The following is a 57,671-nucleotide window of genomic DNA, read 5'->3' as shown; positions in this document are numbered from 1 at the left end:
CCGGGGCACGCAGCCGGTCCGCGTCCCGAACATCCGCGGGTTCGGATCGTTGTCGCACCGCACGCCGAACTCGAAGCAACGGAACGACGTGCGCGGGCCCAGCGGCGACGCGATCGTCCCGTTGGGATCGCCGAACAGCTGACTGTCGGTCGCCGAGCAATCGTCCTCGTCGCCGACGAGCACCACCGCCAGCATCGCGTCGGCGCGCAGGAACCCCGGGTTCTTGCCCGGCTGCAACGCCTGGAACATCGCCTCGAGCGGCTGCTCGAAGCCGCACCCCGTCGTGCCGAGCTGGACCATGCACCCGAGCACCGGCGCGAGCTCGCCTGTGAAGTTGCGCTGGCGCCCACCGCCCGCGTCACGGAGGTCGGCCAGGAACGGCGCGGTCAGCCCCGGGCATCCGTTGAGCTGCAGGTAGCCGTTGTCGCCTAGCGGCCTGCTCGCCGTGCTGCACCCGCCGATGTTCACGCCACCGCTGCCCATGTTGGTCGAGACCACGCCGACGTGCAGGTTGGGGAGCCCGCCCGGCAGCGTCGACAGCCGCTGGACCATCGCGGGGATCGCGGCGGCCACCGCCGCCTGCGCCGCGGCCATCGTGCCGGAGTTGTCGACGACGAACAGCAGATCGAGGTCCGGGTTGGCGGCCTCGTTGATCGTCGCGATCGCCTCCGGCGCTGCGTCCGGGGCCGCATCGGCGGCATCGTCGACGCCGGTCGCGGCGTCGATCGGACCACTTCCGGCATCGCCGCAGGCCGCCGCGGCCAGCGCGAACGCCGTGACGACTCGAAACACATGATTGATATTGGTCACTTGAACTCCTCCAACGACCGGCGCAGAGCGCGCCGCTCTTCGGACGACGCCCCTCCAGACAGATCTTCCCCTGATTGTGGTTGGAGGACGTGATCTGGCAGCGGACCTCGAGGACGGCATCGGCCGGTGCGGCGCTGGCGCGGCCGTCTCGAGTTCAACCCGCCTACGGCCGCACCTCGCAGCGGGCCTCGACCTCGCTGTCGGCGGCCGGCGGGGTCGCCTACGGCCGCACCTCGCAGCGGGCCTCGACCACGCTGTCGGCGGCCGGCGGCGTCTCGCGGTCGATCGTGAGCGCCTGGTTGTCGGGCGCGCGCGGGCACGCGGCGGCCTCGAGCCGCCAGCACGGCTGCGGGCCGCCGACGACGCAGCTCGGGATCACGACCGGGTTCGAGCGCACGCCGTCGGTCACGGTGTACTCGGTGACCTCGCACCGCGGCTGTAGCCCGGCCGCCGCGGGGTCGGTATCGACGAGGGTGGCGTCGATGCACGGGCTCCCGTGGGCGCGCAGGAGCTGCTCGCCGATCACCGCCATCGCGTCGCCCAGGGGGTCGTCGCAGACCGTCGTGATCGCGGAGCGATCGGGGAACGCCTCGAAGAACGACCGCAGGCGGAAGGCCGGGAGGGCGTTCCCGGACGACGACGAGCACGACTCCAGGAGTGCTGGGCGGGTCGCGTCGTCGGGGTCCGGGCCGACGACCGCGGTCCGCTGAGCGTCCGAGCTGCCGATGATCCCGCCGACGACCACGTCGCGCGGGTTGGTCTTGAGGCCGCGCAGGAACTCGACGTAGGACGTCACGGCCTCGACGTGCGGCGAGTCGACCCGGGGCACACAGCCAGTGCGGCTCCCGAACGCCCGCGGCGTCGGATCGTCGTCGCACTGCACGCCGAACTCGAAGCACCGGAACGACGTGCGCGGCCCCAGCGGCGACGTGACCGTCCCGTTGGGATCGCCGAACAGCCCGCCGCCGGGCAGCGCCGAGCAGTCGTCCTCGTCCGAGAGGATGACCACGCCCAGGAGCGCGTTCGGCCGCAGGAAGCCCGGGTTCTTGCCCGGCGACAGCGCGCGCTTCATCGACTCGAGCGGCTGCTCGAAGCCGCAGCCGGTGGTGCCGAGGCGGGCCAGGCAGCCGAACTGGCATTCAGGTCACCGGAGTAGTTGCGCGCGCGCGTGCCGTCGGGGTTCTTGAGGTCCTCGAGGTACGGCGCGGTCAGCCCGGCGCAGCCGTTGGTCTGAAGGTTGCCGTCGTCGCCCTCGGGCCGCGATGCCGAGCTACAGCCGCCGATGTTGACGCCGCCGGTCCCCACGTTGGTCGACACCACGCCCAGGTGCAGGTTGGCCAGCCCGCCGGTCAGGGTGTAGAGCACGTTGGTCATGGCCTGGAAGTTCGCCGCCAGGCCGATCTGCTCCTCGATCATCGACCCCGAGTTGTCGACCACGAACAGCAGGTCGAGGTCGCGATTGACCACGGCCGGGATCGTGGCGACCGTGCTCAAGCCGTCCCCTGCATCGGTCGAACCATCACCGCCGCTACCGCCACATGCTGCCATCACCAGTGCCAGCAATGCCCCTTGGATGATCTTCATACGCCCGTCCCTCCTTGCGGATGATGGTACCACCGATTTACCGGTTCCTGGCAAGACCCGCGCGAAGGCCTCGACTCACTGTCGCCGACCGCGCTCGATCGCGGTTCCGGTCCCGCCTACGGCCGCACCTCGCAGCGGGCCTCGACCTCGCTGTCGGCGGCCGCGGGGGTCGCGCGATCGATCGCGAGCGCCTGGTTGGCGACCGCGCGCGGGCACGTCGCGGCGTCGGCCTCGAGCCGCCAGCACGGCTGCGGGCCGCCGCTGACGCAGCTCGGGATCACGACCGGGTTCGAGCGCACGCCGCTGGTCACGGTGTACTCGGTGACCTCGCACCGCGGCTGCAACCCGGCCGACGCGGGGTCGGTGTCGACCAGGTCGGCGTCGATACACCGGCTGCCATGAGCGCGCAGGAGCTGCTCACCGATCACCGTCATCGCGTCGAACAGGTTGTCGTTGCAGATCGTGTTGAGCGCGACGCGCTCGGGGAACCCCTCGAAGAACGACCGCAAGCGGAAGGCCGGGTACGCGGTCCCGGACGCCGACTGGCACGACGGCAGGAGCGCCGGGCGGGTCGCGTCGCCGACGTCAGCGCCGACGACCGCGGTCCGCTGCTCGTCGGTGCTACCGACGATGCCTCCGACGACCACGTCGCGCGGGTCGGCCTTGAGGCCGCGCAGGAAGGCGATGTAGGGCGCCACGGCCTCGACGTGTGGCGAGCCAGTCCGCGGCACGCAGCCGGTGCGGGTCCCGAACATCCGGGGAGCGGGGTCGTCGTCGCACTGCACGCCGAACTCGAAGCACCGGAACGACGTGAGCGGGCCCAGCGGCGACGTGATCGTCCCGTTCGGATCGCCGAACAGCCCGCCGCCCGGCAGCGCCGAGCAGTCGTCCTCGTCGGAGATGATGATCACGCCCAGGAGCGCGTTCGGCCGCAGGAACCCGGGGTTCTTGCCCGGCGACAGCGCCCGCCGCATCGACTCGAGCGGCTGCTCGAAGCCGCAGCCGGCGGTGCCCAGCTGCGCCATGCAGCTGAACTGCGAGCTCAGGTCGCCCGTGTAGTTGCGCGCGCGCGTGCCGTCGGGGTTCGCGAGGTCCTCGAGGTACGGCGCGGTCAGCCCGGCGCAGCCGTTGGTCAAGAGGTCACCGTCGTCGCCCGCGGGTTGCGCTGGCGTGCTGCAGCCGCCGATGTTGACGCCGCCGGACCCGACGTTGGTCGACACCACGCCCAGGTGCAGGTTGGCCAGCCCGCCGGTCACGGTATTGAGCACGTTGACCAGGCCCGGAAAGTTCGCGGCCAGGGACGCCTGCTCCTCGAGCATCGACCCCGAGTTGTCGACCACGAACAGCAGGTCGAGATCGCGCTTGACCGTCGCCGGCAGCGTGGTGACGGTGCTGAGGCCATCACCGGCGTCGATGGCCGCGTCGATGGCGGCGTCTTGGCCGGCGTCGATCGGCTGGTTCGGCGGGTCATCGCCGCAGGCGGCGAGCCCGACGAGCGCGAGCGCCGCGGCCCAGGTCACGTTTCGGATGGTGCGATCGGTCTGCATGGTGACGAGCCCTCCTGACGCGCTCGAGCAGCAAGCGACGTGCCGGCCGCGAGCTCGGGGGCGCAGGCTCGTGAGTGGGGGCCTGCGCCGGTTCCGTCACGCGATCGACCGACGGCTGACATGCGCCGTCGACGTTCCACCTGTCGACCGCGCGAGACGTGACACCGCGCTGCTCGATGACGCGTCGTCGAGGCCCGGCCGAGACCACCCCACCCACCCGGGGTGAGATCGCGCGCGCCGCGCTCCCGCCGACCCGCCGCCGTGGTACGTCTCGCCCATGGCCCGCGTCGTCGACTGGTACTTTCACCGCAACGGTTGAACGAGCTGCAAGCGATCGCAAGAGTTTCTTGCGACAGGCGGCATCGAGGTGCGCGAGCTGGTCCGCGCCGACAAGCACCCCATGGCGGCGCCGGCCGCGCTGGCGCTGGTGCGCACCGCCCGCCGGCTGATCGTCGCCAAGGGCAAGCAGACGATCACGGTCGACCTGGCGAGCAAGCCGACCGACGACGCCCTGCGCGCGCTGGTCATCGGGCCCAGCGGCAACCTGCGCGCGCCGGCCATCCGGGTCGGCGACACGCTGGTGGTCGGCTTCACGCCGGCCGGGCTCGACGACGCGCTCGGCGGCTGACCGACCTCGCCGGCTGACAGACCTCGCCGGCTGACCGACCTCGCCGGCTGACCGACCTCGCCGGCTGACCGACCTCGCCGGCTGACAGACCTCGCCGGCTGACCGGCGTCGCGCGGCACAGGGGACATCACAGGGGACCGACGGCTCCGCGCCGCGGACCGTCGGCCTGGCCGACGCACGTCGACGACGAGGTGTGGATCGATCCGGCGGCGCGCGCCGCTCACTCGTCGCGGTGATGATCCTCGAGCCCGCGGAGCCGCGCGATCAGCTCGTCGTCGTGGGACCGATCGCGGACCACCGTTCCGCGCCGGGCCGCTTCCCACGGCGGGGTCTCGACCGGCGCGGCGCTGGCGACCTCCTGGCAGTGGAAGATCGCGCGCACCCGGGTCACCTGGGCCTCGCTGAGGCTGCCGACGCGCTCCCGGACCGCGGCGATGAAGGCGGCGACGTCGGTGCGGAGCTCAGGCCGTTCCTCGAGAACGCGCTTGGTCGCGGGGTACTCGGGGTACATCTGGTTCAGGTTGCGGGTCATCGGCGCGACGTGCTCGGCGTGCCCCTGGGCCCGGCACGGGTCCATGATGAACTGCTGGCCGAGGTCATCGTAGGTCCGGTCGCCGGCGTCGGCGTGCGGCAGCAGATCGAGCCAGATCCGCGCGTAGACCTCATCGCGCTCGACGCCGCCGCGGATCGCGTGGCCGCCGGCGGCGCCCAGCGGCCCCGTCAGCGCGCCGCCGGTCAACTCGGGATGCTGGCGTCCCAGCTCGGCGATGCCGATCCCACCGAGGGCCCGGCCGAACGACGGATCGGCGGTGGTGCCGGCCTGGGTGACGACGCCGATGTCGTGCTCGTAGCTGCCGCGCATCCACTCCGGGAAGCTGGAGGCGTGCTGGGCCAGGACCGGAAACGTGGTGTGCGCGGTGTAGGGATCGATCCCCGGGCCGCCGTGCAAGGTGACGTCGCCAGCGACGAAGTCCTCGCCGGCGTCATCGACGATGCAGCCGTCGACCCGGTGGTGCATCGCGGTCGGTCGCTCGTCGGGCGGCAACGCGCGCAGCCGCTCGACGACCTCGCGCGGGATGCCCGGCGACTGGAAGGTGACCACCCGGACCAGGACGTCGGGGTAGAAGCACGCCGCGATCTGCGCCAGCGCGCCGCCGAGGCTGTGGCCCGTGGCGCACGCGCCGTGGCGCCCGCCGAGCCGGCGGACCGCGGACTCGATCACGGCCTGGTTCATCGTGAACTGACCCATGCCGATGCCGACGTGGTTCGTGTCCTCGGCCAGGTCTTGCCCGGTGGCGGTGCCGCGGAACGCGATGATCGGCGTGACCGTGGCGTCGGCGCGGGCCGGCAAGATCCAGAACTGCAGGCCGGCCTGCCCGCTGAAGAACTCGAGCCGATCGGTGTCGAACCCCAGGTCGTGGAGCCCCGTGCGATCGAGGGCGTCGACCTCGGCGTGCCGCGGCGCGGTCCAGCGCTCCCCCGCGGCGCGAGCCTCGCCGGCGCCGTCGCGGTGGCGCTCGGCCGTCGGCGTCGACACCGGCAGGTCGCCGTCGAGGTACGCGATCCGGTGCGCGATCTGCTCCATGCTCAGATCGCTGACGACGTGCGCGCGCGCCGCGGTGCGGTCCTCGGCGGTGAGCTCGCGCTGCACCGCAGGCCCGCCGCCCGCGCCGCGGTGCGCCATGGGATCGAGCAGCGCCTGGGCCGACTCGCCGCGCACCACCAGGTCGGCGACCGCGTCGGCGTGCTGCTCGTAGACATCGCCGACCCGGCCGACGCCGCCGTCGAGCCGGACCCCGCCCCGCTGCTGCACCACGTGCGCCGCCTCGTGCGCCGCCTGGCGCAGATCGGGAGCCGCGGCGAACGCCACGTCATCGCCCGTGGCGAAGGCGCGGGCGCCGATGGCCGCCGCGGCCTCGGCCGCCGCACCGCCGACGTGCGCACGCACGCCGCCCACGTCGTGGTGACCGAAGCTGGCCTGGATCGCGCCCAGGTGCGGCAGCTGGCCGCCGGCGCCGGCGACCCCGCGCGCCGCGGCCTGGTGCACGCCGAACGGATCGTCGAAGCCACCGTCGGCCTGGACCGCCGCGGGCGCAGGCGCGGGCGTGGATGCGGATGCCGCCTGGCGGTGCTTCGAGGCCGGCAGCCGCGAGGTCAGCGTGGTCTTGCCGGGCGCGATCCGGGCGGGTGGCCGGTCCGGCGCGCCCTCATCCGAGCCGTCGCTCAACCACCCGAATGCTCGACCCATGCTCGCTCGACGTGTCCGCGGCCCGATCTTCCGGCGATGGTGCCAGGATCTGCCAACTGGCCGCGATCACTAGCACACCGCGGGGATCTCGGGTCCTGCCCGGGGGCCGGCGAGTCAGGCCGTCATGGCGTGCAGGCCGATCCGGTTGCCGTCGAGGTCGTCGACGACGGCGATGAAGCCGTTCTCGCCGATGGCCATGTGCGGCACCGCCACCTTGGCGCCCGCGGCGGTGGCCCGGGCCAGGGTCGCCGCCACGCCGTCCTTGCAGTCGAGGTAGATGATCGTGCCGGCGGCGCCGGGCGTGAGGTGCGGGGCGCTGGCGACGATCGCGCCCGACACCGCGTGGCCGCCCTCGGGGCACTGGGTCGGGAACACGGCGTGGGGCATGCCCCCGAACACCTCGCGCTTGAGCGCGAGCCCGAGCGTGCGCTCGTAGAACGCGACGGCGCGGTCCATGTCGCGGGTCGGGATCTCGAACCAGTTGATGGCGTTGAACGGCTTGGCTTCGGTCTTGGTGGTGTTCGACATGGCTTGCGTTTACCGCGGCCGTTTGACAGCCTTCTGTCAGGTTTCAGATGAACCGCAAGACCCGCCTGTTCGCCCTGGCCGAGGCCCTGCGCGCCCGCCGCACCGGCGTCACCGCGGAGCAGCTGGCCGATCGGTTCGGCGTGACGGTCCGGACGATCTACCGCGACCTCGCGACCTTGCAGGACGCCGGGCTGCCGCTGCGGGCCGACCGCGGGCGCGGCGGCGGCTACGCGCTCGACAAGAGCTACCAGCTGCCGCCGATCAACCTGAGCGCGCGCGAGGCGGCGCTGCTGGTCGCGCTCGGGCGCATGGCCAGCGCCCAGCGGCTGCTGCCGTTCACCGAGCACCTCGAGGCCGCGCTCGACAAGATCCGCGGCGCGCTGTCGACCTCGGCCCAGCGCGAGCTCTTGACCGTGCTCGATCGGCTGCAGTTCGTCGGGGTGCCGGCGCTGCCGGTCGCGCCCGAGGTCCGGCGGGCGATCGAGACCGCGTGGATCGAGGATCGGGCGCTGCGCATCGAGTACCCCAAGAACCCGTACACGATCGTCCCGCGGCTGGTGCGCATCCGCAACCTGGTGTTCGACCGCGCGCTGACCTTGCTCAACTGCGTCGACCTCGAGCTGGGCGAGGATCGGCAGTTCCGCCTCGACCGGATCGTCAGCGCGACCCCGCTGGCGCCGGGTGCGCTACCGTCCGCGTGACGTGACGTACCAACCGGATCTCGCCGCCTACTTCGCCCGCCTCGACTACCGCGGCCCGCGCGCGCTCACCGTCGACACGCTGCACGCGCTCAGCCGCGCGCACGTCTCGACGATCCCGTTCGAGAACCTCGACGTGCTGCTCGGCGCCGGCGTCGATCTCGATCCGGCCGCGGTCGAGGCCAAGCTGATCGGCGCCGGCCGCGGCGGCTACTGCTTCGAGCAGAACTCGCTGTTCCTGCGCGTGCTGCAGGCGCTGGGGTTCGCGGCCCGGCCGCTGTCGGCGCGGGTCCGGGTCGGCCGCGCCCGCGAGTACACGCCGGCGCGGACCCACGTGTTCGTGCGGGTCGACCTGCCCGACGGGCCGTGGCTGTGCGACGTCGGCGTCGGCGCGTGGTCGCTGACGTCGGCGATCCGGCTAGCGCTCGACGACGAGCAGGCCACGCCGCACGAGCCCCGCCGGCTGATCGCCGACGGCGCGTGGGACGGCCTGGTCCGCCGCGGCCCCGACGCGCGGCTGTTCCACCAGGTGCGGCTCGGCGACGCCTGGACCGACGTGTGCGAGTTCACGCTCGAGGAGATGCCCGAGATCGATCGGATCGTCGGCAACTGGTACACGAGCGCGCACCCGCAGTCGCACTTCAAGGATCGACTGATCGTCGCGCGCGCGACGCCGACCGGGCGGCTGACGCTGGTCGATCGCACGCTGACCCGCCGCGCCCACGACGGCAAGAGCGTGGTCGAGACGATCGCGACCGCCGACGAGCTGCTGGCGGCGCTGGCCCGGGAGTTCGGCCTGACGTTCCCGGCCGGGACCCGGTTCCGGACCCCGGGCCTGGCCGAGCTGGCGTAGCCCGGCGACGACGACGCCGATCGTCAGCGCGCGCGCGTGTCCCAGCTCGATCGTGGCCTCAGGGCCTCAGGGCGCGGCCGAAGCGCGGGGACCGCGCCCAGCGCCGCGCCGGCGGTGGCGCGCACGAACGTGCCCCCGCTGACGCCGCCACGGCCTCCGGGCCCGGGGTTACGGCGCCAGCCAGCGCACGTAGGTCGTGGTCGAGCGGACCGCGCCCAGCACCGCGCCGTCGGTGGCGCGCACGAGCGTGACCTCGCCGACGCCGCCCTGGCCTCCGGGCTCGGCCTCAGGGCGCCAGCCAGCGCACGTAGGTCGTGGTCGAGCGGACCGCGCCCCGCACCGCGCCGTCGGTCGCGCGCACGAACGTGACCTCGCCGACGCCGCCGCGCGTGCGCAGCACCGCGAGCGCCGCGCCGTCGGGGCTCCACGCCGCCGCGGAGTCGGCCGCGCCGTCGGGGGTGATCGTGCGGACCGCGCGGGTCGCGACCGTGCCGATCACGACGGTGGCGCGGCCGGCGGCGGTGCGCACGAACGCCAGCTGGGTACCGTCGGGCGACCACCGCGGCGCGTCCTCGCTGGCGTCGGTGCCGGGCTCGCTCGACAGGCGCCGGGGATCGCCGCCGGCCGCGGGGATCGTGTAGACCCGCGCGGCGCCGTCGCGATCCGACAGGAACGCCAGGCGCGCGCCGTCGGGCGCCCAGGTCGGGCTCCAGTCGTCGCCGCTGGCCGACGTGAGGCGCCGCGCGGGGCCCCCGGCCAGCGGCTGCACGTACAGCTCGGCGTTGCCGTCGCGCGACGACGCGAACGCGACCTGCGCGCCGTCGGGCGCCAGCGCCGGCTCGAAGTTGCCGGCCGCGTCGTCGGTCAGGCGCCGGACCACGCCGCGCGGGCCCACCGCGTACAGGTCGCGGTAGCTGGCGTGGTTGCTCTCGATCACGACCACGTCGGGGCCCACCGTCGGGTTGCGGATCATCTGCGCGGTCGGGCCCAGGCGCGCGACCGCGACGCCGCGCACGACCGCGAGCTGCTCGACGTGATCGGCCTCGGTGTCGCCGACGGTCGCGATGCACAAGAGCCCGCCGTCGAGGCGCTGGCCGGTCGGGAACAGGTGCGCGGCGCCACCGCCGAGCACGATCCACGCGCCGGTGGCCGGATCGAGCTGCAGCGGCCGCTGCCAGCCGTCGCGATCCTCGCCGACCACGACCAGGCCGCGGACGAACCCGAGGTCGAGCGCGGCGCGCGCGTCGACCGTCGGCGCCATCGCTGCGTCGCGCACCGCCGCCGGCGCGGCCGTCGGCTTGGGTCGATCGCGACACGCGAGGGTCGCCACCACCGCGAGGCCTGCGAGCGCGCGACCGCCGTGCATGCCGACGGCGTACCACGACTCGCCGACCGCGTTGCACCGGCCCGGCGGGCAGTGTTACAGCGAGGCGTGTACCCGACGCCGCGCGACGCCGCCTCCGTGATCTTGCTGCGCCCGTCGGCGGCCAGCTTCGAGGTGTTCCTGCTGCGGCGCCGCAAGAACGCGACGTTCATGGGCGGCGCGTTCGTGTTCCCGGGCGGCGCGGCCGACGCCGACGACGGCGGCGACCTGCGGGTCACGGCCGCGCGCGAGCTGTTCGAGGAGGCCGGCGTGCTGCTCGCGACCACCGCGGTCGCCGCCGACGTGGTCGCCGCGCTGCGCACCCGGCTCCTGGCCGGCGCGCCGCTGGCCGCGCTCCTGGCCGACGCCGGGCTCGCGCTCGCGCCCGAGCGCATGACCTACTACGCCCACTGGATCACCCCGTCGGCCGAGCCGCGGCGGTTCTCCGCCCGCTTCTACGTCGCGGTCCTGCCCGAGGGCCAGGCGCCCAGCTTCGACAGCCAGGAGACCGTCGACGAGGCCTGGGTCACGCCGGCCGCGGCCCTCGCGCGCGCCCAGGAGCTGGCGCTGCCGCCGCCGCAGGTGCGCATCCTGGCCGACCTCGGCGCCGCCGCCACCGTCGACGACGCCCTCGCGCTGACCCGCGCCGCCGGCGCGCACCCGCACCCGATCATGCCGCGCATGGCCCCGATCGCCGGCGCCGGGTTCGCGCTGCTCCTGCCGTGGGACCCGGACTACCTGACCACCGGCACCGGTGACAGCGCGCCGATCCCGGGCGACCATCCGCTCGCGGTCGGCCCCAGCCGCTTCGTGCTCGAGGACCGCACGTGGAAGAACATCGCCGCGCCCAGCTCGACGACCGCGGCCTGACCGGCCGGCCGGTCATCCTCCAGGATCGCACGTGGAACAACTTCGCCGCGCCCAGCTCGACGACCGCGGCCTGATCGGCCGGCGGTCACTCCCCTCCAGGATCGCACGTGGAACAACTTCGCCGCGCCCAGCTCGACGACCGCGGCCTGACCGGTCGGCCAGTCATCCTCCAGGATCGCACGTGGAACAACTTCGCCGCGCCCTGCTCGACGACCGCGGCCTGATCGATCGGGGCCGCTTCCCACTCGAGGATCGCACGTGGAACAACTTCGCCGCTCCCAGCTCGACGACCGCGGCCTGATCGTCGGCGGCGCCGCGCTGCCGTGGTGGGGCGCGACCGTCCACTACTGGCGCACGCCGCGGGCGGCGTGGCCGCGCGCGCTGGCGGCGCTGCGCGGGCTCGGGTTGACGCTGGTCGAGGTGCCGGTGCCCTGGGCGGTGCACGAGCGCGCCGACCGCAGCTTCGACTTCACTGGCGACCGAGATCTCGCGGCGTTCATCGACGCGGCCGGCGCCGCCGACCTGGCGGTCGTGCTGCAGCTCGGCCCGCTGGCGGTGCTGACCGAGACCCACGCGGCGCTGCCCGATCGGGTCGTCCGCGACGAGGCCCTGTGGGCCCGCGGCGCCCACGGCGGGCCGGCCTGGCTGCCGCTGGTGCCGCGCGCGTTCCCGCTGCCGTCGCTGGCGTCGACGGCGTTCGACGACGAGCTGGCCCGGTTCCACCGCGCCGTGGCCGAGGTCGTGACCGCGCGGCGCGCGCCCGACGGCCCGGTGGTGGCGCTCGCGCTCGACGCCGGCCTGGCGCGGCGGGTCCGCGGCGGCGCCTACGACGTCGACTATCACCCCGACGCGCTCACCGCCTGGCGCGCCCACCGCGACGTCGAGCCGCCGCGGCGGTGGCACGCCGACGACGCGGCCACCTGCGCCGCGTGGGTGCGCTGGAACGACGGCGCCGCCGCCCGAGCGATCGCGCGCTGGTCGGCGACCCTCGACGACGCCGGGCTCGACGGCCTGGCCCGGGTCGGCGGCGCCGCGCCCGGCGATCCGCGCGACGACGACGACCCGCTGCCGTGGCCGCGCGTGGTCGATCTGGCCAGCGGGACCACGCCCGCGGTCGCGCTCGCCGCGCGCGTGCAAGCGTCGGCGGCGCCGCACCTGGTGCGGCTGCCGGCCGGGCACTCGCCGCTGTTCGCGCCCACCACCGTCGACGACCGCGCGGCGCTGGCGCTGGCGGCGCTGGCGGCCGGCGCCCGCGGGGCCACCTGGACGATGGGCGTCGCGTGCGATCGCTGGATCGGCGGCCTGGTCACCACCGACGGCGCGGTCACCGCCGAGGGCCGGCGGGTCGGCGGGCTGCTCGCCGCGCTCGCGCGCACCGATCTGACCGGGCTGCGGCGCGGCCTCGACGTCGCGCTGGTGCTGCCGCGCGCCGACGCGCGGTTCGCGCGGGCCTCGGCGCTGCTCGATCCGGTCCCGCCCGCGGCGCTCGAGCTGCTGGCGCTGGGCCCGGCCGGCGCCGCCGAGCTGGCCGCCGACGCCGACGCCGCCCCGGCCCGCCGCTGGGCCGACGCGCTGGTGGCGGCGCTGGGGCTGGCGCAGGTCGCGTTCGCCGTGGTCGACGAGCGCGCCGATCTGGCCGCGATCCCCGCGCGGGCGTTCGTGACCCCGACCCTGCGGCGGATCGATCGCGGGCTGTGGCGCCAGCTCCAGCGGGTCGCGGCCGAGCGGCGCGTGGTCGTGCTCGGCCCGACGCCGCCGACGCTGGACGAGCTCGGCGAGCCGCTCGGCGACGACGCGGCGCTGCCGCGCCGGGCCGGCCTGGTGCGGGCAGGCTCACTCGACGATCTCGCCGGGCTCGCCGAGGATCTGGCGGCGCTGGCGCCGCGCGACGAGTGGATCGCGACCCGCCCGGCCGGCGTCACCACCGCGACCTTCGCCACCCACGACGGCCGCGTGCGCGCGCTGTTCGTGTGCAGCCGCGGCCCGCGCGCGGTGCGGGCGGTGATCGCGGTGCCACCCGACGCCCAGCTCGCCGACGCGCTCACCAGCGCCGCGCTCGACGTCCACCGCGGCGCGGTCACCGTCGAGGTGCCCGCGCACGGCACCCGCTGGCTCAGCGTCAGCTAGCCGGTCAGCGCGCCGATCGCGGCACCGTCACCGTCGAGGTGCCCGCCCACGGCACCTGCTGGCTCAGCGTCAGCGAGCGCGCGCCACGGCACCCGCTGGCTCAACATCAGCGCGCTGGCGCCACGGCACCCGCTGGCTCAACGTCAGCGCGCTGGCGCCACCCGGGTCGCGCCGCGGCGTCAGCGCGCCGCTGGCTTGACCGGCAGCTTGCACGCGTGGCCCATCACCACCGGCCCGTCGACGGTGCCGGTCGCGGTCGGCGCCCAGCCGGCCGCGACCCGCGCGTCCAGCAGCTCGTCAGCGCTCGGGCGGTGGTCCCACACGGAGACCGCGTCGACGCGGCCCAGTCACGTGCAGTCGAGCACGAGCGCCGGGCCGCCATCACCGTCGCCGTCGGACGCGAACACCACGTCGTGGGTGAACTCGTCCTGCACGACCACGTCGACGACCGACCACGGCGGCGCCAGCCGCAGGCCCACGACGATCGCGTCGGCGAGGGTCGGGCACGCGCGCACCCCGGCCAGCGCCGCGGCGGTGTCGATCGTCACGACGGCCGCCGATCAGAAGAAGTAATAGTGGACGCCGGCCGAGCCCACCGGTTGCGCGGTGACCGCCACGCCCTCGGCGTCGGCCAGGCCCAGGGTCAGGCCGCCGGTGAAGCTGAGCGCCACGTTCGACGCCACGAAGGCCCGGATCTGCAGTCCCGGCTCCAGGAACATGACCGTGGCGTTGTTGTCGACGCCCGGCGTCTGGTCACCGAAGAACCCGAGCCCGACGCTGCCACCGACGCCAAAGTCGGCCATCGCCGACGAGTGCACGTGGTAGTAGAAGCGCGCGCCGATCGCGACGTTGGTGTCGTCCTCGCCGCCCGCGTCGGAGAAACCGAGGAAGCCCCCGACGTGGAACTCGCCCATGTCGTAGTTGGCCGAGAGGCCGCCGAGGTTGCCGTTGATCTGCGCCTCACCGCCCACGCCGATCGAGCCCTTGGAGCCGCCGGCCGAGGCCGCACCCACCCCGAGGACGAGGACCGCGAGACCCGAAGCCACTGCGAGTTTGTTCGTCATGCGCGCAGCGTGGCGCGGGTCGGTCCGACTTTCAAGTAATCGGCCGACCGGTTAGCCTGCGCGCATGCTCGCGCGTACCCTGGCGCTCACCGACGTCGATCCGCGCCACTGGCGCGCCTGGATCGATCTGCTGGTGCCGCCGCCGCTGCGCGATCGACCGCGCTACGCGCTGGCCGTGCTCGACGGCGATCGGGTCGTGCGGCTGGTCGTCGCCGGCGCCGACGCCACCGGCACCGCCGATCCCGCCGCGCTGACCATGCCGCCCACCGCCGCCAACCTGCGCGCCGCCGCGCGCGCGCTCGGGGTCGGGGCCGTCGTCGCGCTCGACGTCGCGGTCGTGCGCGAGCTGGCGGCCGAGGTCGAGCGGACGCTGACCGTCGACGACGATCTGGCCGCCGCCGGGCTGGCGGTGCTGCGCGCGCTCAAGCACCGCAGCGGCAAGGGCGTCTGGACCGAGCCGCCGCTGCTCGATCTGCTGCCGGCGCCGCAGTACGAGCCGCTGCAGCGCACGTTCGATCTGCTGATCCCCGACGACAGCGCGCTGGCCGCCTACGTCATCGCCGACGATCGCCGGGCGGTGCTGGCGTCGGTCATCGCGGTCAAGCGCAAGGGCGACATCGCGCTGGTCACGACCCACGCCGCGATCGCCGACCTCGTGCCCGAGGCCGCGCTCGCCCGCGACTGGGCCGGCGCCCACAAGCGCGTGACCCGCGCGATCGGCGAGCGCCTGGCGCGGCCGGCGCTGGCGGTGTTCCTCGAGCGCGCCACGATCGACAAGCTGATCGTCGGCCCGCCCGACACCCTCGGGCGCGAGGTCAACGCCAAGCGCATCATCCTCGACCCGGCGCCGGCCTGGCTGCTCGGCCTGCTCGGCAGCGCCACCGTCGCGGCCATGGCCCAGCGCGGCGCCAGCGCCCTCGCCGCGCTCTTGCCCCAGGCCACCCGCGACCGCGCCAGCGAGCTGGCCGGGCGCGCGCGCACCGCGATGCGCGAGTCCGGCGCGCACCCGTTCGCGCTGCTCGGCTTCGATCCGATCGCGCTCCTGCTCGCGGTGCGCGAGTACTACCGCCCGCGCGCGTAGCCCGCGCTACGCCGCCAGCTCGGCGCCCGCGCCCTCGCTGCGGTGGCGATCGCCGCAGCGGCCGCAGGTCGACACGCCGCCACCGTCGATGTCCTCGGCGAGCACCCATCACAGCGCAGGTCCTCGTCCCAGCGCGCGGCCGAGCCCGCGCCGCAGCGCTTCGCGCGAGCACGCGCGACCAGGGGCCGGCCTGCGCGGCGAGGCGACGCGAGCCGTGGGCTACGCCGCCCGCTCGCGTAGCCCGCGCTACGCCGCCAGCTCGACGCCCGCGCCCTTGCTGCGGTAGCGATCGCCGCAGCGGCCGCAGGTCGAGACGCCGCCGCCGTCGAAGCCGGGCAGACGCTCGCCGCAGCGGCAGGCCCAGCCGATCCAGCGCGCCGGCACGCCGACCACCAGCGCGTGCGGCGCCACGTCGGCCGCCACCGCCGCGCCGGCGCCGATGAACGCGTAGGCGCCGATCGTCACGCCGCACACGACCGTCGCGTTGGCGCCGACCGTCGCGCCGCGCCCGACCAGGGTCGGCGCGAACTCTTCCTTGCGCGAGACGTGCGCGCGCGGGTGCTTGACGTTGGTGAACACGCACGACGGGCCCAGCAGGACCTCGTCCTCCAGCGTGACCCCGTCGAACACCGACACGTGGTTCTGGATGCGGCAGCGATCGCCGATCGTCACGTTGCCGACGTAGCAGGCGTGCCCGACGACGCAGTCGGCGCCGATCCGCGCGCCCGGCATGACGTGGGCGAAGTGCCAGATCCTGGTGCCGGGGCCGACCTCGGCGCCGCGCTCGACCACGGCGGTCGGATGGATCAGCGGCGCCTCGGTGATGACGACCTCGTCGGACATGCGCGCCAGCTTGCCCCGAGGCCGGCGCAGCCGTCCACCCACGAGCGGCGGTTCCATGATCGGTCCGACCGTGTATGCTCTCCGCATGCGTCTCGTCGGCCTCTGGTGTGTGCTCCTGCTCGCGATGGTCGCCTCGGCGGCCGCCGGGCCGCTCGACAAGCCCGCGTTCACGGCGACGGCCGCGGAGCTCCTGGCCGAGGCCAAGGGCGCCACCGCCGGTGATCACGACGCCATCGTCTTGCGCGAAGACAGCACGCTGACCTTCGACGCGCGCGGCCGCGTCGAGGCGCGGCATCGCCTCGTCTTCGCGATCCTCGCGCCGAGCGCCATCGACAACTGGGGCACCCTGGGCCTCGACTGGAGCCCGTTCTACCAGGACCGGCCGCAGGTGCGCGGCCGCGTGGTGTCGCCCGACGGCAGCGTCGCCGAGTTCGATCAGTCGCTGATCCACGACGCGCCGACGGTCAGCGAGTCGCCGACGGTGTTCTCCGACCGCCGCGACCTGAGCGCGCCGCTGCCGCGGCTGGTGGTCGGGGCCGTGGTCGAGGAGGAGTTCGTGTTCACCGACCGCGAGCCGCTCCTGGCCGCGGGCACGCTCCACTGGCTGCCGGTGCGGCGGGGGGTCCCGATCCGCCGCAAGGTGCTGACGGTGTCGGCGCCGACCGCGCTCAAGGCGCGGGTCGCGACCCGCGGCCCGGCGCTGGCCGTCAAGCCGCGCACCCGCGTCGCCGGCGATCGCACGATCGTGACCTACGACCTGGCCAACCTGGCGACCTCGGTCGACAGCGCACCCGGGGTGCCATCGAACTATCTGGCCAACCCGTTCGCGGTCGTCGCGACCGGCGCGAGCTGGGCGGCGATCGCCGCCGACTACCGGGCGCAGGTCGAGCAGCGCCTGGCCGCGGGCGTGCCGCTGCCGGCCGACCTCAAGGCCGCGACCCCGCGCGCCACCGTCGACCGGATCGTGGCCTGGGTGCACGCGCAGGTCCGCTACACCGGCATCGAGCTGTCGGACTCCGCGATCATCCCCGTCACGCCGGCCGAGACGCTGGCGCGCGGGTTCGGCGACTGCAAGGACAAGGCGACGCTGCTCGTCGCGCTCTTGCGCGCGGCCGGCGTCACCGCCGACGTCGCGCTCTTGTCGACCGGCCCCGGCTGGGACATCGACCCGGCGCTGCCGGGCATGGGCGGCTTCGACCACGCGATCGTGCGCGCGGTCGTCGACGGCAAGGACCTGTGGATCGACGCCACCGAAGATCTGCTGCCCGCCGGCCAGCTGCCGGTGCGCGACCAGGGCCGCCGCGCGTTGATCATCGCCAAGGCGACGCGCGCGCTGACGCTCACGCCGGTCGCCGCGCCGGCCGACAACCTGATCCGCGAGGTGCGGACGTTCCACCTCGCCGAGCAGCGGTCGGGCACCGTCACCGAGCTGTCGGAGCAGCGCGGCATCTGGAGCGACGACCTGCGGGCCTGGATCCGCAACTCGGCGAAGGGCGACGTCCACGACAGCCTCGCCCACTACGTCGAGAAGGAGTACCGGGCCAAGCTCGTCACCTACGTGCACAGCGACCCCCACGACCTGGCCACGCCGTTCACGCTCACGCTCGATGCCGACCAGGTCGGCCGCGTCGCGGACAACTCCGACGGCCTGACCGCGTGGCTGTTCCCGACCGACACCCTCGAGCGCCTGCCGCCGGAGATCGTCGACGCCGACGACGCGCCCGCGCGCGCGGCCAAGGACCGCACGGTCGACTACGTCTGGGCGCGCCCGCACGTCTACGAGATCGTCAACCGGATCGAGCTGCCGCCCGGCTACTCGGCGCCCGACCTGCCGGCGCACGAGGCGCGCGCGCTCGGCGCGATGACGCTGACGATCAGGCGCGCGCGCGACGCCGGCGCGATGACCATCACCTATCGGCTCGACTCCGGGCCGCGCCGGATCACCGCCGCACAGCTGCGTGCGACCCGCGCGGCGGTCGCCCAGCTCGAAGGCGAGGGCAGCCACAAGGTGGTGATCGCGCTCGACGCCGCGACGCTCGCGAGCCAGGGCAAGGTGGCCGAGGCCGTCGCCGAGCACCGACGGCTGATCGCGCTGCACCCGAAGGAGGGGCTGCACCACGCGCAGCTGGCGTTCACGCTGGTCACCACCGGGATGGGCGACGCGGCCCGACGCGAGGCGCGCCTGGCCACGACCATCGACCCGACCGACGCGCGCGGGTGGGTCGCGCTCGGATTCGCGCTGCAGTGCGATCGGCTCGGGCGCGTGGACCGGCCCGGCAACGATCGCGCCGGGGCGATCGCGGCGTACCGCAAGGCGCTGGCGCTGGAACCGACTCACGTCGGCGCCAAGCGCACCCTCGCCAAGGTCCTGGCGTCGGACGCCGGGGGCCACATCAGCACCGACGTCGCCGACCTGCGCGCCGCGGCCGGGCTTCGGCTCGAGCTGCGCGCCGCCGACGTCGACGTCGACGTCGACGACCTGATCGCGACGCTGGCGCAGGCCGGCGACCTCGCGCGGCTCGACGAGCTGGCCCGGTCGCTGCCGAGCTCGGACCAGCGCCGCGGCGCCGAGATCCTCCTCGCCACGCTGCGCCAGGGCGTCGCCGCCGGCGTCCGGATCGCGGATGGCGCCGCCGCCGGGCGCGATCGCGCCGAGCTCCTCCGCCGCGCCAGCTCCCGCCTGGTCTTGCTGCGCCGCTACGCTGACGGGCGCGCGCTGCGCGAGGCCGCGAACGGCGCCCTGCCGGCGGCCGAGCGCGCCTACTTCGATCGCCTGCGCGCGGTCGATCTCGATCGCCTGCCGCCGGGCGACCCGACCACGCCGGTCAAGCTGGCGATCGAGCGGATGGTCGCGGGACCGCGGCCCCGGCCCCCCTGGAGCCCCGAGGTCGATGACGAGCTGGCCAGCGGCGCGGCCGGGGTAGGCAGCGTGATCTCCAGTGCGGTGACCGGCACGACCCGCGCCGTGTTGATCGACGTGACCCTGGCCGCGGGCGAGTTCACCACCGACGGCAGCGACCGCCTGGGCTGGCGGGTCCGCATCGACATGGCCGGCCAGCCGCTGACCTTCTACGTCGCCCGCGACCGCCACCGCGCGATCTTGATCGGCGGAGAGACCCTGCCGCGCAGCACGGGCCGCGCGCTGATCGACGCGGTCAAGCGCAAGGACCTCAGCGGGGCGCGGCGCTGGGCCGTGCGGATGGCCGATGATCTCGTGCCCACCAGCGCGCGGGGCGCACCGCTCGGCGAGTTCTTGCGACGTCACAAGACCGGGTTCGGCGACGCACCAGCGCCGGTGCTGGAGCTGCTGGGTGCGCTGGCGCTGGGCGACCGGGCGCCGGCCAGCACCGCGGCGGTGGTGCGGACCTGCGCCGGCCTGACCGGGGACGACGATCTCGACGCCTGCCGGCTGCTGACGATCTCGATGGCCGCGCGCGCCGGCGACCTGCCGACCGCGATCGCGGCGCAGCGCGCGCGCGTCGACGCCAAGCCGACCGACGCCGCACTGGTCGCGCAGCTCGTCGAGCTGCTGGCCGACGCGCGGCGCGGCGCGGCCGCGGTGGCGGCGGTGGCGCCGCTGCTCGCGGTCAAACCAGACGATCCGAACTTGCTGGCCGCGCGCGCGTACGCGGGCCTCGCGGTCAACTGGGGCGACGCGCGGCCCTGGTTCGAGCGCTTGACCGCGCCCGTCGACGCCGGTGGTAGTGACCTCAACAACGCGGCGTGGGTGCACACGTTCTTCGATCCGACGCCGCAGGCCGCGCGCGCGCTGATGGAGCGCCTGTTCGCGCGCGGCGGTGACAAGCCGCGGCACTGGGTCAACACCTACGCCGTCGTGCTCGCCGACGCGGGCGAGCCATCCGCCGCCTGGCGCCAGCTCGACGGGGTGCTCGACGATGACATCACCCCGTCGGACTGGTACGTCGTCGGTCGGATCGCCGAGGCTTACGGGCTCCGGGATGACGCCATCGGCGTGTACCGCAGCATCGCCCGGCCGACCCAGCGCTCGGCGTTTCCGTCGGCCTGGGACTTCGCGCAGAAGCGCCTCAAGGCGCTGGGCGTGACGACGGCCACCCCGTGACCACCGAGCCGCTGGCGCCGCTGCGGATCGTCACCTCGGTGCTGATGATCGCCGCTGGCATGTTCGCCGCGCTGATCGCCCACGCGACCTACGGCCGCGGCGACGGGCTCACCGCGACCAGGTGGATCGCCCTGGTCGTCTACGCCGCCGCCGCGCTCGGGCTGCTGGGGACGGCGGTGCCGGTGGCCGGCGGCCGCGCCTGGGCGACGCGGGTCGGCGCCGCGGCCGCGACCGCGCCGGTCGTGGTCTGGGGCTACCTGGTCGTGACCTCGACCTCGGCGCCCGCCGGCGTGATCGTGCTGATGGCCGGCTACCTCGGCGTCGCCGGCCTGGCGCTCGCCTGCCGCGGCCGCTGAACCCCGGCGCCGGCGTGGCACCGCGCCCGCTGCTCGGGTAGCGTGCCCCCGTGCCCAAGCGTCCGCCGCGCGTGACCGCCGAGCTGCCGGTGCCCGCCGACCTGCGCGGCAAGCGACCGACGCGGGCGCTGGCCCACGCCGCCGGCGAGCTGTGGCGCGCCGACGCGCTCGAGCTCCTGGCGCGGATCCCCGACGGCACCGCCGATCTGGTCGTGACCGATCCGCCCTACGCGATCGGCAAGGCCGCGTGGGACGTGTTCCCGTCGGAGGCCGCGTACGTCGACTGGTGCGACGTGTGGCTGGCCGAGGTCCGGCGCGCGCTGTCGCCCCGGGGCTCGGCCTACGTCTGCGGCTTCTCCGAGATCCTGGCCGAGGTCAAGGCGCGCTCGGCCCGACGCTTCGCCGACTGCCGCTGGCTGGTCTGGAGCTACCGCAACAAGGCCAACCTCGGCCGCGACTGGGGCCGCTCGCACGAGTCGATCTTGCACCTGCGCTGCAGCCGCGGCGGCGGCATCGACGTCGACGCGGTGCGCATCCCGTACAACGCGCACACGACCAAGTACCCCGAGCGGATCCAGGCGGTGTCGTCGCAGTACGGCCGCGGCGTGCGCCGCGACAAGTGGGAGCCCAACCCGCTCGGCGCCAAGCCCCGCGACGTGTTCGATCTGCCCGTGCTGTGCAACGGCATGGGCGAGAAGACCGCGCACGCCACCCAGAAGCCCGAGGCGCTGATCGAGAAGTTCATCCTCGCGTCGTCGGCGCCCGGCGACCTCGTCGTCGATCCCTTCGTCGGCAGCGGCACCACCGCCGTCGTCGCCGCGCGCCTCGGCCGCCGCTTCCTGTGCGGCGACGCCGACCCCGGCTACGTCGGCCTCGCCCGCCGGCGCCTCGGCGAGCCCACGCCGCCACCCGCCGCCAAGGCCACGCCGCGCAAGCCCCGCAAGCCGCCCGCCACCGCCGCGCCCGTCGCGCCCGTCGCGCCCGTCCCGCACGTCTCACCCGTCCCGCACGCCGCACCCGCCGCACCCGCCGCCTCGCCGCGCACGCCGCGCGCGCCCCGTACACCGCGCGCGGCGGGGACACCGGCCTCGTCGCAGATCGACCTGCCGCTCCAATCGCGCAAGCGTTAGCGCGCTGGCGCTCACTGACACGCCGGGACCCGCCGGCGGAACGAGCCCCGACACTCGCCGCGGGTCCACCACGCGTTGCCAGAGTGCGCGATGTAGCGACAGTCGCGGCGGCCGTTGTCGCCGCCCTGCTCCCAGAACATCTGGCACGCGTCACGGATCGTCGAGTTGCCCGCGGTCGCGTCGGGGTTCGCGCGGCACGCGTCGTTGGCCCAGCCCACCACCCAGCAGTCGCCGTCGCCGCTGACCCGCGCGAACCCGGCCTCGAGCCGGTCGCCGTTGCAGTTGGCCGGCCCCAGGATGCGGTTGATGCTGGTGCCGACCGCGCCGCCCTCGACGGTGACGGTGATGTCGGTGACGGTCTCGTCGCGCGTGGTGTTGACGTCGACCCGCCCGTCGCAGTCGTTGTCGCGGCCGTCGCCGCACACCTCGTTCGCGGGCAGCGCTGGTACGCAGGCGCGGACCGAGCCGTTGCACACGACGTGGCCCGCGGCGCAGTCGCCCCGGGCCGGCGCCGCGCACGACTCGGCCGGGATGTCATCGGCGATGCCGTTGCAGTCGTCGTCGCGGCCATTGCACACCTCGGCCGATGGCACGCACGGCACTGGACAGCCGAGGTCCTCACACGCCGACCAGCCCGATGCGCGGCTGTACGTCCGGATCCCGCCGGTGCAGCGAGGATCGCGCGGCGTGCACTTCTCGGCCTGGCCCTCGGCGGGACAGCTGCTGGTCGGCGTACAGGCCGCCCCGGGCGTCGGGATCCACTGCGCCTTCGACACGTCGAAGATGGTCGCCACCGAGCCCTGACTGCAGACGGGGTTGGTCGGATACGCGGTCGTGCATGGCGCCTGGCTCGGGCCACACTCGGCTTGCCAGCCGGTCTGGCCGGCCACGATCTCGGCGCAGAACTGCACCTTGGAGGTGCCGCTGCCGCACCAGCGGATGTCGCCCTCGTAGCACGGGCAGGTCGGGCCCGCCGCGACCGCGAACTTGCACTCGCCGCTGACGCACCCCTGCGAGACCGTGCACGCCGACTGGCCGGCGATCGTGTCGCACGCCAGGTCATCCGTGCACGTGGTCGCGACCGCCATCGGCGCGGGTCCGGACGCCGGCATCAGGACGAACCGGCCGGACTCTGGCGGCGGCCGCTTGGGGCACGATGCGGCGACGGTCAGCCACAGCAGCACGGCGATCGGGATGGTTCGCTTCATGGTCATCTCAGGGCATCGGGTTACGGGCGCAGCGAAAGCCGACCACCGACCGCGGCGTCGCGGGCACGGCCGACGAGCGGTACGAGGTGATCACCTGCGTGGTGTTGCTCGAGTAGCCGCCGCCGCGGATCACGCGATTCGCGGCGGCGCTCTGGTTGGCGCAGTCGGTGCACTGCGTGGACGGGTACGGGCTGGCGTGGAAGTCGATGACCCACTCCCAGACGTTGCCAGCCAGATCGCGCTGGCCCCACCGCGCCAGATCGAGGGTGTGCAGGCCCGGCCGGGTCGGCGCGGCGACCTGGTAGGTCGCGTGGCCGCTGGTGATGGTGGTCGATGACGCCGGGACCGACCACGGGTACACGCGCTGCTGGTTGCCGCCGGCGGCGGCGTAGTTCCACTCGGCCTCGCTCGGCAGCCGGCCGCCGTCCCAGATACAGAACGCCTGCGCCACGTACCAGGACACGCACCGCACCGGATCGGTCACGGGCTGCGTGGTCAGGCCGTCGCAGGTCAGCTCGGCGATCAGCGCGGCCTGGGTCGCGGGCAGGCTGGCGGACCACGCCGGCGCCCAGCCGACGTCGCTCGGGTTGTGGGGGTTGCGGCCGCTGCCGTCGGCCGGGCGCGCCGCCGGGTACGCGTCGACGAACTTCTGGAAGCGCGCCATCGTCACCTCGAACACATCGAGGTGGTGATCGCTGACGGACGCCGCGTAGCTGGGATCGGTGAACCCCGGCGTCACCCCGTCGTAGCTGCGCGCGTAGGCGCCGCCCGGGACCGGCGGCGAGGCGCAGCAGGTCTCGTTGCCGCCGGGACCGCAGGTGGCGACGCCGCCGCTGCAGCTCGGCGGCGTCGCGCACGCGCCCAGGTCACACACGTTGGGGCACGACGACGTCATCGCCCACGCGCCGCCCTGGCAGGTCTCGACGTCGTTGCCAGCGCACCGCGTCGCCCCGGCCGTGCACAGCGGCGCGTCGACCGGCACGTCGGGCGGCATGCTGTCCGGGGGGCGCGGCGCGTCGACCTCGCGCGCGTCCGGATCGCCCGCGTCGACCTCGGCCGCGTCGACCTCGCGCGCATCGACCACCGCCGCGTCGTCGAGCGGCGGCAGCGCGTCGAAGCAGGCCGCGAGCAGCGCCGCGCTGACGACCGCCGCGCCCAGCCGCGCCCACCGCCCGCCGCGCGACCGCGCGACCAGCGCCCGCGCGCGCGTCACGGCGCACCGCCGATCGCCAGCCCGACGTAGCCGCGCGTCACAGCGCACCGCCGATCGCCAGCCCGACGTAGCCGCGCGTCACAGCGCACCGCCGATCGCCAGCCCGACGTAGCCGCGCGTCACCACCGCCGCCACCGCCGCCACCGCCGGCCGCGCGCGCGCCGCCCGCGCCACCACAGCCATCCCGCGGCGCCCGCGGTCGCGATCGCCGCCACCCCGGCGCCGACCGCCAGGCGCCGCCGCACCACCGCGCTGTCGTACAGCTCATCACGCGCGCGCGCGTCGGTCGACGCGCGCGCGTCGTCGTAGCGGCCGCGCGCCGACAGCTCGAGCCCCAGGCCGACCCCGCCCAGCGCCACCGCCGTCGCCGCGAGCACGCCCGGCACCACCACCGACCGCTCGCGCGCCGGCGATGGCGCTCCCTCGACGCCGGTCGACGCCCCCTCCCCGTTCGCCCCCGCCGCCCCGCCCATCACCTCGAACCGGGGCACGTCGACCGCGCGCTGCTCGCTCTCGTCCTCGATGACCACCGTCGTCGACCACGCCCGGTGGCCCGGCGCGCGCGCGACCACCGTGTGCGTCCCGCGATCGACCGGCACCGCCCGGTTCCACACGCCCGGATCGACCGCCGCGCCGTTGCGCACGATCTCGAGCCCCTCGACCCGGCTCGCCTCCGGCACGCTGATCGTCAGGTACGGCAGCCGCGGCTCGAGCGCCAGCGCCCGCGCCGTCGCGACCTGGTGCTCCGGCTGCCGCTTGAGATCGTCCCGGGTCAGCGCCGCCACCTGCAGGAACCCGCCCCACGCCGACGCCAGGCGCCCGCGCTGTTCCTCGCAGTCCGCCAGCTTCATCTTCGCCGCGATCGACGGCTCGATCCGATCGCTGGCCGCGAACGCCGCGCACGCCTGCGCATACCTCCGCGCGGTCATCAGCCGCTTGCCATCGCGGAACGCCGTCTCGGCCTCGACGCTCACCTGCGCCACCGCCGCGGCGGTCAGGGCCGCGAGCACCGCGAGCACCCGCAGCGCGCGGGCCACGCCACGTGCGCCGCGCGCGCGATCGATCGATGCGTGACTCGGGTCCTCCATTGCCATCCTCATCTCGGCGCACTGCACGCTCCGTACCCATCGCGATCACCCGACCGGCGTGACGTCACCCCCGCCGCCGTCCAGTCGCGCCGACGACCGCGCCGACGGTGTCCACTGGAGTGGACGTTCGCGGATCGAGCCAGCCACCCCGCCGTCGAGCTCGTGCGCCACGCCATCGACGCGGGCGCCGCCATCATGTTCAACCGGGATGCGCCGTCAGCGCGGATGAGCGGGAGCTCAGCCCCGCCGAGGTGGATCGATCGACGGCGCGGACGGGAACATGAACGCCCCGACCAGCGGGATCAGCACGACGGCGACCGCGGGCAACCAGCGCGCGACCGGCGCGGCTGGCGTCAGCGGGTTCGACAGCACGAACGCCCACGCCACGAACACCAGGACCCGGACGAGGTGCTGCGTCGCCCGGGCCGTGCGCCGGGTCTGCCGCCCATAGGTCGTCAGCACCACGACGGTGGCGATCGCGCCGGCGGCGACGGCCAGCCCGAGGTAGCGCCAGCTCCCGGCGAGCGCGGCCAGCACCGCGTACGCGCTGATCACCTCGATCGGCACCAGCCCGACGACACGATCGAGCAGCGTCTGGCTGCGCCGCTGTCGATCCTGCGCCTCCGAGGTGAGGATCAACGACATGGAGCTCGCCGCTGCAGCTGCGGTGCCAGCGGCCGAGCCTTGTCGCCGCCGCGTGCCCGCGCCGCCCGTGTCAACTCGAGTGGACGACCACCCGCGCACGTCCCCCGCGCTGGACGGCCTCACGCCGGCGCGACGCTTGCAGTGCTCGTGTATGCTCCGATGCGGACGATGAGCTCGAACGGGGGGACGCTGGTCGATGTGCTCGCCGAGCGCGACTTCTATCGTCGGTTGCTCGAGCTGAGCGGCCAGGAGGCGCTCGAGCCGCTGCTCGCCAGCGCGCTGGCGCTGATCGTCGAGGTCACGGGCGCGAGCGTGGCGTACCTCGAGCTGTCGGACGACGACGCCGGCGAGCCGCGCTACTGGACGGGCCACCGCGTCAGCGCCGACGACCTCTCCACGATCCGCGCGTCGATCTCGCGGGGCATCGTCGCGCGCACGCTGGCCGAGGGCCGCACCGTCACCACCGACTCGGCGCTCGACGACGAGCGGTTCGCGGATCAAGGCAGCGTGCGTCAACACGCGATCCAGGCCGTGCTGTGCGCGCCGATCGGCGCGCCGCCGGTCGGCGTCGTGTACCTGCAAGGCCGCGCGACGCCGGGGGGCTTCGACGCCGCGGATCGCGAGCGCGCCGAGCTGTTCGCCCGCCACCTCGCGCCGCTGACCGACCGGTTGCGCACGCGCGACCGCACGAGCGCCAGCGCCGATCACACGCGCGAGGTCCGCGCGCGCTTCCGCTGCCCACAGCTCGTCGGTACCTCCCAGGCCCTGGCGCGGGTGCTGCAACAGGCCGCGCTGGTGGCGCCGCTCGACATCGACGTGTTGATCACCGGGCCCTCGGGCACCGGCAAGACCGCGCTGGCGCGCGCGCTGCACGACAACAGCCGCCGGGCCGGCGGCCCGTTCGTGGCGGTCAACTGCGCGGCGATCCCCGACACGCTGCTCGAGAGCGAGCTGTTCGGCGCCGAGCGGGGCGCCCACTCGACCGCCACCCGCAAGGTCGCGGGCAAGGTCGCCGCGGCCGAGGGCGGGACGCTGTTCCTCGACGAGATCGGCGACCTGTCGCCGAGCGCGCAGGCCAAGCTCCTCCACCTATTGCAGGCCCGCGAGTACCACGCGCTCGGGGCCACCGAGGTCTCGCGCGCCGACATCCGGGTGATCGCCGCGACCAACGCCGACCTCAAGGAGCGCGTCGCGGCCAAGCAGTTCCGCGATGACCTCTACTTCCGGCTCCACGTCCTGCCGCTCGTGATGCCGGGCCTCGCCGACCGCCGCGACGACATCCCCGCCCTGGTCGAGCACGTGTGCGCCGAGACCACGCGCCGCCACGGCCTGCCGACCATCGCCGTGTCACAGCGCGCCGTCGTCGCGTGCCGCGAGGCGCCCTGGCCCGGCCACGTGCGCGAGCTGGCGCACGCGGTCGAGGCCGCCGTCATCCGCGCCCACGGCGACGCCGCGCCCGTCGTCCACATCCACCACCTGTTCCCGGCCGCCGCCGTCGACACCACCGCCGGCCCCGCGACCTGGCAGGAGGCGACGCGCGCGTTCCAGCGCCGCTACCTGCTCGAGATCCTCGAGGCCAACGACTGGAACATCACCGCCACCGCGCGCGCGCTCGATCTGGCGCGCGCGCACATCTACAACCTGATCGCGTCGCTGGGGCTGCGCTCAACCGGCCGCTAGCAGAACGGGGCATGCCGTGTTGGACTACAAGACGTTTCGTGGGATCGGGGCCGCCATTTCGCAAGTAATCAAGGACCCTGCGAGCGGCGAGCTGGTCGCGCAGACAGTGCTGTTCGTCAGCCACAAAAATCTCGTCCTGACATCGGCCAAAGCGATCACGTACAAGGAGTCCGACCGCATCGACATGGCGCCCTGGGCGACAGGCCTGTACGATGCGCGCGGAATCGACAAAACCGGAACGTCCTTTCCGGGGGTTCTGAGCCCCAAGGATGTGACGGACGTAGGCCTCACGACGCTCGGTCCGCTCGGTGAACTTCCTTACGGGCAGTACGTCGGGGCCATCTACCTGCTCGATTCGCACTTCGATACGCTGAGCGACGCGGGCTATTTCGATGGCAAGGAGTGGGACACGAAGTACGCGCCGCGATCTTACCAGTGGCGCAGCCTCGTGTACTCGCCCGACGTCAACCAGAACGGCGGCTACGCCGGACGTCGCTACATCGGCTTTCACGCGATTGTCGCTGAGCAGAATCCACAGTCGCTGGTCGTGACAATCAGGGACAACCCCCAGGCGGGGCTCGTTCAGTTCCGGATAGATGAGCCGTCGCACTGCTCACCGGACGGCCCGCTGGGCAACGGTGAGGCGCGACTGACTCAGGCCAGCACGAAGAATGACGAGGGCGCACTCTACATCGAACAGCATCGTGCGGCCGACCTCTCTCCGCGGGCCGAAGCTCCCGACGGGCATGGCAGGCTAGTCGGTGGCGGTATCACTCAATTTCTCTTGGCCGCCGGTCGACGGTTGGCACCGGGCTGTTCTCGACAAGATCGCGGACCGTAGAGAGACGCTCTTGGCTGCGGTGAGTGGGTCGACCGCCGACACCTTCGAGGGTGTGGTAGCGGCCAAGGCCTCAGCCACCAGATCGGTCCACTTCGACATCATCGGCCATTCGAAGGATGGAGTTCAGGCGTTGTGCGACTGGTTGGCGCAGGACGATATCATCGCACGGGACATCACAACCAGATGGGCGCAGGCTTTCCCGATACCACAACTCGGGAACGTTCGATTCCTCGGCTGTAATACAGCAGTTACCGACGCTGGCATCGCGGCGCTCTCCGCGCTCAGCATACGGTGGGGTGTCTCAATTGTTGGCACGACAACTCCTATCGATGACGGGGACTTTTCTGATGATGGGTTCGCCCCCCTTCATGCAAAGACGAAGACCGTCTCCGCCACGGACCGAGCGGAAGTTGACGACGATCAACGACGAATGAGCTGGTTTCGCAGCAGGAAACGCGCGCGCCCGATGTCGGCGGATGCGCTTTCCAGTCTGCGCACCGAGGCGCTAGTCGACGTCGCCCACGGCGTGCAGCGATATCATCCGACGCTGCGGTGGAAGATTGGATCCGTACGCGTCAAGCAGATCCAGCGAGTCCTCTCGGCCTCAGTGGATGTGCGCCGCGTGTCGCCCGGCTTGCTCGCGTTACCGGATCATGAGTTCGTATGGCCAGCTCCAACGTCGTTGGGGTTGCTGCGCTTCCATCGCATGACCGTCTTACTCGGCGGCGCCTACGTGCGCCTCTATCCAAAGGGCCAACCGGCCGGCGTGCTTGTTTGCCTCTCAACACGTGGCGATGCGTACCTCGCCGAGCTCGCAGCGGCGGCCCCGAGCCCGTTTCTATAGCGCGTCGGCCGCGCAGCGCGTCCCGAGAAAATACGTCACAAGGTGACGAGGCCGGGCGTTCTCGATAGCATTGAACTCGTGTGCCAGTGACACTGACGTCTCATACCAGTTTCCGCCGCGCGTGATGGCGAGTCCGCGCTCGTCGAAGCTGGCCGTCCATTCTGAGACGTTTCCGGTGAGGTCGCGAACGCCTAGCGGACTGACGTCCGATGGGGACGAAAGGACGGGACTCGGGCCTTGGGTCGTTCCGAAGTCGGTGCGGACCGTGGATGTCGCGCCGCCTGGGAGATTCCGTACCGGCTCCAGATTCGGGGTCCCATCCAGAAGCGTAAGGCCTCCCCTCAGCGCCTTCTCCCATTCCGCGCTTGTCGCGAGGCGCTTTCCAAAGAAGCGACAGAAGGCTTCCGCGGTGTCTCGGCTGACCCCGACTACTGGATGGCCACCTGCATCGGCATCCGCGAGTTCGTTCGTGTCGGGGTAGATTGTCTGGCCGATGGCTGTAAGGGGCGCCATTCGTGCAAATGTCTCGAACGCGGCGTTGGTGACCTCTGTTCGGTCGATCAGGAACCGGGGCAGGTTCATCGTGCGCGCGAATATCTCGCCGTAACTCAGCTTGGCCCAAGAGATCGGTTGGCCGAGGCCCCCCTTCCGGAAATCGCCGCGTGGGACGGGGACCATGCCGGCGAAGGAGGCTCGGCATGTTGGTACCCACACGACGAACCTCGGTGGTACGTGGGTTCGCGATGCATAGCCTGGAAGCGTGCGGACCGGGATCGTAGATGGTCCACACGCGCCGCCACCTGCGTGATTGCGTCCTGCGACAACAACGAAGGCAGAACCGCCGGACGCTTCGACAACGTAGCGAGCCGGCGCTCCTGAGATGCGCGAGATGAGTGCACGTTCGCGCGTTCGCGCCATTCCTGGGGCGACAGAGTCGACCGGATCCGGATCCCGCAGCTCCCAGCGCAGGTCCGGCAGCGCGCTCGCCGGCACGTCGACGGCGGCGCCGCCGGGCAGCCAGGGGTTCACGCCCGGCGGGATCCAGTCGAACGGCCGCAGCTCGAGGGTGAAGCGGCCCAGATCGCGATCGCGGATCGAGCGCTCGCGCGCGGCGGCGGCGCTGGCGCGGTAGCGGTCGCAGCCGGCGTAGCCGACGATGCCGACGACGGTGACCGCCAGCGCGAGGGTGGCCGCGGTGGTGCGGCGGAGGATCGCGCGCGACTGCGCGACCAGCGCGACGGGGCCCACGCCGACGCTGTCGCGGCGCCGGTGCTCGGCCTCGAGCTCGGCCAGCGCGTCGGCGTGGGTGTCGAGCTCGCGCAGCTCCGCGCGCGTCAGCAAGCTCACCGCGCCGCCGCGCGCGCGCCGCAGGTGATAGCGGACCTGCTCCATGGCCCGCCGGCGGGCCAGGTCGTGGCGGTCGATCCACGCCAGCACGCGCGGCACCAGGCTGTCGTGCATCAGCTCCCACACCGGCTCACCGACCGCGCGCTGGGTGCGCACCACCAGGCCCTGGCGGCGCAGGATCTCGAGCACCGCGCCGACGACCGCGCCGGCGGCGCTCGCGATCGACAGGAGCTCGGGCTCGGGCCGCATCGCCCGCGCGTGGGTCGAGGTCACCAGCGCCAGGAACAGCTCGCGCGCGATCGCCGCGCCGGCGCGGTCGAGCTCGTTGTCGAGCACCCGCTCGAGGTGCTCGCCGACGATCGCCTCGAAGCCGCCCAGGCGGCGGTAGTGGTCGAGCGTCACCACCGATTCATCGGCGCCCAGCGCCTGGTACAGCACCGCGCCGACCAGCTGCAGGTGCGGTGGGTACACCGCCGCGCCGATCCCCCAGCCCAGCTCGGGCGCCAGCGCCGCGCCGGCGCCCGCCAGGTCGTCGAGGACGGCCGCCAGTAGATCGGGCGCGATGGTCACGCGGCGCTCAGCCAGCGGCTCGACGATCGCGGCACGCGCGCCATCCAGATCCAGCGGGCCGATGCGCACCGTCGCGACCGCGGCCCGCGCCAGCTCGGGCCGCGTCAACACCCGCGCCAGGAAGTCTTCACGCACGGACAGCACCAGCGCCACGTCGGTGCGGCCGCGCCGCGCCTCCGCCATCAGCTCGGCCAGCGCGCGCGCGTGATCGGGATGATCATCCAGGAGCGCCTCGAGCTGATCGACGATGAGCACGACCCGCGCGCCGGTGCGCTCGGCGCACGCGGCGATCGCGGACGACAGCTCATCCGCCCCGGACGCCAGCGACGCGATGGCGTCCGCGACCGGGGTCTCGCGGCCTGAGACGTACGCGACCGTGGCGCCGTACCGCGCCAGGGCCGGCACCAGGCCCGCGCGCAGCAGCGAGGTCTTGCCGGTGCCGGATGGCGCGGTCACCACCACCACGCTGCGGAACAACGCGTGATCCAGCAGCGTCGCCAGCTCGCGGTCGCGCCCGCGCAGGCGCTCGGCGTCGCGCTCGGTGAACGACGCGAGCCCGTGGAAGGGCGGCGGCGGCGGCGGCGGCTCGACGGCGACCACGGCTCCGGACAGGGCCGCGGCGAACTCCGCCGCGGACGTGAACCGCGCGCCGGGCTCGATCGCCAGCGCGCGGGCCAGCGCGGCGCGCACGCGCGCGTCGCCGATGGCGTCGAGCGGCGGCACCAGCTCGCTGGCCTTGCGCCGCCGCCAGCCGGTCAGCAGGGACACCAGCACCAGCGCGGTCGCGAACAGATCGGAGCGCGCGTCGACGCGCCCGTCCCGGAGCTGCTCCGGCGCCATGAACGCGGGCGTGCCGCCCGCCGACGCCGCGGGCTCGGTCGCGCGCAGCCGCGCCAGGCCGAAGTCGACCAGCACCGCGCGCTCGCCGGCGCGCGCCGCGACGACGATGACGTTGGCCGGCTTCACGTCGGCGTGGATCAGGCCGGCGTCGTGGGCCGCGCCCAGCCCCGCCAGCACCTGGGTCACCAGGGCCACCGCGCGCCGTGGCTCCAGCGGGGCCGGCGCCGCCAGCTCGGCCAGCGTTTGCCCGTCGAGCAGCTCCATCGCGTAGAACAGGCGCCCGTCGTGCGCGACGTCGGCCTGGTGGATGCGCACGACGTTGGGGTGATCGAGGCGGCCGACCGCGCGGATCTCCTGCAGGAACAGGTGCCCGTCGGGCGACGTCGGATCGATGTCGCCGTGCAGCAGCTTGATCGCCACGTCGCGCTCGACCGCGAGCTGCCGCGCGCGGTAGACGGTGCCGAAGGTGCCACGGGCCAGCTCGACGTCGAGCCGGAACCGCCCCGGCAAGACGGTGCCCACCGTCGCGGGCGCGCCGGCGACCGCGGGCGCTGCGTCGCGCCGCCGCGAGCGCAGCAGATCGAGCGCGCCCGGGGTGATGAACGGCTCACGATCGTCGGTCGCGCGCACGACCGCCGCCGGCAGGCGCGCGGTCACGAACCGGCCGAGGCTGGCGAGCGTGACGGTGCCGGTCGTGGGATCGCTGGCGAGCCCGCCGAGCCCCGCCCCGACGATCGCCACCGTCGACGGACCACCACCGGCGATGAGCAGCGCGCGGGGCGCCGCCGCGGCGAGCGCCGCCACCGCGCGGGGAGGATCGAGCGCCTGGCACAGCGCGACGACCGCGGGGCCGCGCAGGGTCGCCACGCGCGCCGCGACCCAGTCGAGCCCGAGCGTCGCGTCGTCGGGATAGCGCTCGCGGTCGTCGCCGACCACCAGGACCTGGCCGCCCTCGCTGGCCACGACCGGCGCGTGCAGGATCACCACCGCTGCGCGCAGCGAGGGTGTCAGCGCGTCGAGCGCGCGCTTGACCGCGAGCCGGGTCAGCGGCGGCTCGACGCGGCGCACGGTCCAGCGTTCGTGCGCGGCCAGGAGCGTCGTCGCCAGCGCCGTGACGTCGGGATCGCCGGCGCCGCCGATGACGATCGCCCGGCGCTCGGCCGCGGCCCCCGCGGGGTCGGCGGCCTCACCCGCGGCTGACTCGGCGTCCATCCCGCGCGCAGTATCCTACGAGCCACAGGCGCCGTCACCCATCGCACCGCGGGCGGCAGCGCGCTGCGGTCGGGCGGCATCACCCCGCAGGGGTGGGTAGCCGCCGGCGGTCACGGCCGCCCCGCGGCCAGCAGCGCGCCGAGCTCCGGCGCGTCCTTGGCGAGCTCGACCAGATCGTCGTCGGGGCCGCCGGCGCCGCTGGCGATGCGCGCGAGGAACGCGCCCCACGATGCGTCGAGCTCGAGGGCCTGCCGCGCCGCCGCCAGGGCGGACGCGCGGTGGACGGCCATCGCGCCGGTGTCGCCGCGCGCCTTGGCGTCGGCGTAGGCCTGCCCGTCGGCGCAGGCGCGGTAGGCGTACAGGTTGGCCTCGGCGCGGGTCGGCGTCGGGTGCCTGGCGAAGTACGCGGTCAGCTCGCGCTGCGCCCGCGTGAACCCCTCGGGCGGCGGCGCGTAGAGCGCGCCCAGCACCAGGCTCTCGATGGCGCCGCGGTCGCCGGGCCGCGCGATCACCGCGCGCTCGAGGGCGGCCAGGCCCCGACCGGCCGCGGGCTCGTCGCGATCGAGCGAGATGCGCGCCAGCCCCCACGCCTGCAGGTCGTCCGAGCTGGTCAGCTGCTGGTCGTCGACCTCGACGAGCGCCCGCGCCACCGACGGCGAGATCGCGTCGAGCTTGCGCTCGCCGGTGCGGGCCTGCATGAGCACCTCGTCCTTGGCGGCGGTCGGCAGCCGCGAGCCGTTCTCGACGGCGTCGAACAGCACGTTGATGATGAGGCGCGTCGACAGGTGACCGACGAAGAAGCCGAACACCCCACCGAAGACCGCCGCGGCCGTGAAGACGATCTCGCCGCGGCCGCTGCCGAGCAGCTGCGCGCTGGCCAGCTGCCCCAGGCCCTGGAGCTGGTCGCGCACCTCGCCGAGCTGCGTGACGGTGGCGCCGATGAAGATGCGGGTCAGCCACTCGGCCACCTGGACCAGCTGGTTGGCGCCCCGCGACGGGCGGGCCGCGGCCTCGACGCCGCCTGGCTCCGCGGCCTCCTTGGTCGCGGCCGTGCTGGCCTGCGCCACCGCCACCGCGTTGACCGGGACGCCGAACAAGAACCCGATGATCGCGCCGACCGCCACCGCGCCGAGGCCCAGCAGCGCGGCGCCGAGGGCCGCCTGAGCCGGGCCCGCCTTGGCGGCCCACGCGCCGTAGACGATCAGCGCCGCGAAGGCCACGAGTGACACCAGCAGCGACAGCCGCGTGACGCGCGCGAGCCCGTCGTCAGGAGAGGAGGGCGCCGTGGGCTTGGGTGAGGCCATGGCCGAGCCCATCGCAAGGGCGGGGCCACGACCGGTACCCGCGCGGACGCCGCTCCGTGCGGGTGTGCGCAGGCGATCTGTCCAGTCGAGTGGATGGTCCGGCGCGCGCGGTCCGCGCGATCAGACAGCGCGACCAGTCCGCTCGAGCCGGATATCGGACAGACGCGCGGACGGGGCGCTGTCCGGGCGATCGCGGGAGTGGCCGGGATCCGGCCGGACGTCCGGAAACCGGACAAGCGGTGGCGAGGGATGGCGCGGGGTTAGGCGCGGCACGCGGGGTGCAACTGGGGCGGGGAGGAGGAGCGGGATGACGACCTTTCATATGCGGACGGACATGCGCACAGGCGAGATGGTGTACATCGGCAAGAGCGGGCGGGAGGTGGCCGTCCGCGACCTCGACGCGCTCGATGCGCGGGTGCGGGCGGGCGACGCCGAGGCGTTGGTGGTGCGCCGCGATCTCGACCTGGGCGTCGACGAGGACGGGCGGCCGCTCGACGCGGCGGCGGTGCGGGCGCTGGCGGCCCAGCAGATCCACGACTGCCCGGAGTGTCAGGCGGCGCGCGCCCGAGGCGAGGTCGGGTTCTCGATGGGTCCCGACGAGCTGCAGGCGCTCGCCGACTCGGCGCGCCGACACGGCGACTACCCGAGCCGGGCGACCCGGCGACGCAAGATCGCCAAGGTCGCGCGGCGGCGCAAGATCGCGCGGGCCACCCGTGCGGCGAACCGGTGAGGAGGGGGCCATGCGGGACTACATCCTGGAGTGCGACGCCGTGACCGGCGCCACCTACGTCGCCGGCAAGGACGGGCGGCTCTACGCCGACGCGCAGGTCGCCGCCGCGGAAGAGGCCGCGAGCGACGAGCCCAGCGCGCTGGCGCTGCTGGCGGCGGTCGACTTCGGCCGCCACGCCGACGGGACGCCGCGGAGCGAGGACGAGAGCCGCGCGGCGATCGAGGCGTGGCGGCAGGCGTGGCTGCGCGGCGAGTTCGATCGCCTGGACACGATCGACGCGGTGAGGTGCGATCGACGCACGAGCACGGTGATCAGCCCCGGCGATCCGGAGGTCGTCGCCCAGTACGGCATCGCGTTGGACGCGCCGCCGTGCGACGTGCTGGCGGTGCTCGAGGCGGCGCTCGCGACCGGGCTCGGTGGGGTGCGGCGATGAGGCGCGTGTTCAACCTGCAGCGCGACCCCGACACCGGCGAGATGTTCGCGATCGGCAAGAGCGATCGGCCGTACTCGTTCGCCGAGGTCCAGGCAGCCGAGCAAGAGTTCGACCGCGGCGACCCGGCGACGGTCGCGGTGCTGATCGACGTCGACCTCGAGCTCGACCGGTACGGCGTGCCGCTTCCGCCGGAGCAGGTCGCGGCGGTCAAGAAACGGGCGCGGCTGGTCGGGTGGCCGGCGCAGGCGAGCGGGCTGCGGCGCAAGCACCGCTGGGAGCGTGAGCGCGCGCTGCGGCGCCCGTGGCGCAGCGTCGGCTACGGACGACACCCGGACGCCCCCGAGCCGGCGCCGACGCTTGCCGCCGTGAGCACGCGGACCACGGGTGCGGGTGCCACGGCGGCGGTTCCCGGGCCGGTTCCGACTCCGGTTCCGGTTCTGGTTCCGGCTCCGGTTCCGACTCCGGCTCCGGCTCCGGCTCCGGTTCCGGCTCCGCCTCCGGTTCCGGTTCCGACGTCGGCTCTGGCCCCCGCTCCGGCGGCCTCGTGGCTACCGACCACGGAAGCCCGCGCGGCGCCGGCCACGAGCGTCGCGATGCTGGCCGACCTCGATCGCTACGGCGCCGCGTCCGGGGGCGGATCGCTCGAGGTGTGATCGTGGACGACCTTCCAGCCGGCCGCGGTCCGTGCGAGCGCGACCGAGAACACGCCGCTGCCGCTGTTGGGCGTGTCGGTCAGGACCCAGCGGCCGAGCACGATCGCGCCGTCGGGGCCGAGCGCCTGCACGCCGAGCACCTCGAACGCCAGGGTGCCCATCGTCGACGGGTCGCTGCCGTAGCGATCGCGGTACTTGGCGTAGGTCTCGTTCCAGCCGCGGCGGACCTTGCTGCCCGAGGTGAACACCAGCGCTGGCGACCGCAGGTACCCGTCCATGTAGCCGACCAGGTCGCCGCGGTTCCACGCGGCCTGCTGGGTGGTCAGCACCGCCCGGACCGCGGCGTCATCGGCGCGCGTGAACTGCCGGCGCACGGCGCACCCGCCGCTCGCGGTCGCGAGCGCGAGCCCGAAGATCGCGACGCGCGCGCCGGCGACCGGCGACGGCAGCCGCGGCGAGTTCACGGACACGGGCCGGCGGGACCGCCGAAGTCGTACGGGAACGTGTGCGTGGTCACGACGATCTGCCGGACGGCGGCGCAGTCGCGGAGGCCGGCGAGGACGAAGTAGCCGTCAAGGAAGTCGACCAGGTCGACGCCGCCCTGACCGACCTGGCGCAGCGCCGAGGTCCGCAGGTACATCGGCTGGACGCTCTCGACCACGATGTGGTCGCCGGCCAGCTGATCGTCGTCCCCGCTGGGCGCGTCACCGATGTCCCAGAGGACCTCGGTGATGAGGTTCTCACCGACGGCCTGCCCGATCGAGCCCGCCGGCTGCGGGGCGCGGGTGACCGTGGTCTCGGCGTTGTAGCCCCAGCCGCCGCCAGAGTTCGAGTCGCCGTAGAACGGCTCGTTCTTGACCGCCATCGCCCAGTAGGTCGAGAAGCCCTCGGACCAGGCCAGGTTGGGGTTGGTCGGCGAGCCGTCGTGCCCGCCGCCCGGGCTGTCGCTGCGCCCGACCGTGTCCTCGAAGAAGTGACCGATCTCGTGGAGGATGACGGTGTCGTCGTAGCCGTCGTCGTCGCTGGCGGCGCCGAGCAGGTGGATCCGGCTGTCGCCGCTGTAGTACGTGCCGTCGTTGGAGCCCTTCTCCCAGATCGCCGTGAGCGGCGCCGGCAGGACGTCGAGGTTGGTGCGCACGGCGTCGGCCGAGCTCACCGCCATGTCGAAGACGTTGAACGCCGCGGCCGCGCCCGAGGCCTCGGTGACGACCAGATCGACGTCGATCTTGTCCTCCCACGTGAACGCGTCGCCGCCGAAGCCGTGGACCTGGCTGTTGCGGCGCACGACCTGGATCGGCCGCTCGGGCGCCATGCTCATGGCCGCCGCCAGGAGGTGCAGCGGCTCGGTCGGCTCGACCAGCGGCTCGACCCACTCGACGGTGTAGCGCCCATCGTCGTCGGTCGTGACCGTGGTGATCACCGCGCCGTCGGCCTCGTTGATCAGGCTGACCGTGACGCCGCGCGCCGGCAGCAGCTGGAGCGTGGTGTCGAGCCGGCCGCTGGCCAGCTGCGCGCGATCCTCGTACAGCACCAGGCCGGTCAGCTTGGGAGGACCGCTGTCACCGCCGCCGCACGCCGCCGCGGCGACCAGCAGCGCGCCCGCGCACAGGCGCGCGTTCACTTGCGCACCTCGGCGACGCTGACGCCGTTGATCGTGCGGACGGTGATCACCTGGGGCTTCTGCGCCGGCGCCGGCGCCCCGACGCGAACGATCAGGCTCTGGCTGCGCCCCGCGAGGCGGGCCGTGACCACGACGTCCTTGCCCGGGTTGCGGCCGAGGGCGATCGGCGCGACCAGGTGCCGCGGCGTGCGCGCGGTCGTGGCGCCGAACCGCGTGGCCCGTCCGTCGATCTCGACCACGACGTCGTCGACCGCCACGGTCGGCGCGGCGTCGACCACGACGCGCCAGCCGGTGGCGGTGCGCTCGGCGGTGGCAGTGAGGGCGACGGGCGCGGACGGCTTGCCGCGGTGCCGACGCTCGGCGGCGGCCGGCGCGGCCAGCAGCGCGAGCGCCACGGCGGCGGACACGATCGAAGTCAGGGTGCGCATGGACCCGAGACCGTAGCGCGACAGCCCGCGCGTCGTCGACGCTCCCGCGATCACAGGTGGTGCGGATCACGCGCATCGCCCTCGCGACCGGCCAGCAACGTACTGGAACCCCTGGGCTTCCACTCGGGCACCTCTCTTGATCACGGCGTTTGACCCGCCGCGTCAGAAGCGGCCTCAACACAGGACGATCGCTGGGAAATCCAATCCCGCCGCCGTCGTTGTTCGAGACGGCCGTGAGGTGGGTGCGCCTCCTCGTGACCAGGCACCGGGGGCGCCACCGCGCGGCGCCACCAGCGCATCGGCCGCGCGCCGGCCGGTGCGATCCGCGTAATGCCGACGACCCCGCGCCGTCAGCACGGATGTCCCCCAAGGAGGTGCCTCATGTTCGCTCCGCTCGCCCTACTCCGATCGCTCGGCACGCAAACGCGCCGCCGCCTCGCCGCGATGCTCACCCGCCCGCAGCCCCGTCACCGCCACCCAGCCTTGCCGTGGCCCTACACCCACGGCCGCCAGGATGACGAGCAGCGCGCGCTCGAGCTGTGGCTGTTCGATCGCGACTCGCGGGTGGAATGACCACGCGACGCCCTGCCCAGCCGCGCGCCGGCCCGCACGCGCGGTCCTCTGGCCACGGCGCGCGCCGACCGGCACGCGCGGTGCCCTGGCCGCCACGCGCCGGCCCCGGCCCGGAGCTCGGAACTTCTTCGGTCGAGCACCGCTCCACGCGCCGGGAGATTCGCGCCGTGGGGAGGGGCCCTATCGGGGCGGCCCCCGTTGGGGAGGTTCGGCGACACCCCTCTGGAACTCGCAGCCAACCGATCCCGCCGCACCCGGCGCGGCGACGGCCTCACCGCCCGCGCGCCGCCTACGCCGCCACCGCGATCACAGCGACGGGCGGACGCCCATCTCTTCGAGGACGTTGTCGGCGCCGTCGATCGCGTCCATGACCCACATCATGTAGCGGGTGTCGACGATGATCGTGCGGGTCGTCGAGTAGTCGAAGACGACGTCCGAGGCCACGCCCTCGATGTTGCCGTCGAACGCGAGCCCGACCAGCTCGCCCTTGTTGTTGAGCGCCGGCGAGCCCGAGTTGCCGCCGGTGATGTCGAGGTCGGCGATGAAGTCGATCGGCAGGTCGCCGAGCGCGGCGTCGGCGTACGGGCCGAACTTGCCGGCCTTGATGCCAGCGAGCAGCTTGGCCGGCGCGTCGAACGGCTCCTCGCCGGTGTCCTTGGCGAGGATCTCGTGGGCCTTCGTGAACGGCAGCCCACCCGCCGCGAACGGCTTGATCGTGCCGTAGGTGATGCGCAGCGTCGAGTTGGCGTCGGGCGCAACGAAGCCGCCGAGGGCCTCGACCATCGCCTTGGCGTACATCGGCGCCACGACGAGGTAGTCGCCCGCGCGCTTGTCGTCCCGATCCTCCTGGCCTTGATCAGCGGCCACACCGCGACCGCCAGCTTGACGAAGGGATCCTTCGACGCCTTCAGGCTCTTGGGCGTCGCGTTCTTGAGCAGGTCGATGCGCGTGGCCTCGTCCTCGAGCTTCGTGCCCTGGTACAGCGCGTCGAGCCGCGCCTCGATCAGCTTGTCGGTGATCTTCGCGCCCTTCTTGATGCCGAGCAGCGGGTTCAGCCACGCCCGCTCGGCCGCCGGCAGCGCCGCGGCCTTGGTCAGCACCAGCTTGAAGAACATGCGATCGAGGATCGCGTCGAACTGCCGCGTCTGCTGCTTCTGGCCGCCCTCGAGGCGCGGCATGTCGCGGTCCTGGTAGCCGGGCTTGCGGGCGGCGTCGGGCTTGCCGCGCTCCTCGGCCATGCGCACGAACAGGAGCGCGGTGCGCAGGTGGTTCGAGCCGCCCATCGTGATGCCGAAGTTGAAGTCGCCGGCCGCGGTCTTGCGATCGGCGGCCAGCATGTCCTCGAGCTTCTCGATCGCGGCCTTGTAGTCCTCGTGGCCGGTCCGGGCCGCCCACGACTTGACCTTGTCGTCGATCGCGCGCTTGCGCTCGAGGATGTCGCCCTTCTGCAGCCCCGCCAGGACGCCGGTGGTCTTCTCGAGGCCGTTCTGGATGCCCTGCTTGGCGACGCCGGCCTTGATCTTGGTCGCGGCCGGCGCGTCGCTCTTGAGCAGCTGCTCGAGCAGATCGTAGCGCTCCTGGTAGTACTGGATCGTGTTCGGGTAGCGCCAGGCGACGTCGAAGTCGACCTCGGACGCCGTGGTCACGCGCGACGTGCGGCCGGGGTAGCCGGTCACCATCACGAAGTCGTCCTCGGCCTGACCGTCCTGATCGATCTTGAGCCAGTGCTTGGGCGCAAACGGCACGTTGTCGGCGCTGTAGTCAGCGGGCTGGCCATCGGGGCCGACGTAGGCCCGGAAGAACGACCAGTCGCCGGTGTGGCGCGGCCACGCCCAGTTGTCGATCTCGCCGCCGTAGTTGCCGATCGAGCGCGCGGGCACGTACACCAGCCGCACGTCGCGGATCTCGAGGTACTCGATCAGCTGGTACTCGGCGCCGCGGAAGAAGCTCTTCACGTCGCAGCGGATGCCGGGGCGGTCCTTCTCGCACGCGGCGAGCTGGGCCTTGGTCCGGTTCTCGACCTCCTCCTTGCGCTTGACGGGATCGGCGATGCCGGCGATCGGCTTGTCCCCGCCGAGGATCGCGTCGGTCACGTCGGTGAACGCCCGCGCGACGAACACCTTCTGGGTCGGCCCGGCCGGCAGCTCCTCGGCCTTGGTCTTGGCCAGGAACCCGTCCTCGACCAGGTTGCGCTCGGGCTTGGAGTTGTACTGGAGCGCGCCCTGCACGCAGTGGTGGTTGGTCACGATCAGGCCCTGGCCCGAGACGAACGACGCGGTGCAGCCGCCGAGCGACACCACCGCGTTGAGCGGCGCCGCCAGCGGGTCCGACAGATCCTCGGCCGGGATCGTCACGCCCAGCGACCGCAGCGCCGCGGCGTGGACCGCGTGGTTCATCTGGCGCGGCATCCACATGCCGCCGGGGTTGGCGAACGCGTGGCGCGCGGCCGCGGTCGGGTCGGGCGCCGGGACCTGCACGCCACCGCCGGTGTCGCCCGGGCCGGGCGCGTTGGAGCCAGTGCCGCCGCCCGTCGTGGTCGTGGTCTTCTTGCCCCCGCCGCCGCAGGCCGCGGCGAGCAGGAGGCCACACATGATGTGGTTGCGCTTCATGCGGGCGGCATAGCAGATAAACGCCGACGAGGCGGAGATTCTCGACGCTGACAACCGCTCGCCGCGGTCCGCGCCGCCGGTGACGCGACACCTGCGACAGCTGCGGCAGGCGCGGCGCTGAGGTCACTCGTCGGCGAGGAAGCTCGCGAACAACGACTGGACCTCGGGCTGCGCCACCGCCTTCTGCGTCGGCGCCGCCAGGTCCGTCCCTCGCGCAGCCCAAGCACCTCGCGCAGCGGCGGCAGGCGTGGCGCTGAGGTCACTCGTCGGCGAGGAAGCTCGCGAACAACGACCGGACCTCGGGCTGCGGCACCGCCTCGCGCGCGAGCTCGGCCAGGTCCTTCCCCTCGCGCAGCCCAAGCACCTCGCGCAGCGGCGGCGGGCGCGGCGCTGAGGTCACTCGTCGGCGAGGAAGCTCGCGAAGAACGACCGGACCTCGGGCTGCGCCACCGCCGTCTGCGGCGGCGTCGCCAGGTCCGTCCCTCGCGCAGCCCAAGCACCTCGCGCAGCGGCGGCAGGCGTGGCGCTGAGGTCACTCGTCGGCGAGGAAGCTCGCGAAGAACGACCGGACCTCGGTCTGCGGCACCGCCTCGCGCGCCAGCTCCGCCAGGTCCTTCACCTCGAGCAGCTCGTCGGGGATCTCGAGCAGGAACCGCGACGGCGTGCGCTGCATCTCGCGCCCGCGCGAGATCCGCTGGCACGCGCGCGTCAGGTACAGCTTGCGCTGGGCCCGGGTGATGCCGACGTACGCGAGCCGGCGCTCCTCGCTGACGTCGCTGGCGTGATCGGCGTCGAGCGCGTCGGTGGCCTGCGGCGCGAGCGTGCGCGCGTGCGGCAGGAGCTCCTCCTCGAGGCCGACCAGGAACACGATCGGGAACTCGAGGCCCTTGGCGCCGTGGAGCGTCGTCATGATGACGCGGTCGCCGGTCTGCTCGGCCTCGTCGTTGGACTCGAGCGACAGCTTGCGCAGGTACTCGGCCAGGGCCTTGGGGCCCGGCGACTTGGCGGCGAACTTGCCGAGCGAGGTCAGCAGGCTCTCGACGTTGTCGATCCGGCGCTGCGCCGCCGAGCCGCTCGGCGCGGCCTCGCGCAGGTCGTGGTACAGGCCGATGTCCTCGATCAGCTGCTTGGTGGCCTCGACCGGCTGGCCGCCGGCGAGCCCCGCCGCCAGCCGATCGAGCAGCTCGATCAGCCCGGCCACCGACGCCCGCGCGCCCGGGCGCAGATCGCCGTCGCCGCGGAAGGTCGAGGCCGCCGTCGCCGGCACGGCCACCGCCGAGCGCAGCGGCTCGTCGGCGTCGTCCCCGCGCGCCTCGGCCGCCGCGCGTCGCAGCCGCGCGCGCTCGTAGGGATCGTCGTCGTCGTCGTCGTCGGGCACCGCCGGATCGAGCGACGCCTCGGCGGGGTCGCCCGGCATCGGCCGATCAGCCGCGCCGCCGATGGCGCGCAGCGCGTCGATCAAGGTCGCGTGCTGCATCCGCGCCGCCGCCAGGATGCGCTCGAGCGTGGTCGGCCCGATGCCGCGCGCGGGGTAGTTGACGATCCGGCGCAGCGACAGCTCGTCGCGCGGGTTGAGCGCGACGCGCAGGTACGCGATCACGTCCTTGACCTCCTTGCGCTCGAAGAACTCCTGGCCGCCGAACATCGCGTACGGCACCGACAGCTGGCGCAGCTCGTCCTCGAGCGGCTTGGCCTGGATGTTCGAGCGGTACAGGATCGCGATGTCCTGCCACTTGCGGCCGGCCTCCTTGAGCTTGCGGATCTCCTGCACCACCCACTTCGACTCGGTCTCGACGTCGGGCGCGACCGCGTGCGTGAGCAGCTCGCCCGGGCCGTGCTCCGACCACAGCGTCTTGCCGTGGCGATCGCTGTTGTGCCCGATCACCGCGTTGGCCGCGTCGAGGATGGTCTTGGTCGAGCGGTAGTTCTGCTCGAGCTTGATCACCGTCGCGCCCTCGAACGCGTCGGCGAAGCCGAGGATGTTGGCGGGGTCGGCGCCGCGCCAGGCGTAGATCGACTGATCGTCGTCGCCGACGACGGTCAGGTTGTGGTGGCGCGCGACCAGCTGGCGGACCAGGTTGACCTGGGCCCGGTTGGTGTCCTGGTACTCGTCGACGAGGACGAACCGGAACCGGCCCTGCCAGCGATCGCGCACGGCGGCGTCGCGCTGCATCAGCCGCACCGGCTCGACGATCAGATCGTCGAAGTCGAACGCGGCGTAGGCCCGCAGCGCCGCCTGGTAGCGCGGGTAGACCTCGGCGGTGATCGCGTCGTAGTCGTCGCCCTCGCGGACCTGGTAGGCCTCGGGCTCGATGAAGCTGTTCTTGGCCAGCGAGATCCGCGTCAGGATCGCCTTGACGTCGAACCGGCGCTCGCCGTCCCGCGAGAAGTCCTTGACCTCGCGCAGCGCGGCGCGGATGACGCCGAGCTGGTCCGACGCGTCGTAGACCGTGAACCCGCCGGGGTAGCCCAGGGCCTTGCGCTCGCTGCGCAGCACCTGCAGGCCGAGCGAGTGGAACGTGCCCATCGTCAGCTTGTTCGCCGTCTTGCGGTCGCCCAGCAGGTGCGCGATGCGCTCGCGCATCTCCTCGGCGGCCTTGTTGGTGAACGTGAGCGCCGCGATCGCGTCGGGCGGGATGCCGAGGTCGAGCAGGTGCGCGATGCGAAACGTGATCACCCGGGTCTTGCCCGAGCCGGCGCCGGCCAGCACCAGCAGCGGACCGCCGCCGTGGATCACCGCCGCGCGCTGCGGCGGGTTCAGCTTGCTGGTATCGACGGCCACCGGCTGCGACGCTACGGATCGCGCGCGCGCCGGTCAACTGCTGGCGCGCTCACTCGGTGGCGATCGCGGGATCACTCGACCTCGACCGCCGGCGCGGGGCCGCGATCCCGGCGGCGCCGCGACCTGGCCGCGCGATCACTCGACCTCGACCGCCGGCGCGGAGCCCCAGGCGCGCGCGCGCGACCTCGACCGGAGGCGTGGCGATCGGACACGTGCTCACTCGGTGTCGACCGGTGTCGCGTGGATCCGCATCCCCGCGGAGAGGTGATCGGCGCGGCCGTCGTCGCCGCCAGGCTCGTAGCACGCGAGCTGGTCGCACGCGCCGACGTCGAGGTCGACCGCGACGAGCGCCTCGACGACCACGCGGATCTCGGCGATCGAGATCGTGCCGTCGCGGTCGGTGTCCTGGCCGGTCCAGACCAGCCCGACGACGGGATCGGTCATCGCCCCGGTCGCGTACGCCGCCAGCGGCGCCAGCGCGGCGTCGCTGATCGGCCCGATCGCGAAGCCCAGGCGACCGCGCAGCCCGCCGTCGGCCTCGCGCGCAAGGTCGGTCGACAGCGCGAACCCGAGCTGCCACGCGGCGGTCGCGTCGCCGCCGCCGCCGTCGGTGAGGAAGCCCAGCGGCACCTGCGCGATCCCGTGGGCGCTGCGCACGCGGCGATCGACGTCGACGCCCGTCGCCGGCTGGCCGCGCGGGCCCAGCTCGAGCGCGCCGTTGCCGTCGACGTCGGTGGCGCGCACCAGCTCGACGGTCGCCGCGCCGTTTGTGGGGCACCGCCCGACCACCAGCGCCCAGTGCAGGCGTCCCGCCGCCAGGTGCGCGGTCATCGCCGGCCCGACGTCCCAGCTCGACGCGACCGCGACGATCGCCGCGTGCAGCAGCCCGAGCTGGTTGTCGACGCCGCCCCGGTCGTCCAGGTCGAGCGCCATCGCCTGCGCCTCCGACGGCGTGCGCGGCAGCTCGACCTGATCGATCTGGTAGACCCGCTCGACGAGGGCGCAGGGCGGGTCATCCGGCGGCGGAGCGTCATCGGAGGCATCGACACAGCCGACCGCCAGGGCCAGCAGCGACGCGATCGACCAGGGCAGCGGACACACAACAAGCGAGCGCATGATGACGCCATGCGCAAGCAATGGTCATACCACCCATCCACATCTGAAATTGCTCCCAATGTCTCTAGATCACACATGCAGGAACCGGGTTTCCTGGCAACTCGACCTGCCACGACATGCAGATCTGGCCACCCGCCTGGCTACCGGGCTCGAGCTTCCTCGACCTCGATGTGCCTGGCCACCCGAACCGCGCCGTTGGTCACCGACCTCGATGACACCCGGCCGCGGGGTCACCCTGCCGCGGCGTCGGCGGCCACGGCGCTGGCCCGAGCGCCCCGGGTGTCCCCGAGCGCCCGGGTGTCAGCCGATCGGGCCTGGCCCAAGCGGCTCGGGTGTCAGCCGCTCGGGCCTGGCCCAAGCGGCTCGGGTGTCAGCCGATCGGGCGCTGGCCCGAGCGGCCGGGTGTCAGCCGATCGGGCCTGGCCCAGGCGGCTCGGGTGTCAGCCGATCGGGCCTGGCCCAAGCGGCTCGGGTGTGGCCGATCGGGCGCTGGCCCGTGCGGCCGGGTGCAGCCGATCAGCGACAACTACCCCGCCGTCCCAACCCAAGACCGGAGCCTCGACGACAACTACCCCGACACGAACGAAGCGCGATCACTCAACCGACAGCCTGGAGGGAGATGTAGTTGTCGCTGATGGAGTTTGGTTGACGCCCCGCCCCGCCCCCCGCGGGGCCCGGGGCCCGGCGGCCCGGGGCCGGCGCCGCGCCCACGGGCGCCGGCCGAGCGCGCGGGTGTCAGCCGATCGGGCGCCGGCCGAGCGCCCGGGTGTCAGCCGATCGGGCGCTGGCCCGTGCGGCCGGGGCGCTGGCCCGGCGCCCGGGCGCTGGCGCGGGTGTCAGCCGATCGGGCGCTGGCCGAGCGCCCGGGTGTCAGCCGATCGGGCGCTGGCCCGTGCGGCCGGGGCGCTGGCCGAGCGCCCGGGTGTCAGCCGATCGGGCGCTGGCCGAGCGCCCGGGTGTCAGCCGATCGGGCGCTGGCCCGTGCGGCCGGGGCGCTGGCCGAGCGCCCGGGTGTCAGCCGATCGGGCGCTGGCCGAGCGGGTGGCCCGGCGGCTGGATTCTTGGACGAAATTTCAGCTAGTTGCGGCAGCATCAAGGCGGGCCTCGGCGATCTCCCGACACACCGATCGCCCAACGGCGGTGAGGACCGCCCAGCGCTGCTACCATGCGCCGGTGGACCCTGAGGCGCGCTACCAGGCCTACGTCGCCGAGCTCGAGCGCGACTACCGCCTGCGGATCATCAAGAAGCCCGACTCGGCCCTGCACCGCGCCATCCACAAGGCGCTGATCGTGATCACGTTCGGCCAGATGCGCGACTACCTCGACGGGTACCAGACCACGATCGGCCGCACGCTCTACGTCACCGCCGACTGGGACGCGCGCGATCCCGACGAGCGCTACTGCACGCTCCGCCACGAGGCCGTGCACCTCCGGCAGTTCCAGACCTGGACCCTGCCGGGCATGGCGTTGTTCTACCTGTTGTTGCCCTTCCCGGTCGGGCTCGCGTATTTTCGCGCACGCTTCGAGATGGCTGCCTACGCTGAGTCGATCCGCGCCGCCGCGGAGATCTACGGTCCCGACTACCCCCGTCAGGCGTGGTACCGGGCCCACGTGATCGAGCAGTTCACGGGTCCGTCGTACGGCTGGATGTGGCCGTTCCGGCGCACCGTCGAGCGCTGGTACGACGCCGCGCTCGCCACCGCGCCCGCGGGGGCAGCGTGAGCGGCGTCGATCCGGTCATCGGCATCGATCTCGGCACGACCAACTCGGTGGCCGCGCGCTGCGACGAGGCCGGCACGCCGGTGGTCCTGGCCGACGACAAGGGCGGCAAGATCCACCCCTCGGTGGTGTCGTTCCACCCCAACGGCTCGGTCGTGGTCGGCGCCGAGGCCAAGCAGCGCCGGATCATCGACCCGCGCAACACCGTCTACTCGGCCAAGCGGCTGATCGGCCGGCCGTTCCGCTCCCGCGAGATCCACGCGGCGATGCAGCGGATGTCGTACGGGATCAAGGAGGGCGCGAACCAGCAGCCGGTGATCGTCACCCGCGGCGGCGAGTTCGCGGTGCCCGAGATCTCGGCGATCGTCCTCGACCACGTCCGCAACATCGCCGCGAAGGCGCTCAAGCACGAGGTCGGGCGCGCGGTCGTGACGGTGCCGGCCAGCTTCAACGACGCCCAGCGCTCCGCCACCGCCACCGCCGGCGCGATCGCCGGCATCACCGTGGTGCGCGTGCTCAACGAGCCGACCGCGGCCGCGCTGGCGTACGGCCAGACCCGCGGGCTGTCGAAGGTGATCGCGGTCTACGACTTCGGCGGCGGCACCTTCGACGTCACGCTCCTGCGCTTGAACGATCAGGTCTACGAGGTGCTATCGACCGCGGGCGACTCGTTCCTCGGCGGCGACGACATCGACGAGCTGCTCATGGAGCACATGGCCGACGTGGCCCTGACCAAGCTCCGCGCCGACGTCCGCGCCGACGAGCTCGCGCTCATGCGCCTGCGCGCGGTCGCCGAGCAGGCCAAGATCGAGCTGTCGCGGCGGCAGCGCGCGCTGGTCAAGATCGACGAGATCGCCTACGGCCCCGGCGGCGCCCCGCTCAACCTCGAGATCGAGATCACGCGCGATCAGCTGATCAGCCAGGCCGGGCCGCTGATCGAGCGCACGTTCAAGGTGTGCGAGGAGGCGCTGACCCTCGCCGGCCTGACGCCGGCCGCGATCGAGGACGTGGTCCTGGTCGGAGGCACCACCAAGATCCCGCACGTACGCGAGCGCGTGACCCAGTTCTTCCAGCGCGCGCCGCGCGTCGACATCAACCCCGAGGAGGCGGTCGCGCAGGGCGCCGCGCTGCAGGCGATGTCCCTCGAGCGCATCCTCAACCGGCGCTCGACCGGCCGCGGGCTGACGCCGATGGGCGGCGTGCCCGCGATGCCGTCGGCGCCACCGCCGCCGCCGGCGACCGCGATCTCCCGCGACGCGACCTGGGACGAGTCCACCGGCCCCGCGCGCCGCACGACCGCGCCGCTGGGCGCACCCCGCCCGGGGACCGACACGATGCGCCCGGCGACCCGCGGCGCCCAGGTCGATCGGATCGACAACGGCACCGGCTCGCAGGCGGCGATCGGCCGCATCACCAGCCGCGGCGCCGCGCCGCCGCCGGTGCCCAAGGCGTCGGGGCCGCGCGCCAGGACCATGATCGGCGTCGCGGCCGAGCCGTTCGGCGAAGCGCCCGACACCAACGACCCGACCCGCGAGCACGGCTGGGCGCCCGAGGAGCCGACCCGGCCGCACGAGCCGATGATCGGCGCGCCGGCGCCGGCCGCCGACGTGTTCCAGCAGCCGACGCTGGTGGTCGATCGCGCCAGCGCGGCCCCGCCGGTCAGCTCGCCGACGACGCCGACCAACGCCGACGCGCGCACGCTGATCGTCCCACCGCCGGGCGGGACGCCTCGCACCACCGATCGCGGGTTCGGCACCTCGCCGCCGCCGCCGACCGCCGGCTTCGGTGCGGTCGCGCCGCCGGCCGGGTTCGGGCCCCAGGCCCCGCTGGCCGGGTTCGGGCCCCAGCCCCCGCTGGCCGGGTTCGGCCCCCAGGCGCCGACCATGATGGCGCCGCCGAGCGGCCCGGTCGTGGTCGAGGTGGTCCCACGGGGCCTCGGCATCGGCACCGTCGGCGGCTACTGCGAGGAGCTGATCCGCCGCAACTCGCAGGTGCCGGCCGAGACCAAGCGCATGTTCGCCACCTCGCGCGATCAGCAGCAGACCGTGCGCATCCGCGTGTTCCAGGGCGAGTCGCGGCGCATCGACGACAACGCCATCCTCGGCGACCTCGTCCTCGAGAACCTGCCGGCGCGCCCCCGCGGCCTGACCTCGATCGAGGTGACCTTCGCCATCGACGCCAGCGGCATCTTGCAGGTCCGCGCCCGCGACGCGCAGACCGGCCAGGAGCAGCGCGCCAACCTCGATCTCGTCGGCACGCAGTCGCCCGAAGAGGTCGCCGCCGCGCGAGATCGCTTCGTCGGCCTGCGCCGCTGAGCCGAGGCCCGCGCCGCCGACCACCGCCCGCGCACTCTCGCCTCGTCGGCCTGCGCCGCTGAGCCGAGGCCCGCGCCGCCGACCACCGCCCGCGCACTCTCGCCTCGTCGGCCTGCGCCGCTGAGCCGAGGCCCGCGCCGCCGACCACCGCCCGCGCACTCTCGCCTCGTCGGCGGGCGCCGCTGAGCAAAGGCCCGCGACGACGCCGACCGCCCGCTAGCCGCCGTGGACGCGGTTGCGGCCGGCGGCCTTGGCCGCGTACAGCGCGGCGTCGGCTCGAGCGATCATCGCCTCGCGCAGCTCGCCCGGCCGGCGCTCGGCGACGCCGATCGACACGGTCGCGCCGACCTCGCCGCCGGGCACGGCCGTGGGCGCCGCCGCCACCGCCGCGCGCACGCGCTCGGCCACCGCGGTCGCGTCCGCGAACGCCACGCCCGGCAGCACCAGCAGGAACTCCTCGCCGCCGTACCGCACCACCGCGTCGGCCGCGCGCAGGACGCCGGTCAAGGTCGCGGCGATCTGGCGCAGGACCAGATCGCCAGCGGCGTGGCCGACCGAGTCGTTGATGCGCTTGAAGTGATCGACGTCGACCATCGCGACCGACATCACCTCGGCGTCGTCGGGCGCCAGCGTCGGCACCTGCTGCTCGATGCCCCGGCGGTTGAGCGCGCCGGTGAGCGGATCGACGTGGGCCAGCCGCGCCAGGCGCGCGATCTCGACGTGGGGCGCGCACATCGCCGCGACCAGCGTGAGCAGCCGCCGGTGCGAGTCGTCGAACACCACCGCGTCGTCGACCGCGCTGATGACCCCGGTGGTCTGGGCGCCGATCCGGATCGGCACGCCCACGAACGCGCCCATGCTCGCCATGCCCGGCCGCGCCATGAACCGCGGATCGTGCTCGGGCTCGGGCAGGCACAGCGGCTCGCCGTGCTCGGCGATCCAGCCCAGCAGGCCCTCGCCCAGGCGGAACCCGACCGGCGCCTCGTGCAGCGGCTCGCCGGCGCGCGCCGACGCCAGCAGCAGCGAGCGGCTGGCGTCGAGCAGGCGCACGCTGATGCGCTTGACCTCGAGCACCTCGGCAGCGCCGTCCGCCACCAGCTGCAAGAGCTCCTCGAGCGAGTGCCGCGCCTGGATCGCCTCAGCGAGTCGCGTCAGCGCGGACAGGGAGTCCATCGCTCCAGCTTGCGCCTGAACTCGCCTCGAGGCACGTGCGCGCGGCGCTTGGTGCGGCACCCGATGGATGACCTCCACCGACATCGGCGTCACCCGTCGTGGCGCGGCCGTTGGCCCCTGGTGACCTCCGAACGCGATCATCGATGTAGCCGCCGCGCCGTCACCCGTAGTGCGCCGCACCCTCGGTCGCGTGCAGCGCGGCGTCCAGCCGCAGCCACTCGCCGACGTGCTGGCCGCGGTGGTTGCGGTAGGCGATCACCAGGCTGTCAGCGCCGACCAGCACCCGGTCGAGGTCGAACCGCAGCCCTGGCGACGCCGCCAGGCCCTGCTGCCAGTACGCGCGCAGCGCCGCCTTCCCCCGGACCGTCGGATCGCCCAGCAGCCGCGCCGCCAGCGGCGACGTGAACACGCAGTCGTCGACCCAGTGCGCGAGGATGCGCTCGAGGTCGTGGGCGTTCCACGCGGCGATCCACTCGTCGACGAACCCCGCGGCGGCCGCTTCGGTCAGCATCGCGCCAGCGTGCCGCATCCTCGCCGCGCCGGTCGACACAGGTCGCCGGCCGCGCGGCCGACACAGGCCCGCCCGCGCGCCCCATCCTCGCCGCGCCGATGGACACAGGGCGCCGGCCGCGCGGCCGACACAGCCGCCAGCGTGCCGCATCCCGCTCGCGCCGATCGACACCGGTCGCGCGGCCGCGCGGCCGACACAGGCCCAGCGCGGCCCGCGGCCGACACAGGCCCGCCCGCTTGCTACCCTGCGGCCATGCCCCGCGGCTACCGCCCCATCGTCGTCGGCCCGCACCTGCTGCGCTGGCGCTTCGAGCCCGGCGTGGACGACAGCGTCCTCACCGTCATCGGCCCGCCCGGCGCCGACAGCCGCCTCGTCGTCACGCTCCACGGCTGGCGCGACCCGTGGCACGCGATCACCGGGTTCACCGTCACCGACGATCAGCTCCAGGTCCACCACGACGCGACCAACGACCCCGCCGTCGTCGCCTCCGGCTTCGTCCGCGCCGCCATCGACCACGCCCTCGCCCTCGGCTGGGATCCCCAGGGCCGCGGCGTCACCTTCCCCCTCGACCACGTCGCCGGCGCCTTCCAGCCCGCGCCGGCGTAGCGGCCCACGTCGTCGCCTTCTCGCTCGACCACGTCGCAGGCGCCTTCCAGCCCGCGCCGGCGTAGCGGCCCACGTCGTCGCCTTCTCGCTCGACCACGTCGCAGGCGCTTCCAGCCGCGCGGTGCCGTAGCGAGCGGCGGCGCCGGTCAGTCCATCGGCGCTTGCTCGATCCCGCCAAACCCGAGCACGTTGCCGATCTGAGTCGCGAACGACGCCACGGATCCGCGCGCGATCCAGATGTTCCCCATCATGGTGTCGATCTTCGCCTGAACTGCCTGGAGTCGCTGGTTGTCGCCCGTCTGCTCGTTGAGATGGAGACGGGTCGATTGTTGGCGATTGATGAAGCCCCACTTCGGCTTGTCGTCGGTGCCACCCGCGCGTCCCTTGGTGCAAGCCCACCAGTCGATCGTGCGCACGCGCGCCCCAGGGATCGGCACGAGATCGTCCTTGCCGCCGAGGGGGTCGGGCTGGCGCGCGTATGCCTGCTCCCAGTTCGAGCCGGTGCCGGTGGTCTCATCCTTCCCGTCGACGCCCTTGTTCGTCTGCTTGGCCTCGTGCTTCAGCGCGTCCGCGATCTTCTTCTGCGCGTCCTCGCCCATGTCCTTCGCCGTGTCGGCCTGCGTCACGAACATGTTCGCGTTGGCCACGAACGCCGCCATGACCGCCATGTCCCCGCCCTTCGGGCCCTTGATCTTGTGGGCGTGCTGGTAGCGCTCGAGCTCGGCGATGGCCTTCGTCACAGCCGCACGGCGCCGGCCCGCCTCCTTCACCTGCGTCGCGAACGTCTTGGCCTTGGAGGCCATCTTCGTCTTGACGTCGTCCCACTCGTTGAAGTGGTGGATGATCCCGAGGTTGCCTTTCTTCTGCTCCAGCGCCTCGACGATGCCCTTCGCGTTCGAGACCTTGTTGCCGAGGCCGGTGATCGCGGCGGCGATGTTCTCGGCGAGCTTGTCGCCGAACACGTCGTCGAAGGCCTCGCCGCCGATCGCCGAGCCGAGCTCCTTGGCGTGGTCGACGCCCTCCATGAAGGCCTTCACCTGCGGCAGCTTGTCGAGAGCCTTGAGCCCGTCGCTGGCCTCCTTCCCGATCTGAGCGACGATCTTTGTCGCGGCAGCGAGCTCCTTGTTGGCCTTCTCGACCACCTCCCTGGCCTCGATCATGTCCTTGTCGGTCGTCGGGTCGTCCTCCCGCTTGGCCGGGCCCAGCGAGACGTTCAAGCGGCCGGTGAGCATGTCGCGATTCGCGTCGGAGAACTCGCGCGCCGCCGTCGGGAGCGACGTCTTGTGTTCATTCATCGCGTTGATCGAGTCCTTCACCGCGGTCAACCGGGTCTCGAATCCGCCTTTGACGCCCTTGCCAGGGATGCCTTCGATCGCCGCGTCCTTGTCGGCCTCGGTCGCGCCGCCAGTCACCGCGCGACCCGCGCCGTCTGAATCGATCGGAATCGAGAGCTTGCCCCGATCCGGATGAAAGGCCCCGAACTGGGCCATCATGCCCTGCAAGCGAGCGAAGTCCTTCTGCATGGTGTTGTACGCGGCCTCGAACATCTCGATGTCGACTTGCGTTGCGGCGGCGTGATGCTGGAACCGACCCAGCGCCTGGATGACGGCCTCGTTCTGCTTCGCGCAGCTCTCGTGGAACACCTTTCGGTCCGGATCGGACATGGTCGCGTGGCGGAGGTTCATCGTGTTGTCGGTGACCATCCCCAGCAACATGGTGGTGTCTGACACATCGCCGGCCACCGACAGGTCGACCCCGCCGTGCGAGTTCGCAACGGACGAGTCGCCTTGCTGGAGGATCTGCTCGGCCTCGTTGGTCTCGCGCCCCTCAACGCGCGTCGCGCCGATGCGGACGGCGTCTCGCTGGACCGTGCGGAGCGCGTGCGGAGCGACCGTCGCCACGCTCGCCGCCTCGCCCCGCACCATCGCGTCCGCCGCGCGGTCGGCCTCGTGCTCGGCGGCGTCGTGCGGCGTCGAGACCTCGAGCTTGTGCTGGCGCCGCTGGGCGCCGCCCGACTGCTGCACGGTGTGCGCGACCTCGTGCGCGAGCAGGTGCATGCCGAACGGATCCTCGGGCTGGTAGCGGCCCGCGGCGAAGTGGATGTCCTGGCCGACGGTGTAGGCCTTGGCGCCGACGGCGTGGGCGGCCTGCGCCGACGCGCCGCCGGTGTGGACCCGCACGCTCGACAGATCCGCCCCCAGCGAGCCCTCGAACTGGCGCTGGAGGCTGGCGGGCAGCGCCGACCCGCTCGACGTCGCCGCGCGCTCGACCGCGGCCTCGGCGTCGCCTGCGACCCCGTTGCCGTCGCGGTCGCCGACCGCGCCCGCCGCCTCCCGTTGGATGCGCACGCGGCCGCCGCCGCTGAGCGACTCGCCCAGCGCCCGCGCCGTCTCGGGGTCCGCGACCCGGAACACCATCTGCGGCGCCGGCGTCAACCGCGACGTCAGGCTCGACTTGCCGGGGCCGCCCTTGCTGGGCGCGATGTCCTGGTCGAGCTCTGCGGCGATGCCAAGCGTGCGGAATAGCTGCTGGTCCATGGTGGCGGCTCCCTCTTCAAGGAGCTGAGGTAGCCACCTGCCCAGATGTGACGAGAAATCGGCGGGCCCGGGCCGCGACGACGCCCACGGCACGACCGCACGAGCCACCGGCGTGCTGCCGGCGGGAACGTCTGGCGACCGCACGCACCGCACCCACCGCACGGCCGCAGACCGGTGCGGCCGAAGACCGGTGCGGCCGAAGACCCGCGCGCGTCCCGCGCCGACGTCACCACCGACGTCACGCGCCGACGTGACGTGACGTCCCCGCCGCGGCCCGCCGTCCTGCCCGCGCGGCGCCCCACCACCGCCCCCGCCCGGCCGCGCCGGCCGCGCCGGCCGCGCCGCTCGTTCAGTCCACGACGTTGAACAGGTAGTTGTTCAGGCTGGTCTCGAGCTGGGTCGCCTGACCGATGATCTTCTCGATCGACGCGACCGCCTCGTCGACGTTCTCGTTGGCTCCGCCCTCACCCCGGGCCGAGCCCCCGCCGCCCTTGTCGCGGTTGCCAGCGTAGGCGGTGAAGCCCAGCTGGTTCCACACGAGCACGTCCTTCCACGCCTTGTGGACGCCGGCCTCGATCTCGAGCGCCGACCGCGGCCGCGCCGAGTACCACGGCATCCCCTTGCCGGTGTCCTTGCTGACCAGGACGTTGGTCTTCTCCTTCACGGCCTTGGCCTGGGTCTGCTCCTGCTTGCCGATCGCCAGCGTCGCGTTGGCCTGCGACGTGAACCGCACCAGGTCGCCGGTCAGCTTGGTGATCTGCGCGTAGGCCTTGTTGCCGGTCACCATCGTCTTGTCGAGGTTCTGGCCGAGGTTCTTCATGTCGTTCTCGAGGTCGCTGCGGAGCTGCGCCACCTCGGCGGCCAGGTTGGAGTACTCCATCGCGTCGGCCTTCAGCGAGGTCGACGCCGCCGCGGCCTCCTCCTGCGCGGCCGCGACCGCGCGCAGCTCGTTGAGCTTCTCGCTGTTCGCGTTGGCGATCGACGCCGCGGCGAGGGCCTTGGCGTGCCAGGCGTCGATCAGCGCGGGCACCTGCTGCAGGGCCTTGTCGACGGCGGCGCCGGCGCCGGGCAGGACCTTGTCCGCGGCCGCGCTCGCGGGCTTGCCCACGACCTTGTTGATCGCGTCCCACGCGCCCTTCGCGTCGGAGATCTGCTTCTTCACCGCGTCGAGCGCCTTCTTCTTGTCGTCGTCGGACGTCGTGGCGGCGTGCACGCCGGCGTTCGCTTGCATCTGCTTGGCCGCGACGTTCTGCATTCCGGCGATCATCCGCGTCTGGGCGGAGGCCATGTTGCCGCTCTTGGCCTTGAGCGCGTTCTTGGTGTCGCGCGCCTTGGCCCAGACCGCGTGCAGCGGCCCGCCGTCCGCCACCTTCTCCTTCATCAGATCGCGGTCGCCACCGGTGAGCTCGAGCGACTTGGCCATGTTCGTGGCCTGGTCGCCCTTCATCGGCTTGGCACCCATGTTCGCGGCCATGAAGGTGCCGGCCGACGCCTCCAGGCGGGCGTAGTCGGTGATCACGAGCTGGTACTGGCTGCGGAAGTTGGTCACGGCCGTGTTCTGCACGTCGTTCTGCGCGACGAAGTCCTCGAGCGCGGCCTTGGCCGCGATGTTCTTGGACGACGCCCCCTGCCACTCCGAGAGCCCCGCGGACTCGCCGTCGATGACCGCGGCCTGGGTGCCGTCGATGTCCCCGATCGCCTTCTGCGCCGCGGCGCTGTCGTTGATCGTGCTCAGCTTGCCGGTCTGGACGAAGCCGCTCGACTTCGCGGCGTCCTTCTCCGCCGCGGAGGAGTTCTTCTTCATGTCGTCGTAGGTGTCGGGCAGCTCGTCGTCGGGGTCGCGGGCGAGACCTCGGCCAGGCGCGAGCGCGATCGGCGCCGGCGCGCCCCGCACCATCGCGTCCGCGGCGCGGTCGGCCTCGTGCTCCGCGGCGTCCTGCGGGGTCGAGACCTCGAGCTTGTGCTGGCGCCGCTGGGCGCCGCCCGCCTGCTGGACGGTGTGGGCGACCTCGTGCGCGAGCAGGTGCATGCCGAACGGATCCTCGGGCTGGTAGCGGCCCGCGGCGAAGTGGATGTCCTGGCCGACCGTGTAGGCCTTGGCGCCGACGGCGTGGGCGGCCTGGGCCGATTCACTGCCGGTGTGGACGCGGACGCTCGACAGGTCGGCGCCGAGCGAGCCCTCGAACTGGCGCTGGACGCTGGTCGGCAGCGGCGCGCCGTTCGATGACGACGCGCGATCGACCGCGGCCTCGGCGTCGACCGCGACCCCGTTGCCGTCGCGGCCCCCGACCGCGCCGTCGGCCTCGCGCTGGATGCGCGCGCGGGTGCCGCCGCTGAGCGACTCGCCCAGCGCGCGCGCGGTCTCGGGGTCGGCGACCCGGAACACCACCTGCGGCGCCGGCGTCAACCGGGAGGTCAGGCTCGATTTCCCGGGCCCGCCCTTGTTGGCGGTGTCCTGATCGAGGTCGTGGTCGAGGCCGTGCTGACGGTAGAGCTGCTGGTCCATGGTGGCGAGGTCCCCTTCACTTCGTGAGAGTCAGGCACCACCAGGCCGTGACCGAGAATCCGTCGGAGCGCCGCAACCCGGCGACACCACGGCGGCCTGCGGTCGGTCCTGTGCGCGGGTTCGCCGCGCCCCGCCAGGATCGCGCCCCGCGCCCCGCCGACGTCACGCCGGCGCTCCGTCCTGTGCGCGGGTTCGCCGCACCCCGCCAGGATCGGCCCGCTGGCAAACCCCGGCAGGCGCGGGCGGCTGTGCTAGAAGGGGGCCGTGGCTGCCCCGCGAACCGCCCGCGTCGAGCGCAACACCCGCGAGACCCAGATCGTCGTCGACCTCGCCCTCGATGGCGCGGGCGCTCGGACGCTCGACACGCCGGTGCCGTTTCTGACCCACATGCTCGACGCGCTGGCGCGGCACGGGCTGTTCGACCTCGCGATCAAGGCCCGCGGCGACATCGAGATCGACGCGCACCACACCGTCGAGGACATCGGGCTGGTGCTGGGCCAGGCGTTCCGCGAGGCGCTGGGCGACCGCGCCGGCATCGCTCGCTACGGCTGGGCGACCCTGCCGATGGACGAGACCCTGGTGACCGCGGCGATCGACTTCTCGGGTCGGCCGGCGTTCGTGTGGAACGTCGCCGGGCTCGACGGCAAGTGGATCGGCACGTTCGACTGCGCGCTGGCCAAGGAGTTCTGGGCCGCGTTCGCGATCAAGGCCGAGTGCAACCTGCACGTGCTCCTGCAGTACGGCGGCAACCCGCAC

At 73.5% G+C, this 57,671-nt stretch carries 49 protein-coding genes (2 of these 49 running past the window's edge); 20 read left to right on the top strand and 29 right to left on the bottom strand.

What is annotated here, in order from left to right; all coding sequences use genetic code 11:
* The 4 genes from IPL61_28380 to IPL61_28365 form a co-directional block, all read right to left on the bottom strand.
* A protein-coding gene (locus tag IPL61_28380) for a hypothetical protein (GenBank protein MBK9035137.1) crosses the window boundary here: on the bottom strand, window positions 1-792 show its 5' portion. It extends 603 nt beyond the left edge of the window; 792 of the gene's 1,395 nt are visible here — the first part of the coding sequence; its start codon is at window positions 790-792; the stop codon falls past the left edge of the window.
* 238 nt (window positions 793-1,030) lie between these two features.
* Window positions 1,031-1,882 carry a hypothetical protein gene (locus tag IPL61_28375; protein MBK9035136.1) on the bottom strand — a complete coding sequence of 284 codons (852 nt, stop codon included), beginning with the start codon at window positions 1,880-1,882 and terminating at the stop codon, window positions 1,031-1,033.
* A complete protein-coding gene (locus IPL61_28370) occupies window positions 1,879-2,394 on the bottom strand; it encodes a hypothetical protein (GenBank protein MBK9035135.1) in 516 nt (171 codons plus the stop codon). Before IPL61_28370 ends, IPL61_28375 begins: the two co-directional genes overlap by 4 nt.
* A 116-nt stretch (window positions 2,395-2,510) precedes the next feature.
* Complete coding sequence (locus IPL61_28365) at window positions 2,511-3,914, bottom strand: hypothetical protein (protein MBK9035134.1); 1,404 nt, start codon at window positions 3,912-3,914, stop codon at window positions 2,511-2,513.
* 394 nt (window positions 3,915-4,308) lie between these two features.
* Between IPL61_28365 and IPL61_28360 the strand changes: the two genes are divergently transcribed.
* Entirely contained in the window at window positions 4,309-4,569 is a 261-nt protein-coding gene (locus IPL61_28360; protein ID MBK9035133.1) for a hypothetical protein, read from the top strand.
* A gap of 220 nt (window positions 4,570-4,789) precedes the next feature.
* Here IPL61_28360 and IPL61_28355 read toward each other — a convergent pair whose 3' ends face one another.
* Together IPL61_28355 and IPL61_28350 are read right to left on the bottom strand one after the other, a co-directional pair.
* Window positions 4,790-6,817: a DUF4157 domain-containing protein gene (locus IPL61_28355; protein MBK9035132.1), complete on the bottom strand. Its 2,028-nt coding sequence runs from the start codon at window positions 6,815-6,817 to the stop codon at window positions 4,790-4,792.
* A 114-nt stretch (window positions 6,818-6,931) separates the two neighbouring features.
* Window positions 6,932-7,345 (bottom strand): VOC family protein, encoded by a 414-nt coding sequence (locus tag IPL61_28350; GenBank protein MBK9035131.1) that lies wholly within the window; start codon window positions 7,343-7,345, stop codon window positions 6,932-6,934.
* Window positions 7,346-7,392: 47 nt separating this feature from the next.
* On the opposite strand from IPL61_28350, the gene IPL61_28345 reads away from it, so the two are divergent.
* Together IPL61_28345 and IPL61_28340 are read left to right on the top strand one after the other, a co-directional pair.
* Window positions 7,393-8,046, top strand: coding sequence for an HTH domain-containing protein (locus tag IPL61_28345; GenBank protein ID MBK9035130.1), 654 nt, complete (start codon window positions 7,393-7,395; stop codon window positions 8,044-8,046).
* Between the two features lies 1 nt (window position 8,047).
* Window positions 8,048-8,896, top strand: coding sequence for an arylamine N-acetyltransferase (locus IPL61_28340; protein MBK9035129.1), 849 nt, complete (start codon window positions 8,048-8,050; stop codon window positions 8,894-8,896).
* Window positions 8,897-9,182: 286 nt separating this feature from the next.
* On the opposite strand, the gene IPL61_28335 is transcribed toward IPL61_28340, so the two are convergent.
* Window positions 9,183-10,262 carry a PD40 domain-containing protein gene (locus IPL61_28335; GenBank protein ID MBK9035128.1) on the bottom strand — a complete coding sequence of 360 codons (1,080 nt, stop codon included), beginning with the start codon at window positions 10,260-10,262 and terminating at the stop codon, window positions 9,183-9,185.
* A 96-nt stretch (window positions 10,263-10,358) separates the two neighbouring features.
* On the opposite strand from IPL61_28335, the gene IPL61_28330 reads away from it, so the two are divergent.
* Together IPL61_28330 and IPL61_28325 are read left to right on the top strand one after the other, a co-directional pair.
* Window positions 10,359-11,129: an NUDIX domain-containing protein gene (locus tag IPL61_28330; protein MBK9035127.1), complete on the top strand. Its 771-nt coding sequence runs from the start codon at window positions 10,359-10,361 to the stop codon at window positions 11,127-11,129.
* Between the two features lie 258 nt (window positions 11,130-11,387).
* Window positions 11,388-13,256, top strand: a complete 1,869-nt coding sequence (locus IPL61_28325) for a beta-galactosidase (GenBank protein MBK9035126.1) — start codon at window positions 11,388-11,390, stop codon at window positions 13,254-13,256.
* A 179-nt stretch (window positions 13,257-13,435) separates the two neighbouring features.
* Here IPL61_28325 and IPL61_28320 read toward each other — a convergent pair whose 3' ends face one another.
* Genes IPL61_28320 through IPL61_28310 form a run of 3 tightly spaced genes read right to left on the bottom strand, consistent with a single transcriptional unit; the run spans window position 13,436 to window position 14,302 of the window.
* A complete protein-coding gene (locus IPL61_28320; GenBank protein MBK9035125.1) occupies window positions 13,436-13,579 on the bottom strand; it encodes a hypothetical protein in 144 nt (47 codons plus the stop codon).
* Window positions 13,580-13,603: 24 nt separating this feature from the next.
* Entirely contained in the window at window positions 13,604-13,804 is a 201-nt protein-coding gene (locus IPL61_28315) for a hypothetical protein (GenBank protein ID MBK9035124.1), read from the bottom strand.
* A gap of 12 nt (window positions 13,805-13,816) precedes the next feature.
* Window positions 13,817-14,302, bottom strand: a complete 486-nt coding sequence (locus tag IPL61_28310) for a hypothetical protein (GenBank protein MBK9035123.1) — start codon at window positions 14,300-14,302, stop codon at window positions 13,817-13,819.
* A gap of 82 nt (window positions 14,303-14,384) precedes the next feature.
* Between IPL61_28310 and IPL61_28305 the strand changes: the two genes are divergently transcribed.
* Entirely contained in the window at window positions 14,385-15,401 is a 1,017-nt protein-coding gene (locus tag IPL61_28305; GenBank protein MBK9035122.1) for a hypothetical protein, read from the top strand.
* 246 nt (window positions 15,402-15,647) lie between these two features.
* On the opposite strand, the gene IPL61_28300 is transcribed toward IPL61_28305, so the two are convergent.
* Window positions 15,648-16,244: an N-acetyltransferase gene (locus IPL61_28300; GenBank protein MBK9035121.1), complete on the bottom strand. Its 597-nt coding sequence runs from the start codon at window positions 16,242-16,244 to the stop codon at window positions 15,648-15,650.
* 85 nt (window positions 16,245-16,329) lie between these two features.
* Between IPL61_28300 and IPL61_28295 the strand changes: the two genes are divergently transcribed.
* Genes IPL61_28295 through IPL61_28285 form a run of 3 tightly spaced genes read left to right on the top strand, consistent with a single transcriptional unit; the run spans window position 16,330 to window position 21,811 of the window.
* A complete protein-coding gene (locus tag IPL61_28295) occupies window positions 16,330-20,325 on the top strand; it encodes a DUF3857 domain-containing protein (protein MBK9035120.1) in 3,996 nt (1,331 codons plus the stop codon).
* A complete protein-coding gene (locus tag IPL61_28290; GenBank protein MBK9035119.1) occupies window positions 20,322-20,681 on the top strand; it encodes a hypothetical protein in 360 nt (119 codons plus the stop codon). Before IPL61_28295 ends, IPL61_28290 begins: the two co-directional genes overlap by 4 nt.
* A gap of 50 nt (window positions 20,682-20,731) precedes the next feature.
* On the top strand, window positions 20,732-21,811 hold the full coding sequence (locus IPL61_28285; GenBank protein MBK9035118.1) for a site-specific DNA-methyltransferase: 1,080 nt from the start codon (window positions 20,732-20,734) through the stop codon (window positions 21,809-21,811).
* 11 nt (window positions 21,812-21,822) lie between these two features.
* On the opposite strand, the gene IPL61_28280 is transcribed toward IPL61_28285, so the two are convergent.
* From IPL61_28280 to IPL61_28265, 4 genes are all read right to left on the bottom strand, one after another.
* Window positions 21,823-23,019, bottom strand: a complete 1,197-nt coding sequence (locus tag IPL61_28280) for a hypothetical protein (GenBank protein MBK9035117.1) — start codon at window positions 23,017-23,019, stop codon at window positions 21,823-21,825.
* Between the two features lie 7 nt (window positions 23,020-23,026).
* The gene (locus IPL61_28275) at window positions 23,027-24,232 is read right to left on the bottom strand and encodes an SUMF1/EgtB/PvdO family nonheme iron enzyme (protein MBK9035116.1); all 1,206 of its coding nucleotides are present in this window, start codon (window positions 24,230-24,232) and stop codon (window positions 23,027-23,029) included.
* 119 nt (window positions 24,233-24,351) lie between these two features.
* The gene (locus tag IPL61_28270) at window positions 24,352-25,320 is read right to left on the bottom strand and encodes a hypothetical protein (GenBank protein MBK9035115.1); all 969 of its coding nucleotides are present in this window, start codon (window positions 25,318-25,320) and stop codon (window positions 24,352-24,354) included.
* 237 nt (window positions 25,321-25,557) lie between these two features.
* Window positions 25,558-25,965 carry a hypothetical protein gene (locus IPL61_28265; protein MBK9035114.1) on the bottom strand — a complete coding sequence of 136 codons (408 nt, stop codon included), beginning with the start codon at window positions 25,963-25,965 and terminating at the stop codon, window positions 25,558-25,560.
* 159 nt (window positions 25,966-26,124) lie between these two features.
* On the opposite strand from IPL61_28265, the gene IPL61_28260 reads away from it, so the two are divergent.
* The 3 genes from IPL61_28260 to IPL61_28250 are packed head-to-tail and all read left to right on the top strand — an operon-like array spanning window position 26,125 to window position 29,330.
* The gene (locus IPL61_28260) at window positions 26,125-27,645 is read left to right on the top strand and encodes a sigma 54-interacting transcriptional regulator (GenBank protein MBK9035113.1); all 1,521 of its coding nucleotides are present in this window, start codon (window positions 26,125-26,127) and stop codon (window positions 27,643-27,645) included.
* A 16-nt stretch (window positions 27,646-27,661) separates the two neighbouring features.
* Window positions 27,662-28,486: a hypothetical protein gene (locus IPL61_28255; GenBank protein MBK9035112.1), complete on the top strand. Its 825-nt coding sequence runs from the start codon at window positions 27,662-27,664 to the stop codon at window positions 28,484-28,486.
* Window positions 28,407-29,330: a hypothetical protein gene (locus tag IPL61_28250; protein ID MBK9035111.1), complete on the top strand. Its 924-nt coding sequence runs from the start codon at window positions 28,407-28,409 to the stop codon at window positions 29,328-29,330. The genes IPL61_28255 and IPL61_28250 overlap by 80 nt, the downstream gene beginning before the upstream one ends.
* On the opposite strand, the gene IPL61_28245 is transcribed toward IPL61_28250, so the two are convergent.
* Complete coding sequence (locus tag IPL61_28245; protein MBK9035110.1) at window positions 29,325-33,299, bottom strand: SUMF1/EgtB/PvdO family nonheme iron enzyme; 3,975 nt, start codon at window positions 33,297-33,299, stop codon at window positions 29,325-29,327. The genes IPL61_28250 and IPL61_28245 overlap by 6 nt on opposite strands.
* 110 nt (window positions 33,300-33,409) lie before the next feature.
* Complete coding sequence (locus IPL61_28240; protein MBK9035109.1) at window positions 33,410-34,603, bottom strand: hypothetical protein; 1,194 nt, start codon at window positions 34,601-34,603, stop codon at window positions 33,410-33,412.
* A gap of 334 nt (window positions 34,604-34,937) precedes the next feature.
* Here IPL61_28240 and IPL61_28235 point away from each other — a divergent pair, with 334 nt between their 5' ends.
* From IPL61_28235 to IPL61_28225, 3 genes are read left to right on the top strand one after another with little or no spacing between them, the layout of a single operon-like run.
* Window positions 34,938-35,333: a hypothetical protein gene (locus IPL61_28235; GenBank protein ID MBK9035108.1), complete on the top strand. Its 396-nt coding sequence runs from the start codon at window positions 34,938-34,940 to the stop codon at window positions 35,331-35,333.
* Window positions 35,334-35,343: 10 nt separating this feature from the next.
* Window positions 35,344-35,766 carry a hypothetical protein gene (locus IPL61_28230; protein ID MBK9035107.1) on the top strand — a complete coding sequence of 141 codons (423 nt, stop codon included), beginning with the start codon at window positions 35,344-35,346 and terminating at the stop codon, window positions 35,764-35,766.
* 5 nt (window positions 35,767-35,771) lie between these two features.
* Window positions 35,772-36,419 (top strand): hypothetical protein, encoded by a 648-nt coding sequence (locus IPL61_28225; protein ID MBK9035106.1) that lies wholly within the window; start codon window positions 35,772-35,774, stop codon window positions 36,417-36,419.
* Here the strand turns inward: IPL61_28225 and IPL61_28220 are convergent.
* The 3 genes from IPL61_28220 to IPL61_28210 are packed head-to-tail and all read right to left on the bottom strand — an operon-like array spanning window position 36,380 to window position 38,468.
* The gene (locus IPL61_28220) at window positions 36,380-36,889 is read right to left on the bottom strand and encodes a nuclear transport factor 2 family protein (protein ID MBK9035105.1); all 510 of its coding nucleotides are present in this window, start codon (window positions 36,887-36,889) and stop codon (window positions 36,380-36,382) included. The two genes, IPL61_28225 and IPL61_28220, sit on opposite strands and share 40 nt — an antisense overlap.
* Window positions 36,880-38,040 carry a hypothetical protein gene (locus tag IPL61_28215; protein MBK9035104.1) on the bottom strand — a complete coding sequence of 387 codons (1,161 nt, stop codon included), beginning with the start codon at window positions 38,038-38,040 and terminating at the stop codon, window positions 36,880-36,882. The genes IPL61_28220 and IPL61_28215 overlap by 10 nt, the downstream gene beginning before the upstream one ends.
* Entirely contained in the window at window positions 38,037-38,468 is a 432-nt protein-coding gene (locus IPL61_28210; GenBank protein MBK9035103.1) for a hypothetical protein, read from the bottom strand. Before IPL61_28210 ends, IPL61_28215 begins: the two co-directional genes overlap by 4 nt.
* A 381-nt stretch (window positions 38,469-38,849) precedes the next feature.
* On the opposite strand from IPL61_28210, the gene IPL61_28205 reads away from it, so the two are divergent.
* Window positions 38,850-39,041: a hypothetical protein gene (locus tag IPL61_28205; GenBank protein MBK9035102.1), complete on the top strand. Its 192-nt coding sequence runs from the start codon at window positions 38,850-38,852 to the stop codon at window positions 39,039-39,041.
* A gap of 306 nt (window positions 39,042-39,347) precedes the next feature.
* Here IPL61_28205 and IPL61_28200 read toward each other — a convergent pair whose 3' ends face one another.
* From IPL61_28200 to IPL61_28180, 5 genes are all read right to left on the bottom strand, one after another.
* Window positions 39,348-39,485 (bottom strand): S46 family peptidase, encoded by a 138-nt coding sequence (locus tag IPL61_28200; protein ID MBK9035101.1) that lies wholly within the window; start codon window positions 39,483-39,485, stop codon window positions 39,348-39,350.
* The gene (locus IPL61_28195; protein ID MBK9035100.1) at window positions 39,419-41,650 is read right to left on the bottom strand and encodes a S46 family peptidase; all 2,232 of its coding nucleotides are present in this window, start codon (window positions 41,648-41,650) and stop codon (window positions 39,419-39,421) included. The genes IPL61_28200 and IPL61_28195 overlap by 67 nt, the downstream gene beginning before the upstream one ends.
* Window positions 41,651-41,909: 259 nt before the next feature.
* Window positions 41,910-42,050, bottom strand: a complete 141-nt coding sequence (locus IPL61_28190) for a hypothetical protein (protein ID MBK9035099.1) — start codon at window positions 42,048-42,050, stop codon at window positions 41,910-41,912.
* Between the two features lie 132 nt (window positions 42,051-42,182).
* Window positions 42,183-44,432, bottom strand: coding sequence for a UvrD-helicase domain-containing protein (locus tag IPL61_28185; GenBank protein MBK9035098.1), 2,250 nt, complete (start codon window positions 44,430-44,432; stop codon window positions 42,183-42,185).
* A gap of 216 nt (window positions 44,433-44,648) precedes the next feature.
* The gene (locus IPL61_28180) at window positions 44,649-45,548 is read right to left on the bottom strand and encodes a hypothetical protein (protein MBK9035097.1); all 900 of its coding nucleotides are present in this window, start codon (window positions 45,546-45,548) and stop codon (window positions 44,649-44,651) included.
* A 1,173-nt stretch (window positions 45,549-46,721) separates the two neighbouring features.
* Between IPL61_28180 and IPL61_28175 the strand changes: the two genes are divergently transcribed.
* Together IPL61_28175 and IPL61_28170 are read left to right on the top strand one after the other, a co-directional pair.
* Entirely contained in the window at window positions 46,722-47,270 is a 549-nt protein-coding gene (locus IPL61_28175) for a hypothetical protein (GenBank protein MBK9035096.1), read from the top strand.
* Complete coding sequence (locus IPL61_28170) at window positions 47,267-49,582, top strand: Hsp70 family protein (protein MBK9035095.1); 2,316 nt, start codon at window positions 47,267-47,269, stop codon at window positions 49,580-49,582. The genes IPL61_28175 and IPL61_28170 overlap by 4 nt, the downstream gene beginning before the upstream one ends.
* A 216-nt stretch (window positions 49,583-49,798) precedes the next feature.
* On the opposite strand, the gene IPL61_28165 is transcribed toward IPL61_28170, so the two are convergent.
* Together IPL61_28165 and IPL61_28160 are read right to left on the bottom strand one after the other, a co-directional pair.
* On the bottom strand, window positions 49,799-50,755 hold the full coding sequence (locus IPL61_28165) for a sensor domain-containing diguanylate cyclase (GenBank protein MBK9035094.1): 957 nt from the start codon (window positions 50,753-50,755) through the stop codon (window positions 49,799-49,801).
* 160 nt (window positions 50,756-50,915) lie between these two features.
* Window positions 50,916-51,266, bottom strand: a complete 351-nt coding sequence (locus IPL61_28160) for a nuclear transport factor 2 family protein (protein MBK9035093.1) — start codon at window positions 51,264-51,266, stop codon at window positions 50,916-50,918.
* A gap of 252 nt (window positions 51,267-51,518) precedes the next feature.
* Here IPL61_28160 and IPL61_28155 point away from each other — a divergent pair, with 252 nt between their 5' ends.
* Window positions 51,519-51,872 (top strand): hypothetical protein, encoded by a 354-nt coding sequence (locus IPL61_28155; protein MBK9035092.1) that lies wholly within the window; start codon window positions 51,519-51,521, stop codon window positions 51,870-51,872.
* A 146-nt stretch (window positions 51,873-52,018) separates the two neighbouring features.
* Here the strand turns inward: IPL61_28155 and IPL61_28150 are convergent, their stop codons facing one another.
* Both IPL61_28150 and IPL61_28145 read right to left on the bottom strand, forming a co-directional pair.
* On the bottom strand, window positions 52,019-54,409 hold the full coding sequence (locus IPL61_28150; protein MBK9035091.1) for a DUF4157 domain-containing protein: 2,391 nt from the start codon (window positions 54,407-54,409) through the stop codon (window positions 52,019-52,021).
* A gap of 349 nt (window positions 54,410-54,758) precedes the next feature.
* The gene (locus IPL61_28145) at window positions 54,759-56,915 is read right to left on the bottom strand and encodes a DUF4157 domain-containing protein (GenBank protein ID MBK9035090.1); all 2,157 of its coding nucleotides are present in this window, start codon (window positions 56,913-56,915) and stop codon (window positions 54,759-54,761) included.
* A gap of 264 nt (window positions 56,916-57,179) precedes the next feature.
* Between IPL61_28145 and hisB the strand changes: the two genes are divergently transcribed.
* Window positions 57,180-57,671: the 5' portion of an imidazoleglycerol-phosphate dehydratase HisB gene (gene hisB / locus IPL61_28140; GenBank protein MBK9035089.1), read on the top strand. 114 nt of this gene lie beyond the right edge of the window; 492 of the gene's 606 nt are visible here — the first part of the coding sequence; it begins with the start codon at window positions 57,180-57,182; its stop codon lies off the right edge, out of view.

The sequence above is a fragment of the Myxococcales bacterium genome (assembly GCA_016717005.1).
Taxonomy (GTDB): Bacteria; Myxococcota_A; Polyangia; order Haliangiales; family Haliangiaceae; genus UBA2376.
This window is presented reverse-complemented; position numbering and strand designations above follow the sequence as displayed.

What these genes read in the sequence shown, in the direction of transcription:
- IPL61_28270 (MBK9035115.1), bottom strand. Translation starts at nt 25,320, where the DNA reads ATGGAGGACCCGAGTCACGCATCGATCGATCGCGCGCGCGGCGCACGT.
- IPL61_28155 (MBK9035092.1), top strand. Translation starts at nt 51,519, where the DNA reads ATGCCCCGCGGCTACCGCCCCATCGTCGTCGGCCCGCACCTGCTGCGC.
- IPL61_28180 (MBK9035097.1), bottom strand. Translation starts at nt 45,548, where the DNA reads ATGCGCTCGCTTGTTGTGTGTCCGCTGCCCTGGTCGATCGCGTCGCTG.
- IPL61_28300 (MBK9035121.1), bottom strand. Translation starts at nt 16,244, where the DNA reads ATGTCCGACGAGGTCGTCATCACCGAGGCGCCGCTGATCCATCCGACC.
- IPL61_28145 (MBK9035090.1), bottom strand. Translation starts at nt 56,915, where the DNA reads ATGGACCAGCAGCTCTACCGTCAGCACGGCCTCGACCACGACCTCGAT.
- IPL61_28355 (MBK9035132.1), bottom strand. Translation starts at nt 6,817, where the DNA reads ATGGGTCGAGCATTCGGGTGGTTGAGCGACGGCTCGGATGAGGGCGCG.
- IPL61_28240 (MBK9035109.1), bottom strand. Translation starts at nt 34,603, where the DNA reads ATGGCCTCACCCAAGCCCACGGCGCCCTCCTCTCCTGACGACGGGCTC.
- IPL61_28230 (MBK9035107.1), top strand. Translation starts at nt 35,344, where the DNA reads ATGCGGGACTACATCCTGGAGTGCGACGCCGTGACCGGCGCCACCTAC.
- IPL61_28235 (MBK9035108.1), top strand. Translation starts at nt 34,938, where the DNA reads ATGCGCACAGGCGAGATGGTGTACATCGGCAAGAGCGGGCGGGAGGTG.
- IPL61_28295 (MBK9035120.1), top strand. Translation starts at nt 16,330, where the DNA reads ATGCGTCTCGTCGGCCTCTGGTGTGTGCTCCTGCTCGCGATGGTCGCC.
- IPL61_28345 (MBK9035130.1), top strand. Translation starts at nt 7,393, where the DNA reads ATGAACCGCAAGACCCGCCTGTTCGCCCTGGCCGAGGCCCTGCGCGCC.
- IPL61_28375 (MBK9035136.1), bottom strand. Translation starts at nt 1,882, where the DNA reads ATGAAGCGCGCGCTGTCGCCGGGCAAGAACCCGGGCTTCCTGCGGCCG.
- IPL61_28150 (MBK9035091.1), bottom strand. Translation starts at nt 54,409, where the DNA reads ATGGACCAGCAGCTATTCCGCACGCTTGGCATCGCCGCAGAGCTCGAC.
- IPL61_28205 (MBK9035102.1), top strand. Translation starts at nt 38,850, where the DNA reads ATGTTCGCTCCGCTCGCCCTACTCCGATCGCTCGGCACGCAAACGCGC.
- IPL61_28165 (MBK9035094.1), bottom strand. Translation starts at nt 50,755, where the DNA reads ATGGACTCCCTGTCCGCGCTGACGCGACTCGCTGAGGCGATCCAGGCG.
- IPL61_28280 (MBK9035117.1), bottom strand. Translation starts at nt 23,019, where the DNA reads ATGAAGCGAACCATCCCGATCGCCGTGCTGCTGTGGCTGACCGTCGCC.
- IPL61_28210 (MBK9035103.1), bottom strand. Translation starts at nt 38,468, where the DNA reads ATGCGCACCCTGACTTCGATCGTGTCCGCCGCCGTGGCGCTCGCGCTG.
- IPL61_28305 (MBK9035122.1), top strand. Translation starts at nt 14,385, where the DNA reads ATGCTCGCGCGTACCCTGGCGCTCACCGACGTCGATCCGCGCCACTGG.
- IPL61_28245 (MBK9035110.1), bottom strand. Translation starts at nt 33,299, where the DNA reads ATGGACGCCGAGTCAGCCGCGGGTGAGGCCGCCGACCCCGCGGGGGCC.
- IPL61_28370 (MBK9035135.1), bottom strand. Translation starts at nt 2,394, where the DNA reads ATGAAGATCATCCAAGGGGCATTGCTGGCACTGGTGATGGCAGCATGT.
- IPL61_28195 (MBK9035100.1), bottom strand. Translation starts at nt 41,650, where the DNA reads ATGAAGCGCAACCACATCATGTGTGGCCTCCTGCTCGCCGCGGCCTGC.
- IPL61_28160 (MBK9035093.1), bottom strand. Translation starts at nt 51,266, where the DNA reads ATGCTGACCGAAGCGGCCGCCGCGGGGTTCGTCGACGAGTGGATCGCC.
- IPL61_28335 (MBK9035128.1), bottom strand. Translation starts at nt 10,262, where the DNA reads ATGCACGGCGGTCGCGCGCTCGCAGGCCTCGCGGTGGTGGCGACCCTC.
- IPL61_28265 (MBK9035114.1), bottom strand. Translation starts at nt 25,965, where the DNA reads ATGTCGTTGATCCTCACCTCGGAGGCGCAGGATCGACAGCGGCGCAGC.
- IPL61_28260 (MBK9035113.1), top strand. Translation starts at nt 26,125, where the DNA reads ATGCGGACGATGAGCTCGAACGGGGGGACGCTGGTCGATGTGCTCGCC.
- IPL61_28350 (MBK9035131.1), bottom strand. Translation starts at nt 7,345, where the DNA reads ATGTCGAACACCACCAAGACCGAAGCCAAGCCGTTCAACGCCATCAAC.